The organism is Micromonospora sp. NPDC005237 (genome assembly GCF_040607775.1).
In the GTDB taxonomy this organism is placed as follows: Bacteria; Actinomycetota; Actinomycetes; order Mycobacteriales; family Micromonosporaceae; genus Micromonospora.
The window spans coordinates 57,672-115,342 of the sequence record NZ_JBEXHJ010000012.1 but is presented as its reverse complement, the minus strand read 5'-3'; the positions used below and the strand labels follow the sequence as shown (position 1 = coordinate 115,342).

Below are 57,671 nucleotides of genomic sequence, written 5' to 3'. Positions count from 1 at the left end.
CCCTGGACGCCCCGATCGACGGCTACATGATGGCCCGCAAGCCCAAGAACGAGGACAACGCCCGCAAGCTGATGGAGTACTTCGGCGGCAAGACCGCCGCGGACATCACGGTCAAGAGCGACCCGACCACCCTGGTCGCCAACACCGGCGCCGACGTCAGCGGCTACACCGCGCTGCAGAAGAAGGCCGCCGAGCTGGTCGGGTCGGCCACCGAGATCGCGCAGTTCCTCGACCGGGACACCCGGCCGGACTTCGCCTCCACGGTGATGATCCCGGCGATCCAGCAGTTCATCAAGAACCCCAAGGACATCGACGGTCTCACGTCGTCCATCGAGAACCAGAAGAAGTCGATCTTCACTGACTGACGGCGGAAGGGGGAGGACATCGTGTCCGACCTGCCCCTGATCCAAGCGGATCGCGCCGTGCCGCCGCCGGCCGCGACCACCTCAACGGGTGGTCGTCGCCGGCGGCTACGGCTCCTGTCCCGCACCGACCGCGTGGTCATCACGCTGATGGTGCTCATCCCGCTGCTGCTCGTCACCGCCTTCGTCTGGCTGCCGGCGCTGGCGACCGTGGTGCTCTCCAGCACCGACTGGGACGGCATCGGCCCACTGAACGAGATCGACTTCGTCGGCGCTCGCAACTACAGCGACGTCGTGAACATCTACCCGCCGTTCGTGCCGGCGATCCAGCACAACCTGCTCTGGCTGGCCGTGCTGTTCGTGGTCGCCACCCCGTTCGGCATGTTCCTGGCCGTGCTGCTCGACAAGGAGCTGCGCGGCAGCCGCTTCTACCAGACGGCGCTGTACCTGCCGGTGGTGCTCTCGCTGGCACTGATCGGCTTCGTCTGGCAGCTGCTCTACTCCCGCGACCAGGGTCTCATCAACGCCGTCTTCGGCAGCAACGTCGACTGGTACGGCGACTCGAACGTCAACATCTGGGCGGTCATGATCGCCTCCGGCTGGCGGCACGTCGGCTACATCATGCTGCTCTACCTCGCCGGCCTGAAGGGCGTCGACCCGTCGCTGCGGGAGGCCGCGGCGGTCGACGGCGCGTCGGAGAGCCGGACGTTCTTCCGGGTGGTGTTCCCGGTGCTGCGGCCGATCAACATCATCGTGCTGGTGGTGACGGTGATCGAGTCGCTGCGCGCGTTCGACCTGGTCTGGGTCGTCAACAAGGGACGCAACGGTCTGGAGCTGATCTCGGCACTGGTCACCCAGAACGTGGTGGGTGAGGCGAGCCGGATCGGCTTCGGCTCCGCGCTGGCGACGATCATGCTGGTCGTCTCGCTGGTCTTCATCACCATCTACCTGGCGACCGTGATGAGGGAGGACCGGGAATGAGCACCGCGACCGTGACCCGGCGTACCGAGGGTGGCACCGACACCCCGGTCCGCCGCCGCAAGCTGACCCCGGCGCGGCTGCTGCTGCACGGCTTCCTCATCGTCGTCTCGCTGGCCTGGCTCTTCCCGATCGCCTGGGCGGTGCTGACCTCGCTGCGCTCCTACGATTACACGGCCGCCAACGGCTACGTCTCGTTCGGCGGCTGGACCTTCGACAACTACGTCACCGCGTGGCGGACGGCGGAGTTCGGCAAACACTTTCTCAACTCGGTCTACATCACCGTGCCGGCGGTGCTGCTGACGCTCTTCCTCGCCTCCTGCGTGGCGTTCGTCATCGCCCGGTTCAACTGGAAGATCAACCTCGTCCTGCTCGGGGTGTTCACCGCCGCCAACCTGCTGCCCCAGCAGGCATTGCTCATCCCGCTGTTCCGGCTGTTCACCGAGGTGCCGCTGCCGGAGTTCATGAGCGACTCCGAACTGCTCTACGACAGCTACTGGGGCCTGATCCTGATCAACGTGGCCTTCCAGTGCGGGTTCTGCGTCTTCGTGCTCAGCAACTACATGAAGGCGCTGCCCCGCGACCTGTACGAGGCGGCGATGGTCGACGGGGCCAGCGTCTGGCGGCAGTACTGGCAGGTCACCATGCCGCTGTGCCGGCCGGCCCTGGCAGCGCTCGCCACCCTGGAGGTGACCTGGATCTACAACGAGTTCTTCTGGGCCACCGTCCTCATGCGCACCGGCGACAAGTTCCCGGTGACCAGCTCGCTCAACAACCTGCGCGGCGAGTTCTTCACCGACAACAACCTGGTCTCGGCGGGCAGCGTGCTCGTCGCGATCCCCACCCTGGTGATCTTCTTTATGCTCCAGCGGCACTTCGTCCGGGGCCTGACCTTGGGAGCCTCCAAAGGATGACGATCCTGCACCTGCGCCGCGCGCGGACCAGCCTGGTGCTCGACGCGCGCGGCCCGGGGCTGCCCCGCGTCGTGCACTGGGGCGGCGACGTCGGCGACCTCGACGACGACGCCCTGCGCCAGCTCACCGACGCGACAGTGCCACCCGTGGTGCCGAGCAGCTTCGACGAGCCGCCCGCGCTGTCCCTGCTGCCGGAGGCGAGCGCCGGCTGGAGCGGTCGGCCGGGACTGGTCGGGCATCGCGACGGGCGGGACTGGTCCACCGTGTTCGGGCTCGACGGTCTCGACGTCGACCAGCCCTCCGATGCTCCGGCGCGGGTCACCGTGCGGGCGTCGGACCGGGTCGCCGGGCTGGGCCTGACCATCGAGATCACGCTGGACCGGTACGGCCTGCTGACCATTCGCCATCGCCTGCGCAACGACGGCGACGGCGCGTACGAGGTGCACGGGCTGACGCCGGTGCTGCCGGTGCCGGCGGTCGCCACCGAACTGCTCGACCTGACCGGCCGCTGGTGTCGGGAACGCTCGCCACAGCGGCATCCCTGGCAGCACGGCGCGTGGGTCCGCGAGGGCCGGCACGGGCGCACCGGGCACGATGCCACGCTGTTGCTGGTCGCCGGCACCGCCGGGTTCGGCTTCGGCCACGGCGAGGTCTGGGCGGTGCACACCGCGTGGAGCGGCGATCATGTCACCGTCGCCGAGCGGCATCCCACCGGCGAGTCCACTCTCGGCGGCGGCGAACTGCTGGCGCCCGGCGAGATCCGGCTCGCCCCCGGCGAGGAGTACGACACTCCCCTGCTCTACGCCGTCTGGTCCGACGTCGGGCTGGACGGGCTCAGCGACGTACTCCATTCGCATCTGCGGGCCCGGCCCGGACACCCGCGCTCCCCCCGCCCGGTGACCCTCAACGTCTGGGAGGCGGTCTACTTCGACCACGACCTGGACCGGCTGCGGGCCCTCGCCGACCGGGCCGCGCACCTCGGCGTGGAACGGTTCGTGCTCGACGACGGCTGGTTCCGCGGCCGGCGCGACGACACCGCCGGGCTCGGCGACTGGTACGTCGACGAGGACGTCTGGCCCGACGGCCTGCAACCGCTCGTCGACCACGTGACCGGCCAGGGCCTTCAGTTCGGCCTGTGGGTGGAGCCGGAGATGGTCAATCCCGACTCCGACCTGTTCCGCGCGCACCCGGACTGGCTGCTGGCCGCGCCGGGGCGGCTACCGCCGGCCTGGCGCAACCAGCAGGTGCTCGACCTGGGCCGCCCGGAGGCGTACGACTACGTGCTGGAACGCCTCGACGCGCTGCTGCGCGACCACCCCGGCATCAGCTACCTCAAGTGGGACCACAACCGGGACCTCACCGAGGCCGGGCACCACGGCCGGCCCGGGGTGCACGGGCAGACCCTCGCGGTCTACGGCCTCCTCGACGAGCTGCGCCGCCGGCATCCCGGCGTCGAGATCGAGAGCTGCTCGTCCGGCGGCGCCCGGGTGGACCTGGCCATCCTGGCCCGCACCGACCGGGTCTGGGCCAGCGACTGCAACGACGCCCTGGAACGGCTCAGAATCCAGCGCTGGACGGGGCTGCTGCTGCCTCCGGAGCTGATCGGCACGCACATCGGCCCGGAACGCTCGCACACCACCAACCGCGTGCACGACCTGGGCTTCCGGGCGGCCACCGCGCTGTTCGGCCACCACGGGATCGAGTGGGACATCGCCTCGATCAGCCCTGCCGAACAGGCCGAGGTGGCCGCGTGGGTGGCACTGCACAAGCGGCTGCGCCCGCTGCTGCACGCCGGCCGGGTGGTCCGCGTCGACCACCCGGACCCGGCCGTCTGGGCGCACGGCGTGGTCGCGGGTGACAAGACCCGAGCGGTGTACGCGGTGGCACGGCTCGCCACCTCGGTGGCGCAGGTTCCGGGCGCGGTACGTCTGCCCGGCCTCGATCCGACGCGGCGTTACCGCGTACGAGCGGTGGCGGACGTGCCGCCCCCGGCGACCATCGAGCGGGCCGCGCCACCGTGGCTGGCCTCCGGTGTCACGCTCATCGGAGCGGCGCTGGCCCGGGTGGGTGTGCAGCTGCCCGCGTTGCACCCGGAGCAGAGCCTGGTGCTGGAGGTCGACGAGGCCAGCTAGAAAATTCTTCCGCCGGAGTGTCGAGAACGGTGACGCGTGCTTCTACCTCAGGGTGAGAGCACCGACCACGGTGCGCGGACGTGAGGGGCGAACCATGAAGTACATGCTGCTGATGCAGTTCAGCGCCACCGGGACCGACTTCCCGAGCATCGACACCTGGACCCCGGACGAGGTCCGGGCCCACATCGCGTTCATGGGCGAGGTCAATGAGAAGCTGACCGCCGCCGGGGAGTGGGTCGACGCGCAGGGCCTCGGTGGCCCGCAGCAGGCGCGGATCGTGCGTGCCGGCGAGGGCAGGACGCCGGTGGTCACGGAGGGGCCGTTCGCCGAGACGAAGGAGTTCCTCGCCGGCTTCTGGATCGTCGACTGCGACAGCCCGCAGCGGGCGGTGGAGGTGGCCGCGTACATCTCCACCGCGCCCGGCCCCGGTGGCCGGCCGCTGAACATGCCGATCGAGGTGCACCCGGTGATGTCCGCACCCACCGAGGAGTTGTGAGGGCTGACCACCGATCCCCACATCGAGGACCTGCTGCGCGAGTTGGCGCCGCAGGTCCTCGGCGTGCTCGCCCGCCGGTTCGGTGACTTCGCCACCGCCGAGGACGCCGTGCAGGAGGCGCTGCTCGCCGCCGCGACCCAGTGGCCGGCCGACGGGTTGCCCGCCAACCCGCGCGGTTGGCTGATCCAGGTCGGCTACCGCCGGATGATCGAGCTGATCCGCGGCGAGCAGGCCCGGCGCCGCCGGGAGGACCTGGTCGCCCGCCGGGATCCTGACGACCGGCAGTACGCGCCGGCAGCGGACGAGGAGTTGACCGCCGCGCGGGACGACACCCTGGTGCTGCTCTTCCTGTGCTGCCACCCGGCGCTCGCCCCCGCATCGGCGGTCGCGCTGACCCTGCGCGCGGTCGGCGGGCTCACCACCGCCGAGATAGCGCGCGCGTTCCTGGTGCCCGAGGCGACCATGGCCCAGCGGATCAGCCGCGCCAAGCAGCGTATCCGCGCGTCCGGGCTGCCGTTTCGGATGCCGGAGGAGGCGGAACGGGCCGACCGGCTGTCCGCCGTCCGGCAGGTGCTCTACCTGATCTTCACCGAGGGGCACACCAGCACCGCCGGCCCGGCCCTGCGCCGCGTCGACCTCGCGGCCGAGGCGATCCGGCTGACCCGCGCGCTGCACACGCGGCTGCCCGACGACAGCGAGACGGCCGGGCTGCTGGCGTTGCTGCTGCTCACCGAGGCGCGCAGCCCGGCGCGCACCGGCCCCTCCGGAGAGTTGATCTCCCTGGCCGACCAGGACCGCAGCCGCTGGGACGCCGCGGCGATCGCCGAGGGCGTCGCACTGATCACCCGGGCGCTGCCGCGCGGCCCGGTCGGCCCGTACCAGGTGCAGGCCGCCATCGCCGCCCTGCACGACGAGGCGCCGAGCACCGACGCGACCGACTGGCCGCAGATCCTGGCGCTGTACGAGGTGTTGGAACGGCTCGCCGGCACCCCGGTGGTGGCGCTCAACCGGGCCGTGGCGACCGCCATGGTGCACGGGCCGACAGCCGGCCTCACGGCCCTCGACGCCCTGGGCGACGATCCCCGGCTGGCGGGGCACCACCGGCTGGCCGCCGCCCGCGCGCACCTGCACGAGATGGCCGGCGACCGGGAGCGGGCGATCGCGGACTACCGCGCCGCCGCCGCGCGCACCAGCAGCCTTCCCGAACAGCGCTACCTCACCATGCGGGCCGCCCGGCTCGCCGCCGGTCCACCGACCACCGAGGACTGAGGAACCCTATGGCGTACGTGCTGCTGGGGATCGCCATCCTCGCGGAGGTTCTGGCGACCAGCCTGATCAAGAGCACCGCCGGATTCAGCCGCCTCTGGCCGACGCTGGGATGCCTGACCGGGTACGCGCTGGCGTTCCTCCTGCTGGCCCAGGCCGTGAAGGAGATACCGGTCGGTGTCGCGTACGCCCTCTGGTCGGGTCTGGGCACCGCGGCCATCGTGGCGATCGGCGCGGTGTTCCTGGGCGAGTCGGTCGGGCCGGTCAAGCTCGTCGGCATCGCTCTGATCATCGCGGGGGTGGTCATCGTGAACCTGACCGGGGAGCACTGACCGCGGCCGGCGCGGTGGCCGGGCCCGACGCGGGCCCGGCCACCTGGCGTCGGTCAGCTTGCCGTGCAGCTCACCTCCGGCTTGGGGTTGGTGCCGGTCCAGCCGCCGATGAAGCCGAAGCTGGCGCTGGCGCCGGCAGCCAGCCGGCCGTTGTAGTCCACGTTGCGCGCGGTCACCGTGGATCCGCTGCTGGTCACCGTCGCGTTCCAGGCCTGGGTGACGCTCTGACCGCTGGCGAGGGTCCACCGGGCGGTCCAGCCGGCGATCGCCGTCGACCCGGCGGTCACCCGCACCTCGCCCTGGAAGCCACCCTGCCACTGGTTGAGCACCGTGTACGTCGCCGTGCAGCCACCGGCGGGCGGTGGAGTGGTCGGAGGCGGCGTGGTGGGCGGCGGGGTCGTCGGCGGAGGCGTGGTCGGCGGAGGCGTCGTGGGCGGAGGCGTCGTGGGCGGGGGCGTGGTCGGCGGCGGGGTACCGCCGAAGACGCTTGCCTCGCGGGCGGTCTGCCGGATGCCGTTGGCGCCGTTGAAGACCCGCTGCCCCCAGGTGGTCAGGTTGGCCGGGTTGAACGCGGTGGCCATGTCGAGGTACTCCACGCCACCCCCGTTGCCGCTCCACGACCAGCCCAGCCAGCCGATCCCGTTGGCCTGGCTGTACGCGAGGATGGTGTCCTCGTCGGGGTCACCGTCGGAGTGGTTGAAGCCGAACTCACCGACCACGATGGGCAGCCCGGCCGCCCGGAAACGGCCCAGGTAGTCGGTGATCTCGGCGGCGGTGTCGAAGACGCCGTACATGTGGATGGAGAAGACCGTGTTGCGGGCCGGGTCCGCCGCGAAGACCGCGGCGGCGTTGTCGCGCATGGTGAACGACCAGTCCTGCCCCCAGTTCGGGGCGTCCACCATGATCGTGTGGGTCAGCCCACCGGCCCGCAGTCGCTTGATCGCGTTGGCGTTGTCGGTGGCCCACGAGGAGTAGTTCTGGTTGCCGTACGGCTCGTTGCCGATGTTGACGATGACGTACCGTTCCTGGCCGACCAGCACATCCTTCAGGCTGAGCCAGTAGTCGACGGCGCGGTCCAGCGTGATCGCGCCGCTCTGCTCGCCGTAGCCGGTGGTGTCGTGCACCTCCAGTACGCAGATCAGCCGGTTGGCCTTGCACAGCGAGATGACGTTGGCGACGTCGGCGTTGGTGTTGCGGGTCCACCGGTCGCCACTGGCGAGCACCACCCGCACGGTGTTCGCGCCGAGCGCCTTGACGTTCGCGAACGTGCTGGTCTGCTGCGGATACCAGGTGTGGGCGTGGTTCACCCCACGCATGATGAATTGGGTGCCGTTGGCGTCGTACAGCTTGCCGCCCGCGACGGAGAAGCCGGCCGCGGCGTGCGCCGGCTGGCTGAACGCCAGCACGGCGAGGAGCAACGCGAGCAGGGCCGAGCCGGCGGCGGAGAGTCGAGTCTTCATGGCCTTCCTCAGGGAGGACCCCCGGTGCCCGACAGGGGTGGGACGTGACAGGGGAAGGCGGCTGCAGCCCGACAGCCGCCGCCCGGCTCCCGGCGACGCTCGCATCAGCCTAGGGCGATGGATCAGCCCTAGCAACCGGTTCAGTAGCCTGGTCAGGGACGCGGACAGCCGTAACGGCCCGCGTGGAAGCGGGCCGTCACGGGGCGATCATCCCCACCACAGGATGTGCGCCAGACCGTAGGTCTTAACCGGTTAAGACGACCGTAGGCCGGTCGCTGGCATCCGTCAAGCATCGGCCGTCCGAACCGGACGAGAGGGTTGACGGCCGCTGACCTGGGTATCTCGGGACGAACCGTCGGCGAGAAGGAGATACCCGGATGGTGAGCGTCGGCTACACCCTGATGTGCGAGCAGGCCGGTCCGAAGCAGCTGGTGGACCACGCGGTGCGGGCCGAGGCGGCCGGCTTCGACCAACTGGTGATCTCTGATCACTACTATCCCTGGCTCGACGCCCAGGGCCACTCCCCGTACGCCTGGTCGGTGCTCGGCGCGGTCGCGCACGCCACCTCCCGCGCGGAGCTGATGTCCTTCGTGACCTGCCCGATCCGCCGCTACCACCCGGCCGTGGTCGCGCAGAAGGCCGGCACCATCGGGGCGCTCTCGGACGGGCGGTTCACCCTTGGCCTGGGCGCCGGGGAGAACCTCAACGAGCATGTCGTCGGCGGCTGGCCGCACGTGCAGCAGCGCCACGAGATGTTCGAGGAGGCGCTGCAGATCATCCGGCCGCTGCTCAACGGTGAGACGTTGACCTTCTCCGGCAACCACTTCGACGTGCCCGACGCCTACGTCTGGGACCGCCCCGAGCGGCCGGTGCCGATGGCCATCGCCGCCTCCGGCCGGCAGTCCGCCACCCTGGCGGCCGAGTACGGCAACGGCCTCGTCTCCACCGAGCCCGACCGGCACATCATCGAGATGTACGACGACGCCGGTGGCGTCGGCCAGCCCCGCTACGGGCAGGTGGCCATCTGCTACGGCCCGGACGAGGCCGAGTGCCGCAAGACCGTGCACGACCAGTTCCGCTGGTTCGGAATGGGTTGGAAGGTCAACGCCGACCTGCCCGACCCGGACGCCTTCGCCGCCGCCACCCAGTTCGTGCGCGAGGAGGACGTCGCCGAGGGCATCTCCTGCGGCCCGGACGTGGACGCGCACGTCGAGGCGTTCCGCAAGTTCGTCGACGCCGGCTTCACGCACGTGGCGATCATCCAGGTCGGCGGCGAGAGCCAGCCGATGTTCCTGGACTGGGCACAGGAGCAGCTGCTGCCCCGACTGCGCCAACTGTGAGGCTGACGCCTTCCGGTCGATTCGGGCCGGCCGAGCTGCGGCTCGCCCTGACCGCGCCTCGGCCGGCCGCCGGCTTGACCAGCGAGTGGCGGCTGGTCGACGGGTGGTCGTCCCCCGGGCCGCACACAACGTGGCCACCACGGCTCCGACTGCGGTCGCCGACGCGATCCGCCGGCTTCTTGCCCCGACACTCGTGAACAGGTGAAAACCCATGCGCTTCGGCAACACGGAGATCCGGCCCCTCGGTGGCGGCCTGGGCTGCCTCCTGATGATCCTCTTCTCGATCCTCGCCTCGGTGCTGCTCACCGTGCTGGTCAACGTGCTGCTCTGAGAGCACCGTGCCGGGTGGGGCCCGTCAGCGACGCAGACCCAGGGCGGTGAGCACCTCCCGGGAGGCCAGCCGGGCAGGGTCGAGCACCGAGCGGCGCATCCAGCGCGCGGCAGGGGTGACGGTGGCCCGCCAGGCCGCCCGCACGCCGTGCGCCACCGGCACGACCGTCACCGACCAGACCCAGCGCACCCCCTGCAGCAGGGGGCGCACGGTGTGGCGCCACAGCCAGCGCAGTCCACGCCCGAGCGGGCGCAGGAGGCCTCGGTAGACCAGCCGCAGCAGCCAGCCGGCCGTGCGCCAGGCGCCGACCACGGCGAGGACGATCAGCCGACCCAGGCCGCGAACCGCCCACCAGATCCCCCGGGCCAGCCCGACGAGCGCCACGCCCAGCCCACCGACGAGCATCACGAGGCCGCGCACGAGCAACCGCCCGACGGGCCTGAGCGCCGCGCCCAGCCAGCGCAGCGGGGACCACACCGCCGTGCGGGCTACCCACGCGATCCCCCGGCCCAACCAGACCAGCGGCAGCCAAACGAGCGTGCGCGCCACCCACGCGATCCCCCGCCCGAGCCACACCAGCGGAAGCCAGACGAGCGTGCGGGCGCACCAGCGCAGGGGCAGCCAGAGCAGCCGGTACAGCGCCCAGGCCAGGGGGGCCAGCACCCACTGCCGCAGGAACCGGCCGGCCGGGTTGATCAGGTGCCGGCGCAGCAGCCGGCCGGCAGCCGCGAACAGTTCCCAGAGCAGGCGTACCGGCAGCACCACGGCCAGCGCCACGGCGCGCGCGACGGCCGCGACCAGCGGGAGCGCGACGGCGGCCGGCTCCGGCGTGTGCGGTGCCGACAGGTCGCGGACCGGACGCGTCAAGGTCGGCGCGATCGGGTGCGCGGTTCGCGACGCGGGCGGTGGTGCGGGAACGGTGGGGCCGTCGGTCACGGTGGCACGGTAACCGGGCCGCGCCAGCCGGTGGGGATCGGCGTACGTCGCACCGCGTCGGCGGTACGGGCAGGGTCAGCCGGCGACCAGGTCCAGTGTGGTCAGCAGCGGATAGTGGTCCGAGGCCGTGTCCGCTGTTCCACCACGGATCACCTGGCAGCCACGCACCCGCTCGGCCACCGCGCGGCTGCCGAAGAGGTAGTCCAGCCGCATGCCGGCGAACTCGGCCCCGCCGAAGCGGGTGGGCACGGTGAGACCGTCGGCCTCCGGCGCTCCGACGTTGGACGACGGCCACAGGTCGACGAGGTTGGCGGCGAGCAGGCGGGCGATCGCGCGGGTGTCCACGGCGGCACCGCCCCGGCGCACATGCCGTCGCCGGTAGATGGCGCTCAGGCCGGTCAGGCGAGCGGTGTGGTCGACCGTCGGGTCGAGCGAGTTGAGGTCGCCGGCGAGCAGCGTCAGCGGCCCCGGGGCGCGGCGCAGCGCCGCCACCAGCCAGTCGACCTCCATCCGTCGGCGTCCGCCGGAGTACGGGTAGAGGTGGGTGCCGAGCACGGTGAGCGGGCCGGCCGATGTGGACACCACGACGCGGGCGGCGGCGTGGTGGAACGGCCGGCGCAGCGCCCCCGCGGCGAGAACCCGGTACGGCGGCCGGACCAGCACCGCCACCGGCTGCCCGAAGCAGGACCGGGCCAGGTGGGGCGTCATCCCCACCCGGCCCGCCACCGTGGCCATAAACCCGTCCCGGTCGAAGCCGCGCAGCTCCTGCAGGGCCAACACGTCCGGCCTCTGCTGGTCGATGACCTGAACCACCTGATCCAGCCGGTCGGAGCCACCGCGGTCCCGGCCGCCGGTGCGGATGTTCCAGGTCATCACCCGCACGGCAGCGCTCAGTCGGCTCGGCCGGCGCGCGCCAGCTCGTCGTCGAGGGTGTCCACGTCGTCGGACTCGATGGCCGGCTGGTTGCCCTCCGTCAGGTCGGCGTTCGGGCGGATCACGAGGTAGAGCAGCGCGATCCAGAGCGCGGAGAGCAGGATCGCGCCCATGAAGTCGGTCGGGTGGTGCATCCCCCGGTACATCCGCGAGGTCGCCACCCCGGCCGGCATGATCACGGCCAACGCCACGAAGACCCACCGCCACCAGCGGTCGGTACGCGGGAACACGATGAGGGTGATCGCCAGCCAGACGCAGACCGTCGCCGCGATGTGCCCGGACGGGAAGGAGGATGTGGGCATCTGCCCGTCCAGGTTCTCCACCGGGGGCCGTGGCCGGTCGACCGCACGCGCCGAGGCGAGGAAGAGGGTCAGCTCACCGACCATCGCCAGCGCCACGAACAGCACGGGCCGCCACCGCCGCCACACCGCGAGCACCAGCGGGCAGAACACCAGCGAGATGAGCAGGATCGCGTGGGTGTCACCGAACTTGCTCCACCACCAGCTCACCTCGGTCAGCATGTCGGTGTGCCGGGCGGCGAACCAGCGGGGAACCTCGGTGTCGAGGGTGTCGAAGAAGGTGCCCTTGGCGTGATAGCTGACGTACGTGCCGAAGCCGTACAGCGCGCCGAACACCAGTACCCAGCCGACCAGCAGCTCGGCCACCGCCGAGCGGGGGTGCGCCAGCACGTGCTCCTCGGCCGGGGCGGGGGCGATCTCGTGCCCGGCCTCCGGCTCCAGCCCCTCGCTCAGCGGCGGCACCGGCCGGCCGCGCTCGCGCCGCCACAGCCGGAAGGCGTACGCGGTCACGCCCAGCCACGTGGCGCCGAGCAGCCAACCGGCCAGTACGTCGGAGACGAAGTGCACGCCCAGCGCGATCCGGGTCAGCCCGATCAGCGCCACCAGCACACCGACGCCGACGATCGCGGGCTTGCGCCAGCGCGGTGCCATCGCCGGGAGAAACACCAGCAGCAGCGCCCCGTACGCGACGAACGAGCCCAGCGCGTGCCCGCTCGGGAAGCTGTTGCCGGGTGCGCTGGCGACCGGGATGTCCACCACCGGGCGGAGCCGGCCGACGAGGGTCTTGAGCGACGGGTCGAGGATCAGCCCACCGACCCCGGTGATGATCAGGTAGACGGCCAGCCGGGGCTGCCGTCGGATCAGCAGCCCGACCACCGCGATGGTGACCAGCCAGATGAGGATCGGCCGGCCGCCCAGGTCGGTCACCGCCTGAAGCACGGTGACCAGCGGGTGGTGCGGGGCGACGAGCGAGTTGAACCACTCGGCGACCGCGTGGTCGGCGTCCTGCAACGGGCTCCACCGCACCCGCACGAGCAACAACAACAGCCCGAAGGCCACGCCGGCACCGTTGACGGCCACCAGGCCGGCGATGCTCCGTTCGGCGAAGTGACCGATCGGACGTCGAGCCACCTCTTTGACCGCGGTCACCCCGCACCTCCCTTGTTGTACCTGGCGAGGCGCTGTACCCGATCCGGGTCAGGCGTACACCCGGGCGCCGCTCAGAGCGCCGTCATGTCCCCGGTGTCGAGCAGCTCGGCGCGGTCGGTCTCGGGCTCCCACAGGTCGGGCTGCGCCGGCTCCTCCACACCGATGCGCAGCGCCTCCAACTGGGCTGCGAAGGCCAGCCCACCGAAGAGCGCCATGCCGGTCAGGTTGGCCCAGAGCAGCAGCGCCACCATGCCGGTCAGCGCGCCGTAGGTCTGGCCGAAGCCGTCGCTGAACCGCACGTACGCGGCGAGCAGCAGGCTGGCCAGCCACCACAGGGCCGTGGCGATGCCCGCGCCGAAGAAGAGCCAGGACAGGCCGGGTTGGTTGCGGCGTGGCGCGTGCCGGAACAGCACTGCCACGGCGAGCACGGTCAGCCCGAGGCTCAGCGGGAAGCGGACCACGTCCCAGATGCCGGTGGCGACCTCGCCCCACTCGTAGTGCTTGCGGACCGAGTCGCCCATCGCCCCGCCGCCGACGAGGATCAGGAAGCCGGCCAGCGCGGGCAGGCCGGCGGTGACGGCCAGGACGGCCGCCCGCAGGTATTTCGGCAGGGCCGGGCGATCCCGTTCGACCCCGTAGATGCGGTTGGCGCCCCGCTCGATCTGGGCCATCGTGGTGGTCAGCGCGACCAGCCCGGTGAGCAGACCGAGGGTGAGCGCCAGCTCACCGGCGTCCTCGACGCGTTCGCCCTCGCCGAGCAGCTCGCCGACCACCTGCGCGCTCTGGCCCGGGGTGAGCGCCAGCACGGTGTCGGCGACCACCTGGCCGCCCTCCTCGACACCCAGCTTGCTGATCAGACCGGTGAGGGCGATCAGGAACGGCACCACGGCGAGGCAGAGCTGCAACGCGAAGGCGCGGGAGTGGCTGAACCCGTCGCCGTAGCGGAACCGGATGAACGCGTCGCGCAGCAGGTGCCAGCCGCCCTTGCGGCGCAGTGTGTGCCAGGCGTCGTCGGCCGACAGCTCCTCGTTGGCCATCAGCCGGGTCTCCGGCACGATCCGGGTGCTACTCACGGCGCGCTTCCTCGATCAGCTGCTCGCCCCGCTCCCCGGCGGCCTGCGCGTCGACGGACAGGTCGGGGGCGTCCTCGGGTTGCGGGACGCAGAGCCAGAGCGCCTGCGGTCGGATCTCGGCGTGCAGCCGCCGACCGGGGGCGATGAGGTCGCCGTCGAGCTCCCGCGGCTGCGCCCGGTCGCTGCTGACCACCACCGTCCGGCCGCGGAAGACCTCCATCTGCGGCACCTGGCCGCTGCGGCGGATCACCGCCCAGCCGAGGGCCAGCCAGTGCCGCAGGTTGCGCGGGGTGAGCACGGCGACGTCGAGCCAGCCGTCGTCCGGCTCGGCCTCGGTGAGCAGGCGGACCCCGCCCTGGAGCCGGCCGACGTTGGCGATCAGCACCGAGCGGGCCCGGCGGCGCACCGGCGGGCGGTCGTCGATGCGGATCTGCACCCGCATCGGCCGGTCCCGCAGGTGCCGGGCAGCGCCCATGACGTACGCCGGCCAGCCGATGCGGGCCTTGGTGGTCTCGTTGGTGGCGGCGAGCATCTGGGCGTCGAAGCCCATGCCGGCCATGACGGTGAAGTACTGGTCCTCCACCGCGCCGACGTCGAGCAGCCGCCGGCCGCGTTCGACGGCGACCTGGAGCCCCGCCGCGAGGTCGGTGGAGAGGCCGAGGTTGGCGGCGAGCAGGTTGCCGGTGCCCTGCGGCAGCACGGCGAGGGCCACGTCGGTGCCGACGAGCCCGCTGACGCAGGACATCACTGTGCCGTCGCCGCCGCAGGCGAAGACCAGGTCGACGCCGGCCTTGACGGCCTGCTCGGTCTGGCCGCGGCCGGGATCGTCGACGGTGGTCTCGAACCACTGCGGCTCGGGCCAGCCGGCGGCGCTCAGGGCGTCGTTCACGGTACGGCGCAGCTCGTCGAGATCGTCGACCTTGGCCGGGTTCACCACCACGGCGGAGCGCAGCCCGCCGTCGCCACCCGAGGGGCGCCTGTCCTGTCCAGCATCCACGGCGCAAGTGTGCAGCACCGGGCCGCCTTCAGCGACCCGATGACCGGCCGGCGTCGGAAGTGCCACAGACAGGTTTCAACGCGTACGCGTGCGTCACGCCGCCGTCCGCAGCGCGGTCTCCACCCGTCGGCGCAGATCGTCGAGGTCGACGCCCGCTTCGGTGAGCACCAGCGCGCCCAGCCCCTGGCCCTCGCGCAGCACCCCGAGCAGGATGTGCTCGGTGCCGATGTGCTTGTGACGCAGCCGCAACGCCTCGCGCAGCGACAGCTCCAGCGCCTTCTTCGACCGGGGCGAGAACGGCCCGCCGAGGTAGCGTCGACGCCGCCAGCGGCGGCGCGGCGCCGGGACGGCCTCGCGCAGCGCGTCGGGGCCGAAGGACTGCTCGATGCGGGCCACGATGGCGGCCAGGTCGATGCCGATCTCGCGCAGCGCCGCCGCGTCCGCGTCGCCGAGGCCAGCGCCTCCGCCGCTGGTGTGCCGCCGGACCCGCTCGCGCAGGTCGTCGGCGCGCACCCCGGCGTCGGTGAGCACCCGGCTGGCCAGGCCGGCCTCGTCGGCGAGCAGGGCGAGCAGCAGGTGCTCGGTGCCGACCGGCCGCTGACCCTCGGCCCGCGCCTCCTCCAGCGCCTGCCGCACCACGCCGCGCGCCCGCTCGGTGAACCGTTCGAACATCACGCCTCCCAGGATGAGTTGACCGCCGGTCGCCCAGCATGTTTCTTGTGCACCGCCTGCCGGCTGACCTCGAGCGCGTCGGCGATCTCCTGCCAGGACCAGCCCTGTCGACGGGCGTTGTCCACCTGGACCACCTCGAGTCGCTCGAGCAGCCGGCGCAGCGCGCGGACGGCGCGCAGCCCGACCCGGGGGTCGGTGCTGCCGGCTGCCGCCGCGAGTTCCGTCGCCTGACTCATGCCGTCAACATACGTTGACACCACCACCGCTGTCAACCTTTGTTGACGTCCGGTCGCGTCGCCCCCCCGATGCGCGGACCACCGCAGGCCCGTCGGCGCGGCCCGAACCGGCCCGCCGCCGCGTCCACCCGACTACCCTCAGTCAGGAGACAGCGCGGTCGTGCCGGGCGCGACGCCCGGGAGGTGATATCGGATGGCGGTATCCGCCGACGCGGAGGTGCTGGTCGGCCTCGGCTCGGACGGTGACCTTCCGGTCGTGGAGCAGGCCGCGCAGGAGGCCGCCGGGCACGGCCGACCGCTGCACGTCGTGCACACCTTCGACTGGCACGCGGCCTTCGAGGCGGCGACCGTCGCCGCGCCGCGGAACGAGGCCGAGAACCTGATCACCCGGGCCGCCCAGCTCGCCCACCAGGTCGAACCCGGTCTGACCGTACGCGCCGAGATCGTCGAGAGCGGCCTGCTTCCCACCCTCATCCGCCGGTCCGAGACGGCCTTCCTGCTGGCGGTCGGCGACAGCGGAATGGCCGGCAGCGGCCAGTGCGTCCCGGCCGAGACGTCCGCCGTGCAGTTGGCCGCGCGAGCCAACTGCCCGCTGCTGGTGGTCCGCCGCGAACCGCCGCCGCAGGGCCCGGTCCTGGTCGGGGTGGACGGCTCGCCCAGCTCACACCTCGCCCTGCGGTGGGCCGTGGACTGCGCACGCGGGCGCGACGCCCGCCTCGTGGCGCTGCGGGTGGCGGAGAGCAACGAGGACACCCACGCGGTCGCCGAGCAGCTCAGTGAGGCCCTGGCGCGCCACACCGACCGCCACAGCGGGGTGCCCACCGAGTGCCGGGTCGCTCGCGGCGACCCCGGGCAGGTGCTCGTCGACACGTCCCGGTCGGCCCAGCTGGCGGTGGTCGCCGCCCGGGGCGACGAACCGGGACGAGCCATGCTCGGCGCGGTCGCCCAGTCCCTGCTCTACCACTCCCCCGCCCCGGTGGTCGTCGTACGCGGCCTGGCCGAGATGCCGCTCACCGAGCCCGACGCCCGCCCGACCCGGGACCAACGGCCCTGACCGGCCGCATCGGCGGCGGCGAGGCTGGACGCCGGACACCCGCCCCCTACCCGCGAGAGGCAGCACCATGGACATCGCTCTCGACGTGCAGCGCGCACTCACCGACGAGGAGTTGCGCCGGCTGGACGCCTACTGGCGTGCCGCGAACTACCTCACCGTCGGGCAGATCTACCTGCTGGGCAACCCCCTGCTGCGCGAGCCGCTGACCCCCGACGACATCAAGCCACGGCTGCTCGGACACTGGGGCACCAGCCCCGGACTCAACCTGGTCTACGCGCACCTCAACCGGGTGATCGTCGCCCGCGACCTGAACGCGATGCTGGTCACCGGCCCCGGGCACGGCGGCCCGGCCATCGTGGCCAACACCTGGCTGGAGGGCACCTGGTCGGAGCGCTACCACGACGTGGCGCGCGACGAGGCCGGGATGGCCCGGCTGTTCCGGCAGTTCTCCTTCCCCGGCGGCATTCCCAGCCACGTCGCGGCGGACGTGCCGGGCTCGATCCACGAGGGCGGCGAGCTCGGGTACGCCCTGAGCCACGCCTACGGCGCCGCGTTCGACCACCCGGACCTCGTGGTGGCCTGTGTGGTCGGCGACGGTGAGGCGGAGACCGGGCCGCTGGCCGGCAGCTGGCTCTCCACCGTCTTTTTGAATCCGGCCCGCGACGGCGCGGTGCTGCCCATCCTGCACCTCAACGGCTACAAGATCGCCAACCCGGCCGTGCTGTCCCGGATCCCCGAGTCCGATCTGCTCGACATCATGCGGGGTTCGGGGTACCAGCCGTACGTGGTGTCCGGCGACGACCCGGCCGTGGTGCACCGCACGCTCGCCGCGACGATGGACCGGGCGCTGGACGAGATCGCCGAGATCCAGCGGCGGGCCCGTTCCGGCGGTGTCGTCGAGCGCCCCCGCTGGCCGATGATCGTGCTGCGGACGCCGAAGGGCTGGACGGGCCCCCGCGAGATCGACGGCACCCAGATGGAGGGCACGTACCGCGCCCACCAGGTGCCACTGTCGGGCGTCCGCGACAACCCCGCCCACCTGGCCGAACTGGAGCACTGGCTGCGCAGCTACCGGCCGGAGGAGCTGTTCGACGCCACCGGCGCTCCGGTCGACGAGCTGCGCACGCTGCCGCCACGCGGTGACCGACGGATGAGCGCCAACCCGGTCACCAACGGCGGAGTGGTCCTGCGCGACCTGACCCTGCCCGACTTCCGCGACTACGGCCTGGACGTCCGGGAGCCGGGCCAGCCGATGGCCGGCGCGACCGGGGTGCTCGGCCCGTGGATCCGCGACGTGATCACCGCCAACCCGCAGACGTTCCGACTGTTCGGCCCGGACGAGGTCGCGTCCAACCGGTTGGGCGCCGCCTTCGAGGTGACCGACCGGGCCTGGATCGCCGGCACGGTCCCCGGCGACGACCACCTCTCCCCCGACGGCCGGGTCATGGAGGTGCTCTCCGAGCACCTGTGCCAGGGCTGGCTGGAGGGTTACCTGCTGACCGGCCGGCACGGCGTTTTCACCAGCTACGAGGCGTTCATCCACATCGTCGACTCGATGGTCAACCAGCACGCCAAGTGGCTGAAGGTGACCCGGGCGATCCCCTGGCGGCAGCCCCTCGCCTCGCTGAACTACCTGCTGTCCAGTCACGTTTGGCGGCAAGACCACAACGGTTTCTCGCACCAGGACCCCGGCTTCATCGACCACGTGGTCAACAAGAAGGCCGAGGTGGTGCGGGTCTACCTGCCGCCGGACGCCAACACGCTGCTCGCCACGATGGACCACTGCCTGCGCAGCCGGCACTACATCAACGTGGTGGTGGCCGGCAAGCAGGCCGCGCCGAACTGGTTGACGATGACGGAGGCGATCCAGCACACCCGGCGTGGCCTGGGCATCTGGGAGTGGGCCAGCAACGACGGCGGCAGCGAGCCGGACGTCATCCTGGCCTGCTGCGGTGACGTGCCCACCCTGGAGACGCTGGCCGCCACCGAGCTGCTGCGCGAGCACCTGCCGGAGCTGAAGGTGCGGCTGGTCAACGTGGTCGACCTGATGCGCCTGCAGCCGGACACCGAACACCCGCACGGCCTGCCCGACAAGGAGTTCGACACCATCTTCACCGCGGACCGGCCCGTCATCTTCGCCTACCACGGCTACCCGTGGCTGATCCACCGGCTGACCTACCGCCGCTCCAACCATGGCAACCTGCACGTGCGCGGCTACAAGGAGGAGGGCACCACCACCACCCCGTTCGACATGGTGATGCTCAACGACCTGGACCGCTTCCACCTGGTCATCGACGTCATCGACCGGGTGCCCGGCCTCGGCGCCCGCGCCGCGCACCTGCGCCAGGACATGGTCGACGCCCGGCAGGCCGCCCGCGACTACACCCGCGAACACGGCGAGGACGACCCCCGGGTCGCCGAGTGGCGCTGGGTCCGCGAGACCGACCCGACCAACCCCTGAGGAGGACGACGTGCGGGACGCGGAGATCCTGGTCGGCTACGACGGCTCCACCGACGCGTCGGTGGCCCTGGACTGGGCGCTGGCCGAGGCCGAGCGCAGCGGCCAGCCGGTGCGGCTGGCGTACGTCTTCGAGTGGCTGACGGTGGCCAGTTGGGTCGGTCCGGGCGTGGCGCCCGGCGTCTGGCCGGACGACACCGCCCGGAGACAGGCGGACGACCTGGTTCGCAAGGCCGCGGCGGACGCCGCCGCCGCGCACCCCGGCCTGACGGTCACCGGCGAGGTGTACGACGGGCCGCCGGCCCTGGTGTTGCAGGAGCGCTCCGCCGACGCGGGGCTGCTGGTACTCGGCAGCCGCGGCCACGGAGGGTTCGGCGGGCTGCTGGCCGGGTCGACGGCGGTGGCGGTCGCCGCGCACGCGCACTGCCCGGTCGTGGTGGTCCGCGACGGGACCGCCAGCGGACCGGAAGCCCCGGTGGCGGTCGGTGTGGACGGTTCGGAGCCGTCGCTGGTGGCGCTCGGGTTCGCGGTCGAGCGGGCCGCCCAACGCCGGGTGCCGCTGCGCGTGCTGCACGCCTGGACCCCCGGCCCCGAGGCGGCGGCCGGGACGCCCGACGAGCAGGCCGCCGTCGAGGAGGCGCTGGAGCCGTGGCGGCGGACGTTCCCCGAGCTGGACATCACGCTCGACCTCGTCGCGGGCAGCCCGGCGGGGACGCTCATCGAGTCGAGCCGGTCCGCGCAGTTGGTGGTGGTCGGCAGTCGAGGCCGGGGTGGGCTGGCCGGGATGCTGCTCGGCTCGGTCAGCCAGCAGCTGATCCAGCACGCCGGCTGCCCGGTCGCGGTCGTCCGGGAACGCTGAGGCCGCGCCCGCTCGACTGCCCGCGTCGGCGGGTGGCGCGACAGCAGCGCGTCCCGGTGGCTCGACGCATTCGCCGGCACCCGAGCCGGCCGCCGGTCGAGGCACCAGGTGGGCGCAACGACCCGCCGATTCGGGACCTGCGGCCCCTGCCCGGCGTCCGGGATTGCCCCACGATGGAGCGGCAACACACCGCGCGACAGCGCCAGGTGAGGCACGATGGCTAAGACGGAAAGGTCGTGACGATGAGTCAGGACAGTCAGCTGACGACCGCGCTGACGGAGGCCGCCACCACCGCCGGCCAGGCCCCCTCGGTGCACAACACGCAGCCGTGGCGGTGGCGGGTGCTCCCCGACGCGCTGGAGCTGCGTACGGTCACCGACCGGCAGCTCGCGGCCAGCGACCCGGAGGGGCGGCTGCTCACGATCAGCTGCGGCGCGGCCCTGCACCACGCCCGGCTGGCGCTCGCCGCCGAAGGCTGGCGCGCGGTGGTGCAGCGCCTGCCCGACCCGGGCGACACCGACCTGCTGGCCCGGCTGACCGACCTGAGCCGGACCGCGGGCGACCCGGACGCCATGCGGATGGTGCAGTGCATGTCGGTGCGGCACACCGACCGGCGGCCGGTCAGCGACGAGCCGGTGCCGACCGCCGCGATCGGGGAGATCGCCCAGGCGGTCACCGCAGAGGGCGGCCGCCTACAGATCCTGGACCGCGACCAGGTGCTGGAGCTGGCCGCCACGGCCGGGCACGCCGACACGGTCGAGGCCGAGGACCCGGAGCTGCGCGCCGAGCTGGCGTACTGGACGAGCCGCGCCGACAGCGGCACCGGTCTGCCCCCCGAGGTGCTCCCCGAGCAGCCGCCACAGACCACCGTGCCCGGCCGTGACTTCGGCCGCCCCGGCAGCCTGCCGGTCGGCCCCGGCCACGACCGGGCGGCGGTGTACGCGCTGCTGCACGGCGACGAGGACGAGCGGGACAGCTGGCTGCGCGCGGGTGAAGCGCTCTCCGCCGCCTGGCTGACCGCCACCCGGCTCGGCGTGTCGGTGGTGCCGCTGAGCGCGGTGGTCGAGGTCCCGGGCACCCGACAGACCCTGCGTCAGGTGCTCGCCGGCATCGGCTTCCCGTACCTCGTGCTGCGTCTGGGCATCGCGGACCCGGCACACGCGGGCCCGCCGCACACCCCGCGGCTGGCCAGCGAGCAGGTGGTGGACACCTCCGCGGTGCGCGGCGAGCGGGCCTGACGGGCGATCGACGGTGTACGCCGACGCTACGATCGCGCGGTGACCAGCAGCGTTCCGCAGCCCCGCCCGGAATCCCCGGTGACGCCGTCGCTCGGGCTGAGCCCACTGTCCCGGGTCCGCCTCGACGAGCTGTTGCAGGAGATGCTGGACCGCGTCGGCGAGGTGATGACCAGCCGGGAGCGGCTGCGGGCGCTGCTCGACGCGGTCGTCGGCATCGGCACCAACCTGGATCTGCGCACCACCCTGCGACGCATCGTGCAGGCGGCCTGCGAGCTGGTCGGCGCCCGGTACGGCGCGCTGGGCGTGGTCGGCCCGGACCGGCTGCTGCACGACTTCATCGTGCACGGCATCACGCCCGAGCAGCACGCGCAGATCGGCGACCTGCCGCACGGGCGGGGCGTGCTCGGCCTGCTCATCGACGATTCCCGCCCGCTGCGCATGCCGGACATCACCCAGCACCCACGCTCCTACGGCTTCCCCACCAACCACCCGCCCATGCACAGCTTCCTGGGCGTGCCGGTGCTCATCCGGGAGCAGGTGTTCGGCAACCTCTACCTGGCCGAGAAGCAGGGCGGCGCGCAGTTCACCGAGGACGACGAGGAGATCGTCGTCGCGCTCGCGGCCGCCGCGGGCGTGGCCATCGAGAACGCCCGCCTGTACGCCCTGGCCCACCGGCGGGAACGCTGGCTCGCCGCGACCGCCGAGATCACCACGGTGCTGCTCGGTGAGGTGCGCCGCACCGACGCGTTGGCGCTGGTCGCCCGCCGGGCCCGGGAGGTCGCCGAGGCGGAGCTGGCGCTGGTGCTGCTCCACGACAGCGAGACCGCGCAGTTCACCGTCGAGGTCGTCGACGGCGTCGACGAGCGGGCCCGGGCGCTGGTCGGCGCGGTCCTGCCGGCCGTCGACACCAGCTTCGGGGCGGCCGTGGCTCAGGGCCGGCACGACCAGGTGGACGACCTGGCACACGCCGCGCCGTGGCCGGCGCTGCTGCACACCGGGCCCGCGATCGTCTCACCGCTGGCCACCGCCGACACTCTGCACGGCGTGCTGATCGTGGCGCACCGGCCGGAGCGCGGCGGCGGTGCCAGCGCCGAGGACGTGGCGCTGCTGGGCAGCTTCGCCGGTCAGGCGGCGCTGGCCATGGAACGGGCCCGCGGCCAGGAGGAACGGGAGCTGCTGGTGGTCCTGGAGGACCGCGAACGGATCGCCCGCGACCTGCACGACGTGGTGATCCAGCGGCTCTTCGCCACCGGCCTGCAGTTGCAGAGCGCCGCGCCGATGATGGCCCGCCCCGAGGTGGCCAAGCGGATCAACGCGGCCGTCGACGACCTCGACGCCACCATCCGCGACATCCGGCGCACCATCTTCGAGCTGCGGACGCCGATGACCGCCGCGCTGCGCACCGAGATCCGCGAGGCCATCGAGTTGGCCGCCGAGTCGCTGGGCTTCAAGCCGCACCTGGAGGTGACCGGCCCGGTGGACAGCGCCGTGCCGGACGCCCTCCGCCCGGATCTCACCGCCGTGCTGCGCGAGGCGCTGTCCAACACGGTCCGCCACGCGCAGGCCACCCGCGTCGACGTGGCCGTACGCGTCGACGGCGGGCAGGTCAGCGTGACGGTCACCGACAACGGGGTGGGCTGCGACCCGGCCGCCGCCCGAGGTGGCCTCATCAACCTGCGGGAACGCGCCGACCGCCTCGGCGGCACCTTCACGATCCGCCCGGTCGAGGCGCACGGCACCGAGCTGTGCTGGTCGGTGCCCCTGCGCGACTGACCGGCGCGGGTCGGCTCAGGGCGTTTTGCCCAACAGACGGGTGGCCAGGACGGCGGCCTGGGTGCGGCGCTCCAGGCCCAGCTTGGCCAGCACGCTGGAGACGTAGTTCTTCACCGTCTTCTCGGCGAGGAACATCTTTCCCGCGATCTCCCGGTTGGTCAGCCCCTCGGCCACGTACTCCAGGATCCGCCGCTCCTGCTCGGTGAGCGACTTCAACTCGCGCGGCTGCTCGACGCCGTTGCGGATGCGTTCCAGCACCCGGGTGGTGATCGCCGGGTCGAGCAGGGACTGCCCGGCTGCCACCCGACGCACCGCGTCGACCAGGTCGGTGCCACGGATCTGCTTGAGCACGTACCCGGCGGCCCCCGCCATGATCGCGGCGAACAGCGCCTCGTCGTCCTCGTACGAGGTGAGGATCAGGCCCTTGATGGACGAGTCGACGGCCCGGATGTCGCGGCACACGTCGATGCCGTTGCCGTCGGGCAGCCGGGCGTCGAGGATCGCGACGTCGGGCCGCAGCGCCGGGATGCGGCGGGACGCCTCCTGCGCGGAGCCGGACTCGCCGACCACCTCGATGTCACCGCTGCTCTGCAGCAGGTCGGCCAGGCCACGGCGGACGACCTCGTGGTCGTCGAGGAGGAAGACGCGGATCATCCCTCGTTTCTACCCGCGCCGCTCGGCAGGCGCACGGGCCGAAGGTCCCGACCGGAGGGACCGACTGTCGGTGGGGCGGTCGGGCCCGGGCGGTCGGGACGTCCGGCCCTGCTCGGCGCGGCTGGACCGGCGGACCGTGGGGGGTGCGCCGGCCGTTGCGGCTGAACGACCGGTCCACCGGAAGGAGCACCGCCATGGACCTCGGCTACACCACAGCCCAACTGCGGGCCGCCGCCTCGGACGCGGTCCGCGCGCCATCGCTGCACAACACACAGCCGTGGCGGTTACGGCTGCGCGACGGTGGGATCGAGGTGCTGGCCGACCCGGCCCGGCGGCTGCCGGCAACCGATCCGAGCGGTTGGGGCGTACGGGTCGCGTGCGGTGCAGCCCTGTTCAACCTGCGGGTCGCGCTGGCCGTGGCCGGCGTCCCGGCCCGGGTACGGCTGCGCCCCGACCCGGCCGAGCCGGATCTGCTGGCTCGGCTGGTGCCGGACATCCCGCGCCGGCCCACACCCGCCGAGCAGAGCCTGCACGCGGCCATCCCCCGCCGGTTCAGCAACCGGCTGCCGTTCTGGCCAGACCCGGTGCCGTCCGAGGCGCGGTGGCGCCTCGGTGAGGCCGCCCGCGCCGAGGAGTGCTGGCTGGAGTTTCTGATCGGGGTGAGCGCGGTGACGGCGTTCGGGGAGATCGCCCGCAGCGCGCACCGGGTGCTGGAGCGCGACCCCGCCTACCGGGCGGAACGCGAGCGGTGGCTGCGCCGGGAGCCCGCGCCGGACGGCGTGCCGGTCGCGGCCGGCGGCCCGCAGTACGAGCCGCAGGACGTGCTGCCGACGCGCGGCTTCGGCGGGCGCGACCGGGCGCCGGGACGGGACTTCGAACCCGAGCCGCTGGTGGGGGTGCTCGGCTCGGTCGGCAACACCGCCATCGACCAGGTGGTCGCCGGTCAGGCCCTGCAACGGGTGCTGCTCACCGCCACCGACTCGGGATTGAGCGTGTCGATGCTGTCCCAGCCGATCGAGGTGCCCACGGCCCGGGAGCAGCTGCGGGTGTCGCTGGGGCGGTTCGGCGCGCCGCAGATGGTGCTGCGCATCGGGTACGGCCAGCCGGGCCGGCCGACGCCACGGCGTGCGGTTGACGAGGTGCTGGACTACCCGATACGGAGCCGCTGATCAGGCAATCAAGACCCATGGCCGATCCTGACCGGTCGGGTGGGCTCTCTGATCTCGAGAGCCCACCCGACCTCACCGACCGCTGCTCCGGTCGCCGCACGCCCGGCAGGAGGGGCGAACAGCCTCCCGAACCCGTTAATCCGCGATGAGCTCGTCCAGCTTGCTGATCGACCTCGGCATTTCCAGTTCCTTCGCGGCTGACACAAGACGCTCGTAGTAGGCGGAGGTGATCGGGAGATCATCCTCGTATAGCCACGAGCACATCGTGTCGAAGGCCAACTCCTGTTCGCCCACGTTCATCAGATGACGAACATCGGCGATGACGTCCGTCGACGTCAACGGAGATTCGTCGAGGAGGTGCGAGATGAGGGAACGCAGGTGCTGGTATCTCTCCACCTTGCCTCCATCCCGCCGCTGACGCTGTCGTCCTCCACTGCCGTCGCCACGCGCCGAGGCCCCGCCGGGAACGCACCCGACGGGGCTTCGGGCCCGAACTCCACGGGGCGGAGATTCGGGTAACACACAGCTCAGCTCGACCAGAGCAGGCTATTCACCAATCAAGGCAACATGCCGCCGTGACTTTCGGTGTAACTGCGGGAAACCCCGCGGATGCCAGGATCGCCGCTCTCGGCGGCTCTGCCGATCACTGCACTCAGAGCCTCCCACGCTTCGACCTCGGCCAGCACGTCAGCCAGCCTGAGATAATCCTCGGCGTCCCCGTTGGACAGGCATTCCAGCGCTACCCGCGCGAACTGCGACGGGTCGATCTCCTTCCGGGCTGACCGGATCGCCTCACGGGCGGGCAGCGTCCATCCGCTCGATAGGGACAGGTCGACCAGCAAGTCGAGCAGCTTCGGAACGTCTTCAGGCAGGAGGCGAAGGAAGTCCAGGGCGGCAGACCGATCCCACGCCGAACTGCTTGACAGCGCCTTCGCCAGCACGTCCGCGCGGGAGGGTGATTGATTCACCTCAGCGCGACACCGAGCGACCTCTTGCTCGGCTGCCACCAAGGCACGCCATTTCTCCATCCCCAGGGCATCTGTTTCTGGACTCACAACTTCTTTCCTATGTTCTGCCAGTTCATCCCTTGGATGAGGCCTACATACTCATCGAACGACATGCGACGTGTGGGGTAAATCGTGTGGTGACCAAGTGCGCGTGGACCCCCGACCCCTCTGCCGTCAGCGATAACACCCAACCCGTCTGGAAGTGAATCCGTAGGGGTACGGACCTGCCCCTTCAACCCGACACGGCTGGCGTTTTCCACCGAATCGAACGTAGAGAGGCCCTGCACATCCAGAGACTTCAGTTGCTCAGCAGAAGGCCCATTGACGAAGCCGTCCGCATCTACATCGATATCTTTCCCTGGGCGAACCCTCGGCCCGCCCACCGTGTACACAGGGCAGTTGTTGTTGTGAACGAGCACAGGGGTAGCGCCAGCCACCACATAATACGTGTGGATGTCGGCGACCGTGAGGTCGTACATCGCTTCCAGGCCGGCGTACGACCGGACGGCCTGGACCGTGATCGCCGTGCCGTCGAGCGCCCGCAGCGCCTCACCGACCTGGACGTCGGCCGCGTCGATCCAGTCCTGACGATCCTCACTCCAGAACGGGTGGTGCTGGGTGGTCTTGATGACCGTCGCCTCGGCGCCGTCGGCCTTGACCGTGAGGTCCGTCAGGTCCGCATCCTCGTTGCGGTGCGTCCTGGTGACCTCGCGAGCCTCGGTCTTTCCGGTCTCCGGGTCGGTGGCGAGGACCAGGTCACCCTCGCGCAACTCCTCGATGGCCTTGTAACCGCCGCCGGCCAGCACCACCTTCGTCCCCGGCGCGAAACTGTGCCGTTTTACCAGACAACTCTCGGCTGCCTCGAGGACGTCGTCAGCCCACTTCGTCTCCTGGCTCCACTTCAACAGCGCCTTACCGGCCCTGGTGATCGTCTTGGCCATGGGCTTGGCCTTGCGGAGGAACTGGAGGGCCTTACCCACGGGCAGCATGCCGGCGAGCGTGAAGGCACAGGCCATCAGATCGCCGTGGATGCAGTCCAGGATGTCGTTGATGCCGAAGAAGTCGAGCAGGAGCTTCCCGCCGGCCTGGATGATGATCGAGACGGCGTTCTGCTTCTTGACCTCCTTGGCCCGCTTGATCTCCTCGTCGGTGGGGCCACCGTTCTTGCCGCCACCCTTGCCACCGCCGCCACCGTTGCCGCCACCGGCTTCGTGCGCCGCGCGGGCCTCGGCCCAGTCGTCGTCGCCACAACTACCACCGCAGCCGTCGTTGTCGCCCTTGACCTCGACGTAGTTGCCGTACATGTCCTCGTAGTCGGCGCCCGGACCGCAGGCGTCGTCGGAGCAGGCCCGCAGGCCGCTCGGGTCGGAGAACGTGATCGGGTTGTTGTTGCTGTAGGCGTACGCGTTCCACTGCTGCGGATCCGCGAGGTCCTGCACCGGGTCGACGGAGATGAACCGTCCCAGAGCGGTGTCGTACTGCCGGGCTCCGACATTGGTCAGGCCCGTCGGATCCTTGTCGCCGCCGACGAAGCCCTTGTTGTTCGTCCACTGCGGCTGGGTGCCGCGGGGGTCGCCGTACGGTGTCTGTCGGCGGACGGTGACCGCCTGGGACGCGGCGTTGATGCCGGTCTGCTGGGTGCCCTGGTGGTCCGAGTAGAGCCAGGTCAGCGCGCTGGGCGTACGGTTGGCGACCATCCTGCCGGCGAAGCTGTAGTAGCGGGTGCCGGTGACGATGGAGTTGTTGTCGCGCCGGATCTCCTGACCCGGCAGGTAGAGCGTGCTCCCGCTGGAGTCGCGACGGATCAGACGCGCGCCCTCGGCGTCGTAGATGTTGGTTTCGACGGTCTGCCCGCCGACGCTCACCGAGGCGAGCTTGCCCTCGGTGTTCCACTTCAGCGTCTGCGAGTTGGTCCCGTTGGCGCAGTTGTTCGCCGTGGTGGCCGCCGGCCGGCAGGTCATGTTGCCGACATTGTCGTAGGCGTACTGGGTAGTGACGGCGGCCTGGCCGGGCGCCTCGGTGAGGACCGAGGTGACCGCGTGCGGTCGTACGGCGTCCTTGCCGCTGGCCGGCGACGTGTACGTGCGGGTGGTGTCACCCGCCGCCGTGTGCACCTTCTCCGTGCTGCGGTTGCCGACCGCGTCGACGGTCCACTCGTGCCAGTACGGGGCCGGGCCGCCCAGGTTCGACACGCTCGGATCCGTCTTGCACTCGACACCCGCCTTGGGCGTCCACGCGTTGGTCATCCGGCGCAGGTCGTCGTAGCGGAAGCACTGGGTGTCCGCCGTGCCGACCTGCGGGGTGTCCTTGATCCAGAGGATGTTGCCGACGGCGTCGTGTTCGTAGTCGGTGTCCACCACCGTTCCGGCGGCGGTCTCCGGCTTGACCGTCATCCGGTCGACGCGTCGGGTGGTGAGGTCGTAGTAGGTGTTGTCCTCGACGTACACGCCGCCGTCGGTCTTGCGGGTGGTGAGCGTCGGCTCGCCGTACTGGGTGTACTGCTGGCCGATCACGTAGCGACCCACGTTGATCAGATTGGTGGACAGTTCGGTGGGTAGCCCGGTCGTCGAGTCGTACGTCGTCTGGACCTTCTCGGTGGTCAGACCACCGCCGGCCGGATAGGTGACCGCCGTCGGACTGCCGTCGTAGGGCGAGTACTCGTAGCCGTAGACCCAGGTGCCGGCGAGATTCGCAGCCTCGTTGGTCGGGATGACGTAGTTGGTGCCGGTGGGTTGGTAGCGGTCGCTGAAGCCGCGCACCTGCCACTTGTAGGCGTTCGACGATCCGGCCGACTCGTAGCGGATGCTCTCGGTGAGCTGACCTCGGACGGTCTGACCGGTGTAGAGCTTGTCGTACTTCCACTCGGCCAGCTTGTTCGCGGCGCCCACGCTGCCGGCGTAGAGACCCTTGCGCCGCCCCAACGAGTCGTACTCGTTGACGAGCACACCGTTGGCGTCGGTGACCGTCTCCACCTGGTCGTACTGGGTGAAGGTGGTCGTGGTGGTGCCCTTGTCCGGGTCCTTCGCGCTGGTCTGGCGGCCCTTGACGTCGTACGTGTTGACCCACTCGTTCTGGGCCGTGTCCCGGACGAGGGTGAGCTGGCCCTTGCGGTTGTAGGTGTAGGTCGTGACGTGGTCCGGCGTTACCTGCGTCCGGTCGGTCTGCTGGCGCAGCTCCACCGTCCGGCCCTGCACGTCGGTCTTGGTGGTGGTGACGGTGCCGCCCGGCGGCGGGGTCACCTTCGTGGTGTCGCCGAGGTACTCGGTCCTGGTGCGCCACTTCTCGATGAGGTTGGTGACCCCGTCGGTGCCGAAGAACACCTGGTCGGTGGGCCGGGAGGCGTTGTCGTAGAGCGCCTTGGTCAACGCCGGCACCGACCACTCGGGCTCCCACCAGAGCGCGCCGTCGGGCGTGCCCGGCTCGGCGTGGGCCTGGTAGGAGGTCACGGCCCGACCGGTCGCGTCGTAGAGGGTGTCGGTGACGACCCGGCCACCGCCCACCCCGGCTGCCTGCGTCTGGCGAGGCCGCAGGAAGGCGTCCATGATGTCGTACGACGTCAGGTACCCGCCGCCGGCGTGGAGGACCCGACTCTTCGTGTATGGGTAGGCATCCCGGTTGGGCGCGTAGTAGTAGGTGTACTCGACCGACGGGCTGTTCGGGTGATCCGCCTGCGGCCAGCCGACCTTCCAGCCCTTGGCGAGCCGCCCCATGGGGTCGTACACCAGGTCGGACTGCTTGCCGTTGTAGTCCTTGGTGCTGACCGGCTGGCCCCAGTAGGGCCGCACCTCGATGCTGTTCTCCCAGTCGACGGTGCCGCCGTTCGGATCCGGCGTCTGGGTGGTCACCTTCGTGACGGGTCCACCGGTCGCGGGGGTGTACACCGTCTTCACCGTGCGGCCACGGGCGTCGGTAGCGGTCGCCGGACGCCCGTAGGCGTCGAAGGTGGCCTGGCTGATGGTCTGCCAGACCGTGCCACCGGCGACGGACCAGTCCTTGAGCCGGTCGATCCGGGTGACCTCACCCCGGGTGGGTTGAGCGTCGATGCTGGTGGCGCCGTCGTAGAACTTGCGCTCGTCCGCCACGATGTCGTCCTGGCTGGCGGGCGCGGTGGCACAGGGCAGAGCCTTGACGGTGATCTGCTTGACCGTCCCGAGCAGGTTCGCGTCGGTGTTGCGGTTGTAGAGGTAGGTGGTGCAGGTCTCGTCACCGGTCTTGCCGACGTCGCCGTCGGACTGGATCGACTCGGTGCTGCCGTAGTCCTCGTTGAAGGCCGACACCGTACGCGAGGTGCGCCAGCCGGATGCCCCGTTGACCCCCAGCGCCACGGCGTTGTAGGTGACCCGGGTGTTCGTGAAGTGGGCCGAGACCACGTCCTTGTTGATGGTGCGGGTCGCGAGCGCCTTCGATCGCCACGGCACGTTGACCGTCTTGCTGACCGGCTTGCTCTCGACGCCGTTGTAGACGACCTGCTCGCGGACCATGCCAGCGAACTGGTCCTCGTCGTACACCGTCTCGCCACCGAGCGAGGCGCCGACGGTGACGTCACGGGTGCCGCCGGACGGAGCGAGCCGGTCACCGTGCATGCCGCGCAGGAAGGTCGTGCGGGTCAGTGTCTGGGCCGGGGCGTCGCCCTTGCGGACCTCCACCTGCCCGAAGCCGCGGAACTGGTTCCACGTCTTGCGCTTCGGCTGCACCAGCCCGTTGTCGTCGGCGTAGTGCCAGGCGGGGTCGCCCACGTAGTCGTAGTAGGTGTTCTGCACCGGCTGGCCGTGGTCCGTGCCGCCGGCCATGACCTTGATGTCCGATTCGGACACCTGCTTGACGACGTACTTGTGCCAGTACTCGGTGAGTTCCTTGCCCGGCTCGTACGGGTCGGGCCCCACCACCGGGTAGCAGAGGCGCGTATTGGTGTTCGGGGCGGACGGAAGGCTGTTGCTCTTGCAGTCAGGCAGGCTGTACGTGACCTGGATCTGCCCCCCGGTCTCGGTGAAGATGTTGCCGATCCGCATCCGGTTGTTGCTGGTGTTGTTCTTGCTCAACACCCGGTTCGCCATCGACACCGGCTCGAAGGTCACCGGCGGCATGACGACGGTGCCCCCGACCAGGCCCTTGTGCACCAGCGAGGTAAGCCACATTCCGGCGTGGTCACTGCCGTCACCGACGGGCGGATAGGTGTGACCCAGCGTCCAGGAGTCCACCGGCTGCCAGCCCGGGGTGGTCTTGGTGGTGTCCCAGACCTGTGTGGTGACCGTCGAGAGCCGCTTGGTCGTCCAGAACGTCGGACCGTAGTTCTCCTTGCAGTCCGCCGCGGCCGCCGTGCACTCCTGGTCCCAGGGGACGTCCTTCCAGTTGCCCCGGTTCGAGCAGTCGGTCACGCAGCGGTCCGCGATGTCGAGGACGACCTGGGCCAGGGGCTTGACCGAGCGGTCGGTGGAACTGCGGTCCCAGGTGCCGTAGTCGATCCGCCGCAGCGATCCGCCGCGGACGTAGGACGCCTTGTTGGTGGAGGTGGCGAGCTTGGCGTAGTAGTTGGATTCCTTCTCGTACCAGTACGACAGGGTGTTGCCGCGCGGATCGACGACGTAGTCGAGGTTCCACCGCCAGGCCTGGTTGCAGAACGACGAGGCGAACGAGGAGCCGTTGCACGGTTCGTTCGCGTGGTTGCCGGCGACCGGGACGGTCCAGGCGGACTCGGTGGTGGCGCTCTGACCGGGCAGCGTGTTGCGGCCGAAGAAGTACTGCGTGCCGTCGGGCGTGGTCGCCTTCCAGTACTCACCGTCGTCGTCACCGTTGGCGGTGCCGGTCAGCTTCTCGATCTTCGTGCCGTCCTCGTTGCGGCTGTGCCAGCCCTTGCCGGCCTCGAAGATCAGTTCGCCACCCCGACCGTTCAGCGACATCGTCGCGTTCTCGGAGCGCCAGCACTGGTCCCCGGTGCGGTTGGAGCTGTTGTTGCCGCCGCTCATGTCGTCGGCGCACGGGACGTAGCTGCGCTCGATGTAGCCGGACCAGAGGCTGAAGCCCTCACCGACCCACGACGGCTGGCTGTTCGAGGCGTCGGACTGGCCGTCGACCGCGTCGGACGTGTAGGAGAGGCCGAGGCTGGGTGCCGGGCCGCCGATCGCTGGCGGCATCCGCATCGGGTACGACCAGGAGAAGCCACCGGTCGACGTGCCCGCCGACCAGGTGGCGCTGGCCGACATCGGGGTCGCGGAGAAGTCACCCTCCGGACCCGAGCTGCCCGCGGCGAGCGCGACGAGCGTCCCGGCCTGCCCGGCGGTCCGCGCCGCCGCGCTGTCGGCGGCCACCGGCACCTCGGCGGTCACCGAGGTGCCGTCGTTCCTGGAGATCAGGGGCTTGGCCGCGCACTCGGCCCGCTGCGGGTCGCGCAGTCCGCACTCGGGGACCTGCCACAGCCGCAGCCGAGATGCCCAGTCGCCACCGAAGGCGTCCCGGAAACCGCGGTAGTCCACCGAGACGGTGGCCGCGCCGGGCTGACCGGGTGTCGTGGACCGCGCGGCGGCCTGACCGGCGTCGTCGATCCGCAGCATCAGTCCGTCGCGCCACCGGGCCGGCACGGCCGCGCGGTCCAGCAGTTGGACCGAGACCGCCGAGGTTCGGGCGCCTGCCGTGCCGGTCGCCCGCTGGACCGACACCGGCAGCGCACCAGCGCGCACCGCCGAGGACGAGGAGCGGCGCTGACCGGCCGCGCCTGCCGCGCCGTCCGACGGCAGGGTCACCGTCGCCTCGCCCGGGGCGGGCCACACGGGCGCGGCGGGCTTGGCGTTCGGTACGGCCTTCGTCGGCCGGGCACGACCGACCGCCGGGCCGCCGTCCTTGTCGAGCTTCTCTCGCTGACCGGTCCCGGGCTTGGGGCCGCCCGGCGCGGCCTGCGCCGGAACCGACAGCCCCATGGTCAACAAAGCGGCGCTGAGCAACCCCGCCAGGAGAGCCTTGCCGGTTTTATGGGGCTTTTGAAGGGTTTTACGGAGAGTTTTTGGGTAGGGGTTCACCATGCCTCCACGGACGAGGTCGACGTGCGGGGTTCGGTCAGGGGCTGCGGAGCGGTCAGTCCTCGGGTGCTTCCACCGACTCCGGCGACTCCGCATCGAAGAGCGTCTTGACCGTCGCGTCGGTCAGTGCACCCTGATAGAGGCCGAGCTTGTCGATGTCGCCCCGCCAGAGGTCGACCCACCGTGTCGTTCCGCCCACTGGGGTGAAGCGGGCAGCGCCGACGACGAGCGGACCGGTCGCGTCGAAGGCGCCGGTGAAGGTGCCGCTGCTGAAACCCTTGATCCCCTCCTGCTTTCCGTTGACATAGAGCCGGATCTCGCGCCGGGACGCGTCGTAGACGGCGACCAGATGCGTCCACCGGGCCCAGTCGTCCTCCGTCAGGACCCCCGACGTCATCGGAACCGCCACGGTCTGACCCGTGGTGTCATCGTCGTCGACGCCGAAGACGCTGACACACCACCGGTACTCGGTCGTGGTGCCCACCGTGAAGGCACGCTGGCCGAGGTAGAAGGCCGACTGTTGCGTGCCGGCCTGACTGACGGCGGTCATGGTGCCCAGTGCCTGTGCGTCAGGTCGCACCCAGACGGACACCGAGAAGGACTGATCCGTACGCAGCACGCGGCCGTCCTGCCAGACCGGGTTCTGCGGCTCGGCGAGATTGTCCTGTGAGCGCCCGTACTCTGTCGTCAGCTGGGCCGGATCCTCGATGCCCTGTCGGTCCAGCGTCAGGAACTTGTCGTCGGAGAGAGAGCCGAAATCGGCGCCCGCCGTCAGAGCCAGCCTGCGGCCGAACTGACCGTCCTCCGGCGCGCTGCACAGGGTGGGGTCCGTCGACTCCACGTAGCACGGCATGCCGTTGCCGAAGCCCCAGTCACCCACTTTGACCGCCGACAGCATTCCCGGCTCGTCGAAGCCTCCGGAGTCCGGATCCTCGGCGAGCTGACCGGTGAAGTCGTGGTCGACCAGCACCCGGTCGTACACCTGCACGTCGGCCAGGTTGCCCTTCAGCCAGTTGGCCGGCGCGCCCGAGGTCCAGCCCCGCCCGACGCTGAACGGGCCACCGGCGCTCCACGCGGCCGCGGTCCGATCCGTCTCGGCGGTGAGTTTGCCGTTGACGTAGAGCCGGATCTTCCCGGCGGTCTTGTCGTAGACACCGGCGATGTGCGTCCACCGCCCGACGTCCGCCGTTGTCAGGGCGGAGCTGACCGCTGCTCGGGTGGAACTGGATTGCAGGTCGGTGTCCTTCATCAGGAACGACCAGCGCGGCGTCAGCGGGGAACCCTCCAGCCGGGTACCCAACACGAAGCCGGCCGTGCTGGTGCCGGCCTGGGCGGCGACCGCCATGTCCGCCGTGGTGGGAAGCGCCGCCAGGCGTACCCAACCCGCGACACTGAACGACTCCGTGGTGTCCACCACCGGCCCGGTTGTGGCCAGGCTGGACGAGGTGCCGTTGAACGAGGCGGTCTCGCCGCGAATCAGCCGCAGATCTCCGGTCCACGAGACGCTGCCCGAGGACAGCGGGGTCCTGCCCGAGGGGGGCGACTGCTGCGTGTCGTCGAGTGCCTGCGACGCCGTGACCCCGGGGTAGGTCTCCAGACCCCAGCGGGCCGTGGCGGGCGCCGGCCGAGGGGCCGTGAACTCCAGCGAACCGTAGCCGATGTTGCCGGCACCATCGGTTGCGGAGATGTAGAGCGTGTTCAATCCGTACTTGGGCACCACCAGCGATACCTGCGCCTGCTTCACGGTGATGGGTTCGCTCGGTGGCCTCATCACTATGCGACCCACCGCCGTGACCTCGGTGACCGGCGGGTTGATCCAGCCGTACCGGAACTTGGTCACCGTGGAATCGGTGGACGAGATGAGGAAGGTCGCCGTGCTGCCCGGCAACCCAGTTCCGGAGGTCAGCGTCGCGGTCACCGGCGGCACCTTGGTGTCGGCCATGAACTTGCACCAGTCGGACCAGACACTCGTCCGGCTGTACGGAGCGGGGTCCGTCGCCTTGGCGCGGAACGCGTATGTCACCCCCTCGCCGGCCGTCACCGCGGCCGTCGTCGAGCGACCTCCGGCGGGAACCGACGCTCCGGCCGGCGCCGACCGGCGCGGGGTCGACGCGTCGATCACACCGTTGGCGGGTACCTGGACCCACTCGTACCCGGTCGTCAGCGCCTGCGTACCGTCCGCGTCCGGGAAGATCGCGGAGAACGTCGGCTTCAGGGTGCCGATGACCAGCGTCGTGCTGGCCGAGCAGGCAACGCCGGCCGCCTGCAGGTTGTTCGGCTTACCGGGGATGGAGTCGAAGTCGACCACCAGCTTCGCGTTGCCCGGGAAGAACTTCTTCCACCGGTCGGTCGTGGACTCGCCCGACCCGTCGGTGGCGCTGCACGCGCAGAAGCCGAAGGTGATGTTGGTGGCACTGCTGGTCGCGGAGGACTGGATCACGCTGGTGACCGCGGACCCGGTGAAGTTGACGGTCATGTCCGGCTGTGGCGAGTCGGAGCACCCGGAGCCCTCGTTGGCGTGCGAGCTGGCCGAGGACTTCAAGCCGATCAGCTTCGGCGCCCAGTTGGTACGCGGAGTCGAGGCGATGCCACCAGAGTGGTACATGTAGGTCGGCGTGTTGCCGCACGACCAGGAGTGATCCAGCTTCATCTGCACATACGCGGACTCGATGTGCTTGCCCCGCACGGTGGTCAACGGGAAGTCGAAGTAGGACCGGTACAGCTTCCCGGAGTCCGGGTCCCGGCCCACCCGGGCCACCGAGGTGTCCGTGTTGTTGCTGTTGTTGTTCGTCGAGTACGCCCATCGGGACTTGCCGGTGGACCAGGCCGGGTCGATGTAGACCGGGAAGGTCGCGCCGGCCGGCGAGAGCAACGCGGCGTCCGGGCGGAGGACCAGGTCACCGTCGGCGACCTGGACATCGACGGCGGCGACACGCGCTCTGTCACCCGGCGCCGCCGACGACGAGAGGTCGGACGACGACCCACCCGCGGACGCGGCGTCCCCGGCCGAGGCCGTCGCCGATCGCTGGCCTGACGTTGCGACACCGGCGTGGGAGTCCCACATGACGGCGCTGTCGGCGGCGGCGAGGACCTCGTCGCCGGCGAGCGCCGACAGGCGACCGTCTCGACCCCGCACCACCCGCGCGTCGCCGCCCAGGTCGAAGCGGAGTTCGCGCAGACGCGGGTTCGCCGCTGCCTCCGGCGTCTTGACCACGAGGACGTGGGTGAACCCGGTCCGGGTGGCCCGCAGCACCAGGTCCGTGCCGGGCAGCACGTCGGTGTAGGTGGCCGAGTCACCGGACACCGAGGGTCGGGGTAGACCACCCGGCCAGGACAGGGAGAACGACCGGCCGTTGCGGGACAGGACCACCGCGGCGGCATCGCCACCGTCGGAGAAGCGCACGTCCGCAACCGACGCCGTCGGCCGCCAGCCGTCCGCACCCCGACGTAGCGCGAGGTCGACGACCGCCCACGAGCCGTCGGGGCGCTTGACCTGCTGCGGCACCACGGCCAGTTCCGCCGTGAAGCCCCCGGACGGGTTGGCGAACACCTGGGTCAGTTCGGTACGCGCCGACGCGACCTCCACCCGCTTACCGGAGCGGCGCGCGGCGGCGGACGCCGAGGCGGGGTCGGCGGTCTCGGAGATGGCGGTTGACGGTTTCGACGCGGCAGCCGGCACGGCCTGTGCGGGCACCGCGACGGATGTGCCGAGAAGCGCGACCGCGCTTCCGACTACGAGAAGGGAACGTCTCTTTAGGAGCGCGGGCAGCAGCCAGCGGCCAGTGGTCATCAAAAACCCCCGTGCTGATGAGAACTAGTCGGCCGAACTGTAGGGCTGGCTTACAGGTTTGTCTATGTCCGCTACCGCCCGTGATAACAAATGGGGTACCAGCCCGCAATGATGACTACGGCCGCACCCGCCGTCACCGGTGAACGGCTGTCCGGCGCCTCCACGTGAGTGATCCGGCGGCCGCCGGTCAGCCCGCCGCCGGCTGGGTGGCGAGCAGTGCGGCCTCCCGGGCCGGGTCCAGGCCGACCGCACCGCGACGGGGCCTGCCGGCGCGCGGCGGAACCGTGCCCACCTCCCGCAACCACCGCCACGTGTCCGCCACGGTCTCGGCCACCGGCCGGCAGGTCAGCCCCGCCGCGTGGGCCCGGCTGGTGTCCCGCTCCAGCAGCCAGCGGTACGGATGCCCGAGCGGCAACCAGATCGGCAGGTCGTTCCACGGCTCCACCCCGGCGGCGAGGATCGACTCGGGGTCGGTCCAGCGCAGCCGGGCGTCGGAGCCGGTGACCGCCACGCACTCGCCGAGCAGCTCACCCATGGTGCTGTGCCCGGGGCGGCTGACCGCGTTGAACGTCCCGCCCCGCGCTCGGGCGCCCTGGTCCAGCATCCAGCTGGCCAGGTCGCGCACGTCGATGCACTGGATCGGCAGCTCGGCCGGGCCGGGGGCAAGCACGTCGCCGCCCCGCGCAATACGGCTCAGCCACCAGGGCAGCCGGCCGATGTCCTCCCCCGGCCCGAGGATCAGCCCGGCCCGGGCGATCAGCGCCAGGTCACCGAAGACCTCCCGCACCGCCCGCTCCGCCCCCGCCTTGAGCTGCTGGTAGTCGCCGTCGGCAGCGTCCGGGTCGGCGTCGGCCACCGGCGCGGTCTCGTCCGAGCCGGGCGCCACCGGGTCGGCGTAGACCGACCCGCTGGACACGTAGGTGTAGTGCCCCACGGTGTCGACCAGCGCACGGGCAGCGGCGCGCGCGGCGCGCGGCGCGCCGTCCCAGGTGTCGACCACCAGATCCCACTCGCCGTCCGCGAGCACCGCCAGGCCGTCCGGCGCGCTCCGGTCACCCCGCAACCGGTGTACGCCGGGCGGGACCGACCCGTGCAGCCCTCGGTTGAACACCGTCACCGACCAGCCCCGGCGAACCGCCTCGGCGACCGTCGCACCGCCCACGAAACCCGTACCGCCCAACACCAGCAATCTCATGTGCTCCACCCTGGCGGATGGGTGTGGCGGATTGCGCTCTTGTTCACGGCGAGCGGATCTGCCTTCGGCAGAACCCCCGCACCGACGCCCGCGCGCAGCCGGATCGGGCAGGTCGACTGGGGATCGGGCCGGTCAACCGGCGAGCAGCTGGTCCAGCGGGCGGGGCACGGCACCCGGCTCGAGAGCGCGCACGAGCGCCCCCGCGTAGCGGGCCTTGCGGCCACTCATCGTCCCCAGGAAGCGGCGTAGTTGCCGCTCGACCGGGCGCCCACGCTGGGCGGGCTGGTTCTGGAAGACCCGCAACCGGGCCAGGTCCCCCTGCTCGGCGATGACCCGCTCGACGCCGTCGCTGCCGAGCGCGCGGATCAGCTCGTCCTCCAGGTCGGTCACGCAGACACCGAAGCCGAGCTCCTCCATTGCCGACCGGGTCAGGCCGGCGCCGAGACCCACCTGCTCCAGGCCACGCCGGAAGAAGCCCTCCTCGGCCTCGTCACACAGCCCCCGCACGGTCACGGCGAGGCCCTGCGCGCCGAAGAGCCGCAGGTAACGACCGACGCTCATCGCGCCTCCGAGCGGCACCACGCACACGCCCTCGGCGGCCAGATCGCGGCGCCGTCGCTCAGCCAGCGCCTCCACCGCGAACTGGTCGCTGACCCCCTCGACGAGCACGACGGTACGCAGGCCGGCCGCCGACTCCCGGGCCGCGTCGGCGGCGGTCGCGGCGTCCGGACCGCCGGCCGCCCAGACGCGTACGGCGGCGCGGAAGCGGTCCGGCTCAGGCACGGGACCGAGTCTCGCAACGACCAACCCGTGTCACAACCGGATTGTCCGCGGTCTGCCGGGCGTCGGGATCCCGGTGGTGTCACCACGGCAAACGGCTCGTCACCGAGAATGCGGTGACGAGCCGTTGCGAACTGGTGGGCGATACTGGGTTTGAACCAGTGACCTCTTCCGTGTCAAGGAAGCGCGCTCCCACTGCGCCAATCGCCCGTGGTTTCCGCCCGACCCGGACGCTCAAGCCCGTCGAGGCGAATCGCGAGCGGACGACGGGATTCGAACCCGCGACCCTCACCTTGGCAAGGTGATGCGCTACCAGCTGCGCTACGTCCGCACGTCCCCGACGAACGCCGGCGACGCGGCAAACTCTACCCGATGCCAAGATCGGCGGGCGCGCGACCCTGGGCGGCGGCGATTGCGCTGGTCGCCACCGGGGTACTGAGTGACCTCGACAGCGCACCACACCCCCTAAGGAGGCTGTCGTGGGTATCGGCACCAGCATCTTCCTGATCGCGCTCGGCGCGATCCTCACCTTCGCGCTCGACGCGAGCGTCGGCGGCATCAACCTCGACGTGGTCGGCTGGATCCTGATGGGCGCCGGCGTGCTCGGCCTGATCATGACCACGCTGATCTGGGGTCGCCGCCGCCAGGCGGTCCCCGTCGCCACCGAGCAGCCGGTGGAGTACCGCCGGGTCGAGGAGCCGGTCGAGTACCGCCGGGTGGAGGAGCGGCGGGACATCGCCCCGCCGCTGTGACACGACCATCGGCCACCACTGACGGAACTGGCGGAGCACCCGGGCCCGGCCACCTCGACAGAGGCGGCCGGCCCGGCGTTTCGTGGCCTGCCGCGCCACGGGAGGCACCGGCTGCGAGCGTGACGCAGCCCGCCCCGCTCACCGCATGAGGGCGTTGAGCGTGCCGTAGTCGAGGGCGTCCGCCAGCGCGTCGTACGTGCCCGCGCCGAGGGCCTCGTCCGCCGCCCGGCGGGCGACCGCGTACGCGGCCTGCGCGATCGACGAGCCGAGGCTCACCCGGGCCACCCCCAGCCGGGCCAGGTCCCCCACCGCCGGGGCGCCCGGCCCGGCGAGCACGTTCAGCGGCGCCGGCACCGCCCGCACCAGCTCGCGGATGGTCACCGGGTCGACCACCCCGGGCACGAAGATGCCGTCCGCGCCGGCGGCGAGATAGGCGGTGGCCCGGGCCAGGGTCTCGGCGACGTCCCCAGCGCCAGCGAGGAACGTGTCGATCCGGGCGTTGACGAACAGCGGCAGACCCGCAGCGTCGGCCGCGCCTCGCACCGCGCCGATCCGGGCGCACTGGTCGGGCACGTCGCGCAGCGGTGGGCCGCCCTCGCGTCGGGCGTCCTCGATGTTCACGCCGACGGCACCGGCGTCGAGCACCGCGCGTACGGTCACGCCGACCTCCGCCGGCGTCGCGCCGTACCCGGACTCGATGTCGGCGGTGACCGGCAACGGCACCGAGGCGGTGATCCGGCGGACCAGGTCGACGGCCGCGTCGCGGCCGAGGATGTCACCGTCGGGCTCCCCGAGACTCCAGGCGACGCCGGCGCTGGTGGTGGCCACCGCGCGGGCACCGGCGGCGGCCACGACGCGGGCGCTCGCGGCGTCCCAGGCGTTGACCAGGACCAGCGGCGACCCGGGGGTGTGCAGGGATCGGAACAGTTCGGCTCGGGTGTGGTGTTCGCTCACGCGGCAAGTCTCGGCCGGCCCCGCAGCCGCCGGTAATGTTTTAGCGCCAGCTGAAACCATCGGGGGTGCCGTGGTCGCCATCAGCATGTCGGCGGGCGCCGTCGCCCGCATCCGGTTCGCCGTCTCCTGCCTGTGGGAGGTCGTCGCGAGCGTCCGGGTGCTGCGCGACCCCGGAGACCACGCGGTTCACCTGCCCTGGGTACGCCGGGTGCGTCAGCCGCTGGTCGAGGCGGGTGTGATCGAGTCGGACGGCGGTCTGCTCTGGCAGCTGGTGCCGGCACCGCCCGGCTACCTGGCCGACTTCCTCACCCCGCCGCCGGCCAACCTCAACCCCGATCTGGCCGCCGAACTGACGGCCCTGCGCGCCACCGGGGCCGACACCGTCCGCGCCCGCCTGGACCTGTACCCGGGCGACCGCACGCCAGCACTCGCCGCCCTGTACGCCGACCCGCCGGCCGGGCTGCGCCGCCTCAGCGAGGAAATCGAGGCGTACTGGCGGATCGCCCTGGCCCCGCACTGGCCGCGGCTGCGGCTGCTGCTCGACGCCGATGTCACCGCACGCGCCCGCCTGCTCGCCGAGGACGGCGCGGCGGTGCTCCTCAACGATCTGCACCGGCAGGTTCGGTGGGAGGGTGACACGCTGGTCGTCGCGCAGCGGCACTGCCTGGCCCCGGACGTCGCGGACGGTCCGGGCCTGGTGCTGGTCCCGTCGGTCTTCGTCTGGCCGTCGGTGCTGAGCGTCTCCGCCGGGGATGCGCCGCAGCTCGCCTACCCCGCCAGTGGGCTGGGCACCCTGTGGGAGCGGCCGAACGACGTCCCGGACGCGCTGGCCGCCGTGCTCGGCCGCGGGCGGGCCCGGCTGCTCACCGAACTGATCGGGCCGGCGAGCACCACCGAACTCGCCCGTCGCAGTGGGATGTCACCCGGCGGCGTCTCCCAGCACCTCACCGCGTTGCGCGCGGCCGGTCTGGTGGTGACCCACCGCCGGGGTCGGGCCCTGCTCAGCGCCCGCACCGACCTCGCCGAGGCGCTGCTCTCGGCAACGGCATAGCCGACATCGGTGCGCCCTCACCTCGTCACCCATCGCCGAGGCGGTCTACCGCCGCCGCGGCTTCCCGCCGTGGGCGAGTTCCGGCTGCTGACCTTCTGACCGGGCCGCCCGCCCGCTGACACGTTCCGGGGCAGATCCTCGTCCGGAACGCGGAAAAGCCGCCCGGGGCATGGTCAACGAAGCCGCGGATTGCGAAACTGCTGGCAATGTCCAGCACACCGCTGTCCCTGCCGCAGCCATCCGCGCGGGCGCCCGAGTTCGGCCGGGACGCGCTCATCGTCTGCGAGAACCTGGTGCGGATCTACCAGACCGGTTCGATCGAGGTGCAGGCGCTGCAGGGACTGGACCTGGCCGTGCAGAGCGGTGAGCTGGTCGCCGTCGTCGGCGCCTCCGGGTCCGGCAAGTCGACGCTGCTCTCCATCCTGGCCGGCATCGACGCCCCCACCGCCGGGCGGGTCCGGGTCGGCCAGTGGAATCTCCTGGCGATGTCCCGCGCGGACCGGGTGGACTACCGGCGGCACACCGTCGGGTTCGTACGGCAGCAGACGGCGAGCAACCTGATTCCCTACCTGACCGCACGGGAGATGGTGGACCTGCCGATGACTGCGGCCCGTACCGCGAAGAAGGAGCGCCGGGAGCGCGCGGCCGAGCTGCTGGACAGCCTCGGTGTCGCCGACTGCGCCGACCGGCGCCCCGGGCAACTCTCCGGAGGTCAGCAGATGCGGGTCGCGATCGCGGTGGCGCTGGCCAACCAGCCGCGGGTCCTGCTCGCCGACGAGCCGACCGGCGAGTTGGACGCCGCCACGTCCGCGGAGGTCTTCGGCGTGCTGCGGGACGTCAACCGGCGGTACGGCGTCACGGTTGTCGTGGTGACCCACGACCCGGAGGTCAGCGGCCAGGTCGAACGGACCATCGCGATCCGGGACGGGCGCACCAGCAGCGAGGTTCTGCGCCGCACCACCACGGACGCGGAGGGCGACACGCACGTGATCGCCGAGGAGTACGCAGTGATGGACCGGGCCGGCCGGGTCCAGGTGCCCCGCGAATTCCGCCAGGCGCTGGCGCTGACCCGACGGGTCCGGCTGGCCCTGGAACCCGACCACATCACGATCCGCCCCGATTCGGGAAGCGACGAATGAGCAGCGAGCCGCTGCTGCGCGTGCGCGGCGTCCACCGACGCTTCCGCACCGGGCCGACCGTCGTACACGCCCTGCGCGGCGTGTCGTTCGACGTGGCCGCCGGTTCCATGGTGGCGCTCGTCGGCCGGTCCGGATCGGGCAAGACCACCCTGCTCAACGTCATCGGCGGCCTGGACCGCCCCGACGCCGGCACCGTCCACGTCGACGGCGCCGACATCAGCGCGCTCGACGAGGACGGCCTGTCCCGGCTGCGGCGCGAGAAGGTGTCGTACGTCTTCCAGAGCTTCGGACTGATCCCGGTGCTGTCGGCAGCGGAGAACGTCGCCGCCCCGCTGCGGCTGGCCCGCGTCGCCCCGGCCGAGCGCGAGCGGCGGGTCGAGTTGCTGCTGGATCTGGTCGGCCTGGCCGATCACGCCCGGCAGCGGCCGGCCGAGCTGTCCGGCGGCCAGCAGCAGCGGGTGGCGATCGCCCGCGCGGTGGCCGCCTCGCCCCGGCTGCTGCTCGCCGACGAGCCCACCGGACAACTGGACGCCGAGACAGGTCTGTCGGTGATGGCCCTGCTGTGCGGGATAGCGGAATCCGAAGGCGTCACCGTGCTGGTGTCGACGCACGACGCGGTGATGATGGCCCTGGCCGACCGGGTGATCCGCATCCAAGACGGGCACCTCGACGAACAGGCGACCGGGCCGTACGGGCCCGAGTCGGACGCCGGGTGACACGACGATGCTGAGGCTGGTCAGCCGGCGCGCCCGCGCGCAGTGGCCGTTGCTGGCAGCCCTGCTCGGGGTCGTCACGATCGGCGCGACAGTGCTGGGCACCTGCACCCTGCTGGTCACCCGCACCGCCGAGCGGGCGCTGGAGGTCGCCATGGCCCGCGCCGCCCCCGCCGCCGTCGACGTGACTGTCTACACCGGCGCCGTCGAGGGCCGGGACGCGCCGTCCGTCGCGGCCGACACCCGCACCGTGGTGGCCTCCGCGCTCGCACCGTTCCCGGTCACAACGACCGCGCGGGCGTCGACAGTGCTGCGGGCGCTGCCGCCCGCGCTCGCCCCGGGCACCACGGTCCCGGCCCAGGCGTACCTGTCGGGGCTGGACGACCTGCCGGCCCGAGCCGAGCTGATCACCGGACGCTGGCCACAGCACCCTGGCGACGCGGTGCTGCTGGAGGCCACCGCCCAACTCCTCCGCCTCACCCCCGGTAGCCGGGTGCGCCTCGGCGCCGAGCTGGCCCACCCGCCCGTCCCGGCCATCGACGTGACAGTCGTCGGTGTGGTACGCCCGCTGCCCGGGCGCGGTTGGGACCGCGACCCGCTCGCCGCGGCCGGCTCCGCCACCGGCTACCGGGACGGCCGCTTCCTGCAGCCGGTCAACGCCTACGGCCCGTTCCTCGTCGACCTCGCCGACCTGGTCACCACCGGCGCCACCGTCGACCGGCTGGAGGTCACCGCCCATCCGGACCTGTCCCACCCCAACCGCCGCGACCTGGAGACCATGGCCGGGGCCGTCCGCAGTGCCGACCGCAGGCTGGCCGGCACCCTCGGCGACCGCGTCACGCTCGCACGTGTCTCCTCCGACCTGGCGCTGACCCTGCGGGCCGCCGACGACCAACGGCACGTCACCGCCGCCGTCGTGCTCGCCATCGCCGTCCTCGGCGGTGTTTTGGCCGCGACGGCACTCGTCCTCGCCGGCCGGCTGACCGCGGGAATCCGCGCGGACGAGACCGCCCTGCGGTCCGCCCTGGGCACCAGCCGCCGCCAACTCGCCGCCACCGCGACACTCGAGGCCGGGCTCGTCGCCGCCGTCGCCGCGGCGCTCGCGATACCGGCCTCGTCGGCCCTGCACGCCGGCCTGACCCACCTGCCGCCGCTGGACGACGCCGGCCTGACCGTCCGGCCAGCCATCACGAGTGCCCAGGTTCTCGCGGTGGTCGGCGGTGCGCTGGTGCTCACCGCTGTGCTCACCGTCCTGGCGATCCGGCCCGTCGGGGCACCCGGCGACCGGCGCACCCGCCGCGAACTGCTGGCCCGCTCCGGCGCCGACCTGATGCTCGCCGTGTTCGCCGCCGCCGGATGGTGGCAGCTGCACGCGCAGCCCACCGCCGCCAGCCCACGCGCCGACGCGGTCCGGGTGCTCGCGCCGGCGCTGCTGCTCACCGCGGGCGCCGCCCTGGCGCTCCGGGTGGTACTGCCCGCGCTGCACGGCGCCGACCGACTGGCGTACCGCGCCCGCGGGTTGGCGCTCCCGCTGGCGGTCTCCGAGAGCGCCCGCCGCCCCCAGGCGGTCGCCGCCGGGCTGCTCGTCGGGCTGGCCTGCGCGGCCGGAACCTTCGGCCTCGCCTTCGACGCCACGTGGCACCAGTCGCAGCGCGACCAGGCCGCGCTCTCCGTCGGCACCGACCTGGCACTCACCCTCAGCACGGCGCCAGCACCCGGCGACGGCGCGGTCGTCAGCGCGGCCACCGCGGGGGCGGTGAGTCCGGCCCTCGACCGTGGTACCGCAGTCGGTCAGTGGCTCGGCACCGCCGGCGATGCGCCGCGCCTGGTCGCCGTCGACACCACCCGAGCCGACGCGCTGCTGCGCGGGCCGGTGGACAGCGACCGCGGATGGGCGGACGTGGGCGCCACGCTGGCACCACGCACCCGGGTCACCGGCCTCGCCGTTGCGGCCGGCGCCCCGCTCGTCCTGAGCGGGACCGCGGCCGGCGGCACCTCCCTCGCCGTGACGCCCCGGCTGCTGCTGCAGGACGCCACCGGCCTGCGCACGTCCTGCACCGGTCCCGCCGTACCGCTCGACGGTCGGGAGTTTCGGCTGCCCGCCTGCGCGACGGCTGACGGGCTGCGCCTCGTCGCGGTCGCCCTGCCGGTCACCGCCGACCCGGTCGGCGGACCCGTCGCCGTAGCCGTCACGCTCACCGTGCCGCCCGCCGGGTCGGCGGAAGGGTCCACCGACGGGTCGGACTGGACCGCCACGTCCGCGCCGCCGGTCCCGAGCAGGGTGCGCGACCTGAGCGTCACGCTGTCTCCGGTACGGACGGGAACCGCGCTGCGGATGGCCGCGACAGTCGACCTCGGCGGCGCAGACGACGCCGCCCGGACTATCGTCGCCACCGCCTTTCCGGACCCCGGGCCGGTGCCCGTCGCCGTCTCCGCCCGCTTTGCCAGCGAGGTCGGTGTCGACAGTGGCAGCCAGCTCAGCGTCACGGTCGGCACCACGCCCGTCCCGATCGTCGTCACCGAGGTCGTGCCGACCGTACCGTCCGCCCCCGGCGCCGTCGCCGTCCTGGCCGACCTGGACACGCTGTCCCGCGCACGCGCCGTCACCGGCGACCTGACGTTCCCGGTCGACGCCTGGTGGGTCGGCCACCCCGCCGGTCCCGGCGCTGCCGAGCGGGCCACCGCCCTGCACCTGGGCACCGTCACGAACCGCGAGGCGGAGACCGCCCGCCTCACCGGCGGCCCGCTGCGCGCCGGGCTGCCGGCCGCGCTCCGGCTCATCGTCCCGGCCGCGGCCCTGCTGCTGCTCGCCGGCGTCGTCCTGCACGTCACCTGCGATCTGCAGGTCCGCGCCGTCGAGGTGGGGCGGCTGCGCGGCCTCGGGATGTCCCGGCGCGGCATCCGGGCCGTGCTGCTCGGCCAGCACGTCGGCGTCCTGCTGCCCCTGCTCGCGGCGGGCGCGGCCGTCGGCGCGCTCGCCACCCGCATCGTCGCTCCCCTGCTCGTGCGCTCCGACACCGGCGCCGCGCCCGTCCCGGCCGCCCAGCCACAGTGGCCGTGGCCAGCCGAGGCCGCACTGCTCGCCGTACTGCTGGCCGGATGCCTGCTGGCGGTCGCCGTTGTGGTCACCGTCCAGGTCCGCCGGGCCGACGCCGCGCACCTGCGGGTGGCGCCGTGAAACGGTGGCTGACCCGCCGGTGGCCGGCACCGCACTGGCCCAGCGTCCGGGGCCGGGGCCGGACCGACGCCGGACCGCTGCTGCTCACCGCCGCCGTCATCGCGGCCGTCGCGCTGCTCGCCGGGGCCGTGCCGGCGCTGCTCCGGGCCGCCGCCGACAGCGCCGTCCAGGACACGGTCCGCCGCGCCGGCCAGGACTCGAACGTCCTCGTGCGCGCCGACTGGGAACGCGACGACGGCCCGACCGGCGGGCGGGTCCGGACAGCCCGCCTCGCCGATGACGTCGACGACTTCCGCGCCCGGGCGGCCTACGCGCTCGGGCCCGACCTGGACGCCGCGCTGCTCCCGCCCATCGCCGTTGTCAACGGTCCGATCCTCAGCATCACCGACGGCAGCGCGCCGCGTACCTTCCAGTTCACCTACCTGGCCGGCGATCTCGGTGGCCCGGACGTGACCTGGATCGCCGGCAGCGCGCCCGGCCCCGCCGTCACCGACGAGTTCGTCGAGACCCCCTACAACGGACCGCCCTGGCCGGTGCAGGTCGGCATCTCCGAGGCGGAGGCCACCGCACTCCACCTCGGCCCCGGCGATCGGATCCCGGTCAAGGACGGCCAGGGTCGCGACCGGGACGTCCGGATCAGCGGCATCTACCGACCCGCGGACAGCGCCGACCCCGCCTGGCGACTCGCCCCGGCGCTTCTGCGCCCCGTGCCCGGCGCCGACGGCGTGAGAACCACCCGGTTCGCCGGCCTGCTGTCGGCCGAGTCGTTACCGGACGCCCGGCTCGCCGTCGACGAGGACCAACTGCGACGTACCATCCATTTCGCACCCGTTCCCGACGCGCTCACCTGGGACACCACCGCGGCACTCGCCAGCCAGGTGGTCAAGCTCAAGGCAGCCTCCGGCTCCTCCGGCGCCCGCGACGAGTCCCTCAAGTGGGAGTCGCAACTCGACACCACCCTGCGCGCCGCCCGTACCCGGATCGGCGCCGTTGCCGTGCAGGCCGCCGTCCTGCTCACCGGGGTGCTGACCGCCACGGTGCTGGTCCTGCTGCTCGCCGCCGACCTGCTGGTCCGCCGCCGTACCCCGGCGCTGAGCGCCGCCCGGCAGCGTGGGGCGGCGCTACCCGACCTCGGTGCGGAACTGGCCATCGAGTCCACAGTGGTGTCCCTGTCGGCCGCCGCCGTCGGGCTCGCGCTCGCCCGCGCGGCGGCTCCCGGCGTCTCCTGGGCCTGGGCCGTTCCCGCTGTCCTGGCCGGCGCCGTCGCCGGGCCGGCGTTCGGCATCCTCGCCGCCGCCCGCGCCAGCCGCGACCGGCGCCAACCCGCCAACCGGGCCGCTCGGCGCTGGATCCGGGCCACCGGCCAGCTACGCCGCGCCGCCGTGGAGGCCGCAGTCCTGATCGCCGCGGTCGCCGCCTTCGTCACCCTGCACCAGCGCGGGCTCCTGTCCGTCGCCTCCGACGGCGACACCGGCGCGCTGACCGGCGACACGATCCTGCCGATCAGCGCGCCCGCTCTGGGCGTGCTCGTCGGCGCGCTCGTCCTGCTCCGGCTGCTGCCCCTCGGGGCGCGGTTCGCGCTCCTGCAGGCGCTGCGCTCGCGCCGCCCGCTGGCCGTGTTCGGTGCCGCCCGGGCGGCCGCAACGGCCGGGCGCGCGCTGCCGCTGCTGGTTCTGGTGAGCGCCACGGCGCTGGCGTCGTTCGCGCTCATCCTCGGCACCACCGTCACCCGGGGCCTGGCCGACGGCGCGTGGAGCAGCGTCGGCGCCGACGCCCGCCTCGACGTCGGCGCCGAGGCCGGGGTCGCCACGCCCGCGGTCGCCGAGCGCATCGCCGCCGCACCCGGGGTCGGGCAGGTCGTCGTCGCGCAGGTGACCGACTCGGCGCGCGTCTTCAGCGATTCGACACTGTTCACCCCACGCCTGGTCATCGTGGACGCCGACGCGTTCCAGCGCCTGCTGGCGACCACCCCGCTGCCCGACGCGCCGGCGCTGGCCCGGCTCACGACACCCGGTCCCGGCCCCGGGGACGTCCCAGCGCTGGTCCGATCGAGCGACGGCGAGCTGCCGACCGGCACGCGGTTGCAGCTACCCCGGGACGACGCCCCGGCGATCCGGCTCACCGCCGTCGGTACCGCGCCCTCCGTCGGCGGCGCCGGTGACGTCGTCATCGTGGACGCCGCGGCCCTCGCGGGCGCCGGGCTGCCCGCCGTTCCGAACACCGTCTGGGTGACCGGCCCCGGCGCGGCGCGGGCCGTGTCGAACAGCGGCGTCGCCGCCGACGTCGTGCTGCGCGCCGACGTCCTACGGGCGCAGCGAGTGGCTCCGCTGACCGCAGGGCTGGTACGGCTGGCGTGGACGGCCGCCGCGGTGCTGCTGGCGCTGGGGCTGCTCGGCCTCACGCTCGCCGCCGCCGCAGGCGCGTCGGAGCGGTGGCAGACCCTGACCCGGCTGCGGACCCTCGGCCTGCGGCCACGCGACGCCCGCTGGGTCGCCGCCGGAGAGGTGCTGCCGCCGGTCGTGGTCGCCGCGGTGTGCGGCCCGCTGCTCGGGGCCCTGCTCGCACGCCTGACGCTCGGCCCGCTCGACCTGCGGCTGCTCACCGGCCAGGCCGCCGACCCGGGGGCGGTCCCGCCGTGGTGGCTGCTCGGCCTGGTGAGCGTGGCGCTGCTGGCGGCGGCCGCCACGGTCGTACCTGTGGAGTCGGCCCTGCGGCGACGCGACCGGCTGAGCGAGGTGCTCCGCGCCGGCGAGTAGCCGGCCGGCGACCGGTGCAAAAACGAGGCCCGTTACCGGATATCCGGTAACGGGCCTTCTGACCTGCTTGTACAGCTGGTGGGCGATACTGGGTTTGAACCAGTGACCTCTTCCGTGTCAAGGAAGCGCGCTCCCACTGCGCCAATCGCCCGTGCATAATGCCGAGGTGGGGACGGGATTTGAACCCGCGTGGACGGCTTTGCAGGCCGTTGCCTCGCCTCTCGGCCACCCCACCGAGGTTGCCCCCGTCACGCGTGGCGGCAGCTCCGAGCGGACGACGGGATTCGAACCCGCGACCCTCACCTTGGCAAGGTGATGCGCTACCAGCTGCGCTACGTCCGCACGCCCCCGGCGTTCCCGGGTGACGGATGAGAACTTTAGCCGAGCCGGTGAACGACTGCCAACTCGGGGGTCTGTGTCGGCGCGTCCCCTCCCGCCCGGGAGCCCGAGCGGGGGCCGCGTGCCGGATCCCGGGGAGGGTCGGACTCACTCGCCGCAGGCTTCCTAGGGAGCTGGCCTGGTTTCTCGACTGACTCCCGGCCGTCACACTCCGGCATCATGCGACGCTCGCTGTCGCCACCGGGACAACGGCCCCTCGCCCGGCGGCGACGCGCGCCCGCGGCGAGCGGCGGACCTCGACGAACACCGCCGGGAGACCGAACCGCGGCACGCCTGGAAAGTGTCCGACTTCCGACTCTTAGCCCACGAAACGGACGGTGGCGGTAACTGTTCGTGTTCGGGTGGATGGGCTACGGTAACGGTCGTGACGAGACGTGCGGCCGAGATCCGCCTGGATGCCCTGCTGCGCACGGCCTGCGACGTGATCGTGGAACGCGGTCTGGCCAACACCCGGACGGCGGACGTGGCACAGGCCGCCGGTGTGAGTCAGGCCCTGGTGTTCTACCACTTCGCCACCAAGGAGCGATTGCTCGCGCAGGCGTTCGCGTACGCCGTCGAGCAGGATCTGGCCCGCCTGGACGCGGTCACCCGCTCCTCCGCTCCGCCGTTGACGAAGCTCCGCCGGATCCTCAAGCTCTACACCCCGGCCGGTCGGGCTACCTCCTGGTCGATGTGGATCGACGGCTGGTCCGAGTCGCTGCGCACCCCCGAGTTGGAGAAGGTGTCCCGGCGGCTCGATCTGCGCTGGCGGCAGGATCTCGCCGCCGTCATCTCCGCCGGGGTCGCCGACGGCACCTTCCAGTGCGCCGACCCGCAGGGGGCCGCCTGGCGGATCAGCGCCGTGATGGACGGCCTCGCCGTGCAACTCGCCGTGCACGACCGGGTGATCTCCCGCCGGCAGTTCGGGGAGTGGGTGCGGCTGGTCACCTCACGGGAGCTGGGCCTGGCCCCGGCCGACCTGGACTGAGCGGCGACGGCGGAACGGCACCGCAGGTCGGGCCGGGCAAAACGGGCTCGGGCCACCGCGCCGAGGAGAACAATCGACGGCATGGACCTGCTGGAGGCGTACCGCCGGAGCCTGGCCGAGTTCGTCGACCGGGTGGACCAGGTCGGGCCCGGCCAGTGGGCCGAGGAGACACCGTGCCCGGACTGGGACGTCCGCACCCTGGTCAACCACGTGGTCGGCGAGGACCGGTGGAGCGTTCCGCTGCTCGCCGGCCGCACCGTCGACGAGGTCGGCGACCGCTTCGACGGTGACCAGCTCGGCGCGGACCCGGCCGCGACGGCGCGGGAGGCGGCCGCGCAGGCCGAGATCGCTGTCACCCATCCCGGCACGATTGACCGCACCGTGCACCTGTCGGCCGGCCCGACCCCGGCCGCGGAGTACGTCCAGCAGCTCCTCGCCGAACATCTGGTGCACGGCTGGGATCTGGCGGTGGCGATCGGCGCCGATCCGCGGCTCGACCCGGACGCGGTGCGCGTGTGCGCCCGCTGGTTCGCCGGGCGGATCGACGACTACCGGCGCGACAAGCTGGTACGCGACGACGCGCGGCTACCCGCCGACGCCGACGAGCAGGACCAGCTGCTGGCCGCCTTCGGCCGCGACCCCGACTGGGCCCCGGGCCACTGAGCGGTCAGCGTCGGGGCCGCGTGTTGGCCAGTCCCCGGTCGCCGCCGTAGTGCGCGAGCACCCGGTGGTCCATCACCCGTCGCCACAGCGGCGGGACCAGCGCCACGACCACCATCGTCGCGTACCCGGCGGGCAGCTGCGGTGAGGTGTCGAAGCTGCGCAGCGTCTGGTAGCGGCGCAGCGGGTTCGCGTGATGGTCGCTGTGCCGCTGGAGCTGGAAGAGGAAGACGTTGGTGACCGTGCGGTCGCTGTTCCAGCTGTGCCGGGCGTCGACCTTCTCGTAGCGTCCGGCGGCGGTGCGCTGCCGGGCCAGCCCGTAGTGCTCCAGATAGTTGACCACCTCCAGCAGGGAGAAGCCGACCACCGCCTGCAGGACCAGGAACGGCAGCACCACCGGGCCGAAGACCAGGGTCAGCGCCGCGTACAGCACCAGGGTCATGGCCCACGCGTTGAGCACGTCGTTGCGGTGGGTCCACGGGGACCGGCCGCGGATGCGGAACCGGCTGGTCTCCAACCGCCAGGCCGAGCGCAGGCTGCCGAGGACGGTACGCGGCCAGAACGCCCAGAAGCTCTCCCCCAGTCGCGAGCTCGCCGGATCCTCCGGCGTGGCGACGCGGACGTGGTGGCCGCGGTTGTGCTCGACGTAGAAGTGCCCGTACGCGGCCGGCGCCAGGGCCACCTTGGACAGCCACCGCTCCACCCGCTCGCGCTTGTGGCCCAGCTCGTGGGCCGTGTTGATGGCGATGCCGTTGACCACCCCGACGGTGGCCACCAGGCCGGCGGCAGCGGCGAGGGAGAGGCTGTCGCGGGCCCACACCGCACAGCACAGCACCAGTGCCGCGTACTGCGCCGGCAGGTAGAGGTAGGTGAGCCAGCGGTAGTAGCCGTCGGCCGCCAGCCGGGGCACGGCCTCCTCGGGAGGGTTCTGTCGGTCGTCGCCGAGCAGCAGGTCGACCACCGGGATCAGGCCGAAGACGACGGCCGGGGTGAGCCACCACGCCCAGGCGCCGCCGCCGGCCCGCCACAGCGCGAAGCCGACGAAGGGCAGCGCCGGCACCAGGAGCGCCAGCGGCCAGAGCGGCTTGCGACGGTCCCGCCAGGCGGCGGGCTCGACGGTCGGATCAGCATCGACGGTCATGGCCAACCTCCGGTCTCGCGTTCTGACATCGACAGTGACAGCCATCACGCACTTTTACAAGGGCGCACGTTTTGTAAAGTCGATTTATCTCGATCAGTCGGCGCGTCGGCGGTCGGGGGCCTTGCCGCGCCCCCGGTCGGCTGATATCCACAGATGCGCATGCGTCACCGCGCTGCGTCGGTCGGCAGCCGCCGGCCATCCCGCTCCCACGAGGAGGTCCCGTGCCACAACCGGAGTGGTCACCCCCGATGAGCCGGCGTCGACGCCGGCTCATCGCCGTCCTGGCGACGACCGCGACCATCGCCGCGCTGCTACCCACGGGCGCGAGCACCGCGGCCCCCGCCGGGGCGCCGTCCACGCAACGCTCGTCCGGGCCGTTCGCCGAGGGCAACCACGAGCCTGCCGACCTCGACAACCGCTCCGGTACGGCGGCACCCGACGCCCGCCAGCGCGGCCTGGCCCGCGCCGCTGATCCCGACGTGCGGTGGAACCGGTTCGGCACCCCGCAGGCACTCGGCCCCGGTCGTACCCCGCTCGCCACCGGGCTGTCAGGCGACCCGGAGGCCGCCGCCCGCGCGTACCTGAGGGCCAACCGTGACCTGTACGGCATGGACGCCGCGACGGTCGCCGACCTGGAACGGGTGCTGGTCCGACCGATCGGCAGCGGTGCCGTGGTGACCCTGCGGCAGCGCTTCGGCGACCTGCCGGCCGGGCCCGACGGCCTGGTCACCCTCGCGGTCCAGGGCGGCTCGGTGCTCGCCGTCAACTCCTCGCTGGCCCGCGACACCAGCGCGCCCGCGCCGGCCACCCGCACCGCCGAGCAGGCGTACGCCGACGCGCTCGCCGACGCCGGGCTGACCGCGACGGCGGTGGCCAGCCACACCGTGCGCGCCGTGGCCGTACCCACCCCGCTGGACGGGCCCCGGGCCGCCTACGAGGTGACCATGATCGGTGCGGACGCCGACCACCCGGCGGCGTTCACCAGCTACGTGGACGGCAGCACCGGAAAGGTGCTGGTCCGCGAGGACCTCGTCGACTTCGACTCGGACAACCCGAGCTGGGCGGTCTTCCCGGCCACCCCGCCCCGCGACCTCGCCGCCGGGCAGGACCCGCGGGTGCGCTGGTGCGGTGACCCGGCCCCCGGCTGCCAGGTCGCCCAGCGGGACCCGGCCACCGGCCAGCCGTGGGACGTCGACGCGGCCACCGGCGCACCGACCTTCACCTCGCGCGGCAACTCGGCCAACACCGTGCTCTCCTGGGGCGCCAACACCCCTGTCGTCCCGGCCACCCCCAGCGCGGAGCGCCGCTACGAGTACCCGTTCACCGACCAGTGGCACCAGGCGAAGTGCAACCCGGCGGTGTTCACGTCGGCGCAGCGCAACGACGCGGACGCGGCGATCGCCAACCTCTTCGTCATGCACAACCGCATGCACGACTGGGCGTACCAGTTGGGCTTCACCGAGTCGGCGTGGAACCTCCAGGCGGTCAACCTCACCCCGTCCGGGCTGGGCGGCGACGCCGAGCAGGGCCGCGCCCAGCAGGGCGCGCTGACCGGCAACCGCAACAACGCCAACCAGGGCACCGGGCGCGACGGCCTGCCGCCGACCACCAACATGTACCTGTGGCAGCCGCAGGCCGGCGGCCCGTACCCGCCGTGCGTGGACGGCGACTACGACATGACGGTGATCGGCCACGAGTACACCCACGCCATCACCAACCGGATGATCGCCGGCCCGGACAGCGGGATCAGCGGCCACCAGGGCGGGGCGATGGGTGAGTCGTGGGGCGACCTGCTCGCCGCCGAGTACCTGTACCAGAACGGGCTGCGCGCGCCCGGCGAGTCGCCCTTCGTCACCGGCGGCTACGTCACCGGCAACCTGGTCAGCGGCATCCGCAACTACGACCTGAGCCGCAGCCCGCTGAACTACTCCGACATCGGCTACAACACCGGTGGCCCCGCCGTGCACGCCGACGGGGAGATCTGGGGCGCCACCAACTACCGGGTCCGCTCGGCGCTGGTGAAGCGGTACGGCCTCGGCACCACCCAGCGGCAGCTGGAGTGCGCGCAGGGCAAGGTCACCGCCGACAAGTGCCCGGGCAACCGGCGCTGGTCGCAACTGGTCTTCGACTCGTTCCTGCTCCAGGCCGCAAGCCAGGTCAGCATGCTCGACATGCGGGACAACATGCTCACCGCCGACCTGCTGCGCTTCGGGGGCGCGAACCAGGACCTGATCTGGGCCGAGTTCGCCCGCTCCGGGATGGGCCGGGACGCCGCCACCAACGGCGCCGCGGACACCGACCCGACGCCGAGCTTCGCCTCGCCGCGCGGCGGCAACGCCACGCTCACCCTGCGCCCCCGCGGGGACAGCGCCGACGCGCCGATCCGGGTGTACGTCGGGGCGTACGAGGCACGGGCCACGCCGATCGCGGACACCGACCCGGCCACGCCGATCCCGGACACGGTGGAGATGGTCGCCGGAACGTACGACCTGCTGGCCGTCGCGCCCGGCTTCGGGCACCAACGGCTCAGCGTGGTCGCCGACGCCGGCCGGACCGGCTACGTGGACCTGCGGTTGAGTCGCAACCTCGCGTCCACGGCCTCCGGTGCCACGATCAGCGGCGACGGGGTCAACCTGGACCGGGTCGTCGACGACACCGAGGCGACGAACTGGGCCTCCCTGGACGGGGTGGCCGGCCGGCAGCTCACCGTCGACCTGCCGGGCGACGGCCCGCAGACGGTCAAGCGGGTGAACGTCAGCGCCATGCTGCGACCCGCGATCGTCGGGGACCCCGACACCGGCAGTCAGAACGCGCTCAGCGCGCTGCGCTCGTTCGCGGTGTCCGCGTGCGACGCGACGACGACCGACTGCGCGGACCCGGCGCACTGGCGGCGGATCTACACCAGCGCGGGCGACGCGTTCCCCGGCGGGGCGTACCGGGCGTACAGCCGCGACATCAACCTGCGGACGTTCGCGGTGCCCACCACCCTCGCCACCCACCTGCGCCTGGAGGTGCTGGCCAGCCAGTGCACCGGCGGCCCGCAGTACGCGGGTGAGCAGGACGACGACCCGGCCACGACGACGGACTGCGCGACCGCCAGCCCGGCCCGGGCCCAGGTCAGGATCGCCGAGTTCCAGGCGTTCACGAAGTGACACCGTCGGGGCCGGCGGTCCTCCGCCGGCCCCGACAACCCCCGATCAGCGGCGGGCCGGTCGCCAGCCACCCGCCGGCGCCGGCCGCTCCCAGAGCCGGTCCACCGGCGGGTCCTCGGCCTCGGTGGTGGCGGCCCGGGTCAGGTGACGCAGCCGCAGCAGCAACCCCACCCCGAGCGAGAGCAGCAGCCCACCGAGCAGGAACGCGGCCTGCACCATGCCGAACCCACCGGTCTGTGAGACCGGACGGCCGGCGGCCGGCGGCGCGGCGTCGATGGGCTGGTCGGCGACCGGTTCCTCGGCCGGGTCGCTCTCCTGCGCCGGTTCGCTCGGCGGATCGCTGGGCTCGGCCGGCGTCGCGCTCGGCGTCGGCGTACCGGTCGGCCTGACCCCTGCCCCCACCACCGACCGGGTGGCCGTCTGGCGGGCCAACAGGCGCAGGTTGGCGTCGTACGCCTCGGCGGCAAGGGTGACCCGCCCCTGGGTGACGTCCTCGGCGAAGGCCACCCGGTAGCGGGCGGTGACCGTGCGGCCCGGGCAGAGCGTGCCCGGGTCGAGTTGCCGATCGGTCAACCGGGCCACGTCACCCTCGGTCTGGACCTCCAGCGGAAGTCGCCGTTCTCCTCCACCCGGTCCATCTTCACCTGGTCGAGCCGGATGCCCTGCACGCGCAGCACCATCGACCAGCGCACCTTCGCGCATCCGCCGCGCCGGTCCGTCTGGGAGACCACCGCGGAGATCGTGCGCACCTGGCCCCCTGCGGTGAACCGGGCCGGCAGGCCGCTCATCTCGGTGGCGAAGGCCGCCTGTGCCGGCGCGGCCATGGTCAGCACCGCCCCGGCAACGCCGGCAACCAACGCTCCGAGCCGCAGCGCGTACCGCCACACGATCACCACCACCTCGCTCCTTCTCGTCCCTGGAGGGAAACGCTAGGAGGAAACGGGCGGGCCGGACAGAGGGGTGTCTTCGCATCGGACGCCAAGCAGGAGGGGTGATTTCACCGAGAGTGGTGAACCCTTCACGCGTACCCGCGATCCCTCGACCACCTCCGTGCGTCGCCGGGGCTGACCGGTGCGCGAGAATCGCCGGGTGTCCGAGCTCTCCAGCACCTTCGTCCGGCTGCACGCCCGGCTGGCCCCGGTCCCCTTCGTTCCCGAGGTGCGCCTGCACCAGGCGGACGAACCGATCGGGCTCTGGGAGCTGACCGAGGGCGAGTTCTCCAGCGACCGGCCGCCGCCGTTCTGGGCCTTCGCGTGGGCCGGCGGGCAGGCGCTCGCCCGCTACGTCACCGACCACCCGGAGCTGGTCGCCGGCCGCCGGGTGCTCGACCTCGCCTCCGGCTCCGGCCTGGTGGCCATCGCCGCCGCCCGGGCCGGCGCGGCGTCCGTGCGGGCCGTCGAGGTGGACGAGCTGGCGGTCGCGGCCGTCGCGCTCAACGCCGAGGCCAACGGGGTACGCGTCGACGCCGAGTTCGGCGACATCCTCGACGGCGACGCGGGCGACGCCGAGGTGGTGCTCGCCGGGGACGTGTTCTACAGCGAGGCGATGGCCCGACGGGTGCTGCGGTTCCTGCTGCGCGCCACCCGGGCCGGGGCGCCGGCGCTGGTCGGAGACCCCGGCCGGGCGTTCCTGCCCCGGGACCGCTTCGACGAGCTGGCGACCTACGACGTGCCGGTGCCGGAGGCCCTGGAGAGCGTCCGGGTGAAGCGCACCACCGTCTGGCAGTTGCGCGCCGGCCTGCCGAGGGCTGCCGGCTAGCGTGTCGACGTGCTGTTCTCCGGCTGGGCGTCCGAGGTCGAGGCACCCTGGCCGGACGTCGCCGAGGTGACCGACCACGTCGGCGTACGTCACCTCGTCGTCACCCGGCACGCGCTGGTCCGGCAGGTCCTCGCCGACCCGGTCCGCTACCGGCCGGA

At 72.3% G+C, this 57,671-nt stretch carries 44 protein-coding genes and 5 tRNA genes (2 of these 49 cut by a window edge); 25 read left to right on the top strand and 24 right to left on the bottom strand.

What is annotated here, in order from left to right:
- From ABZT87_RS28330 to ABZT87_RS28300, 7 genes are all read left to right on the top strand, one after another.
- Nucleotides 1-365 carry the 3' end of an ABC transporter substrate-binding protein gene (locus tag ABZT87_RS28330; protein WP_354855410.1) on the top strand. Its footprint begins 964 nt before the window's first position, so 365 of the gene's 1,329 nt are visible here — the last part of the coding sequence; its start codon lies off the left edge, out of view; the stop codon is at nucleotides 363-365.
- 21 nt (nucleotides 366-386) lie between these two features.
- Nucleotides 387-1,343, top strand: coding sequence for a sugar ABC transporter permease (locus tag ABZT87_RS28325; protein ID WP_355139290.1), 957 nt, complete (start codon nucleotides 387-389; stop codon nucleotides 1,341-1,343).
- Nucleotides 1,340-2,254: a carbohydrate ABC transporter permease gene (locus ABZT87_RS28320; RefSeq protein WP_354855412.1), complete on the top strand. Its 915-nt coding sequence runs from the start codon at nucleotides 1,340-1,342 to the stop codon at nucleotides 2,252-2,254. The genes ABZT87_RS28325 and ABZT87_RS28320 overlap by 4 nt, the downstream gene beginning before the upstream one ends.
- Entirely contained in the window at nucleotides 2,251-4,386 is a 2,136-nt protein-coding gene (locus ABZT87_RS28315; RefSeq protein WP_355139288.1) for an alpha-galactosidase, read from the top strand. The genes ABZT87_RS28320 and ABZT87_RS28315 overlap by 4 nt, the downstream gene beginning before the upstream one ends.
- A gap of 94 nt (nucleotides 4,387-4,480) precedes the next feature.
- Nucleotides 4,481-4,882: a YciI family protein gene (locus ABZT87_RS28310; protein ID WP_354855414.1), complete on the top strand. Its 402-nt coding sequence runs from the start codon at nucleotides 4,481-4,483 to the stop codon at nucleotides 4,880-4,882.
- A gap of 3 nt (nucleotides 4,883-4,885) precedes the next feature.
- Nucleotides 4,886-6,151, top strand: coding sequence for a sigma-70 family RNA polymerase sigma factor (locus ABZT87_RS28305; protein WP_355139347.1), 1,266 nt, complete (start codon nucleotides 4,886-4,888; stop codon nucleotides 6,149-6,151).
- 8 nt (nucleotides 6,152-6,159) lie between these two features.
- Nucleotides 6,160-6,480: a multidrug efflux SMR transporter gene (locus tag ABZT87_RS28300; protein WP_355063834.1), complete on the top strand. Its 321-nt coding sequence runs from the start codon at nucleotides 6,160-6,162 to the stop codon at nucleotides 6,478-6,480.
- Nucleotides 6,481-6,533: 53 nt separating this feature from the next.
- Here ABZT87_RS28300 and ABZT87_RS28295 read toward each other — a convergent pair whose 3' ends face one another.
- Nucleotides 6,534-7,940 (bottom strand): cellulase family glycosylhydrolase, encoded by a 1,407-nt coding sequence (locus ABZT87_RS28295; RefSeq protein WP_355139286.1) that lies wholly within the window; start codon nucleotides 7,938-7,940, stop codon nucleotides 6,534-6,536.
- Between the two features lie 377 nt (nucleotides 7,941-8,317).
- Here ABZT87_RS28295 and ABZT87_RS28290 point away from each other — a divergent pair, with 377 nt between their 5' ends.
- Nucleotides 8,318-9,280, top strand: coding sequence for a TIGR03557 family F420-dependent LLM class oxidoreductase (locus ABZT87_RS28290; RefSeq protein WP_355139284.1), 963 nt, complete (start codon nucleotides 8,318-8,320; stop codon nucleotides 9,278-9,280).
- Between the two features lie 355 nt (nucleotides 9,281-9,635).
- Here the strand turns inward: ABZT87_RS28290 and ABZT87_RS28285 are convergent, their stop codons facing one another.
- The 7 genes from ABZT87_RS28285 to ABZT87_RS28255 all read right to left on the bottom strand — a co-directional run bounded on the left by ABZT87_RS28285 (nucleotide 9,636) and on the right by ABZT87_RS28255 (nucleotide 15,906).
- Nucleotides 9,636-10,547 carry a hypothetical protein gene (locus tag ABZT87_RS28285; protein ID WP_355139282.1) on the bottom strand — a complete coding sequence of 304 codons (912 nt, stop codon included), beginning with the start codon at nucleotides 10,545-10,547 and terminating at the stop codon, nucleotides 9,636-9,638.
- A 75-nt stretch (nucleotides 10,548-10,622) separates the two neighbouring features.
- Complete coding sequence (locus ABZT87_RS28280; protein ID WP_355139280.1) at nucleotides 10,623-11,420, bottom strand: endonuclease/exonuclease/phosphatase family protein; 798 nt, start codon at nucleotides 11,418-11,420, stop codon at nucleotides 10,623-10,625.
- A gap of 17 nt (nucleotides 11,421-11,437) precedes the next feature.
- A complete protein-coding gene (locus tag ABZT87_RS28275) occupies nucleotides 11,438-12,928 on the bottom strand; it encodes a phosphatase PAP2 family protein (RefSeq protein ID WP_355139278.1) in 1,491 nt (496 codons plus the stop codon).
- Between the two features lie 71 nt (nucleotides 12,929-12,999).
- Nucleotides 13,000-14,001 carry a YihY/virulence factor BrkB family protein gene (locus ABZT87_RS28270; protein WP_355139276.1) on the bottom strand — a complete coding sequence of 334 codons (1,002 nt, stop codon included), beginning with the start codon at nucleotides 13,999-14,001 and terminating at the stop codon, nucleotides 13,000-13,002.
- A complete protein-coding gene (locus tag ABZT87_RS28265; protein ID WP_355139274.1) occupies nucleotides 13,994-14,998 on the bottom strand; it encodes a diacylglycerol kinase family protein in 1,005 nt (334 codons plus the stop codon). Before ABZT87_RS28265 ends, ABZT87_RS28270 begins: the two co-directional genes overlap by 8 nt.
- Nucleotides 14,999-15,091: 93 nt before the next feature.
- Complete coding sequence (locus ABZT87_RS28260) at nucleotides 15,092-15,670, bottom strand: Clp protease N-terminal domain-containing protein (protein ID WP_355139272.1); 579 nt, start codon at nucleotides 15,668-15,670, stop codon at nucleotides 15,092-15,094.
- Nucleotides 15,670-15,906: an HTH domain-containing protein gene (locus ABZT87_RS28255; RefSeq protein ID WP_007457155.1), complete on the bottom strand. Its 237-nt coding sequence runs from the start codon at nucleotides 15,904-15,906 to the stop codon at nucleotides 15,670-15,672. Before ABZT87_RS28255 ends, ABZT87_RS28260 begins: the two co-directional genes overlap by 1 nt.
- A gap of 193 nt (nucleotides 15,907-16,099) precedes the next feature.
- Here ABZT87_RS28255 and ABZT87_RS28250 point away from each other — a divergent pair, with 193 nt between their 5' ends.
- The 5 genes from ABZT87_RS28250 (at nucleotide 16,100) to ABZT87_RS28230 (ending at nucleotide 23,288) form a co-directional block, all read left to right on the top strand.
- On the top strand, nucleotides 16,100-16,960 hold the full coding sequence (locus ABZT87_RS28250; protein WP_355139270.1) for a universal stress protein: 861 nt from the start codon (nucleotides 16,100-16,102) through the stop codon (nucleotides 16,958-16,960).
- 67 nt (nucleotides 16,961-17,027) lie between these two features.
- Entirely contained in the window at nucleotides 17,028-19,421 is a 2,394-nt protein-coding gene (locus ABZT87_RS28245; protein WP_355139268.1) for a phosphoketolase family protein, read from the top strand.
- A 10-nt stretch (nucleotides 19,422-19,431) separates the two neighbouring features.
- Nucleotides 19,432-20,277 carry a universal stress protein gene (locus ABZT87_RS28240; protein ID WP_354855426.1) on the top strand — a complete coding sequence of 282 codons (846 nt, stop codon included), beginning with the start codon at nucleotides 19,432-19,434 and terminating at the stop codon, nucleotides 20,275-20,277.
- A 242-nt stretch (nucleotides 20,278-20,519) separates the two neighbouring features.
- Nucleotides 20,520-21,515 carry a nitroreductase gene (locus ABZT87_RS28235; protein WP_354855427.1) on the top strand — a complete coding sequence of 332 codons (996 nt, stop codon included), beginning with the start codon at nucleotides 20,520-20,522 and terminating at the stop codon, nucleotides 21,513-21,515.
- A 141-nt stretch (nucleotides 21,516-21,656) separates the two neighbouring features.
- Nucleotides 21,657-23,288 carry a GAF domain-containing sensor histidine kinase gene (locus ABZT87_RS28230; protein ID WP_355139346.1) on the top strand — a complete coding sequence of 544 codons (1,632 nt, stop codon included), beginning with the start codon at nucleotides 21,657-21,659 and terminating at the stop codon, nucleotides 23,286-23,288.
- Between the two features lie 15 nt (nucleotides 23,289-23,303).
- On the opposite strand, the gene ABZT87_RS28225 is transcribed toward ABZT87_RS28230, so the two are convergent.
- Nucleotides 23,304-23,942, bottom strand: a complete 639-nt coding sequence (locus ABZT87_RS28225; protein ID WP_234581614.1) for a response regulator transcription factor — start codon at nucleotides 23,940-23,942, stop codon at nucleotides 23,304-23,306.
- A 194-nt stretch (nucleotides 23,943-24,136) separates the two neighbouring features.
- Between ABZT87_RS28225 and ABZT87_RS28220 the strand changes: the two genes are divergently transcribed.
- Nucleotides 24,137-25,111, top strand: a complete 975-nt coding sequence (locus ABZT87_RS28220; protein WP_355139266.1) for a nitroreductase — start codon at nucleotides 24,137-24,139, stop codon at nucleotides 25,109-25,111.
- Nucleotides 25,112-25,246: 135 nt separating this feature from the next.
- Here ABZT87_RS28220 and ABZT87_RS28215 read toward each other — a convergent pair whose 3' ends face one another.
- The 8 genes from ABZT87_RS28215 to ABZT87_RS28180 form a co-directional block, all read right to left on the bottom strand.
- Entirely contained in the window at nucleotides 25,247-25,507 is a 261-nt protein-coding gene (locus ABZT87_RS28215) for a MafI family immunity protein (protein WP_355139264.1), read from the bottom strand.
- 161 nt (nucleotides 25,508-25,668) lie between these two features.
- On the bottom strand, nucleotides 25,669-26,139 hold the full coding sequence (locus ABZT87_RS28210) for a hypothetical protein (protein WP_355139262.1): 471 nt from the start codon (nucleotides 26,137-26,139) through the stop codon (nucleotides 25,669-25,671).
- 23 nt (nucleotides 26,140-26,162) lie between these two features.
- Nucleotides 26,163-33,053 carry a polymorphic toxin-type HINT domain-containing protein gene (locus ABZT87_RS28205; RefSeq protein ID WP_355139260.1) on the bottom strand — a complete coding sequence of 2,297 codons (6,891 nt, stop codon included), beginning with the start codon at nucleotides 33,051-33,053 and terminating at the stop codon, nucleotides 26,163-26,165.
- 130 nt (nucleotides 33,054-33,183) lie between these two features.
- Nucleotides 33,184-36,822, bottom strand: coding sequence for a LamG domain-containing protein (locus tag ABZT87_RS28200; protein ID WP_355139258.1), 3,639 nt, complete (start codon nucleotides 36,820-36,822; stop codon nucleotides 33,184-33,186).
- 283 nt (nucleotides 36,823-37,105) lie between these two features.
- Nucleotides 37,106-38,113, bottom strand: a complete 1,008-nt coding sequence (locus tag ABZT87_RS28195) for a reductase (protein WP_355139256.1) — start codon at nucleotides 38,111-38,113, stop codon at nucleotides 37,106-37,108.
- A gap of 132 nt (nucleotides 38,114-38,245) precedes the next feature.
- Nucleotides 38,246-38,896 (bottom strand): TOPRIM nucleotidyl transferase/hydrolase domain-containing protein, encoded by a 651-nt coding sequence (locus ABZT87_RS28190; RefSeq protein ID WP_355139254.1) that lies wholly within the window; start codon nucleotides 38,894-38,896, stop codon nucleotides 38,246-38,248.
- Nucleotides 38,897-39,028: 132 nt separating this feature from the next.
- A tRNA-Val gene (locus ABZT87_RS28185) sits at nucleotides 39,029-39,103 on the bottom strand.
- 48 nt (nucleotides 39,104-39,151) lie between these two features.
- Nucleotides 39,152-39,224 (bottom strand) — tRNA-Gly (locus ABZT87_RS28180).
- A 148-nt stretch (nucleotides 39,225-39,372) separates the two neighbouring features.
- Between ABZT87_RS28180 and ABZT87_RS28175 the strand changes: the two genes are divergently transcribed.
- The gene (locus ABZT87_RS28175; protein WP_007457129.1) at nucleotides 39,373-39,645 is read left to right on the top strand and encodes a DUF6458 family protein; all 273 of its coding nucleotides are present in this window, start codon (nucleotides 39,373-39,375) and stop codon (nucleotides 39,643-39,645) included.
- A 138-nt stretch (nucleotides 39,646-39,783) separates the two neighbouring features.
- On the opposite strand, the gene ABZT87_RS28170 is transcribed toward ABZT87_RS28175, so the two are convergent.
- Nucleotides 39,784-40,599: an isocitrate lyase/phosphoenolpyruvate mutase family protein gene (locus ABZT87_RS28170; RefSeq protein ID WP_355063857.1), complete on the bottom strand. Its 816-nt coding sequence runs from the start codon at nucleotides 40,597-40,599 to the stop codon at nucleotides 39,784-39,786.
- A 70-nt stretch (nucleotides 40,600-40,669) separates the two neighbouring features.
- On the opposite strand from ABZT87_RS28170, the gene ABZT87_RS28165 reads away from it, so the two are divergent.
- The 5 genes from ABZT87_RS28165 (at nucleotide 40,670) to ABZT87_RS28145 (ending at nucleotide 49,436) form a co-directional block, all read left to right on the top strand.
- Nucleotides 40,670-41,650, top strand: a complete 981-nt coding sequence (locus ABZT87_RS28165) for a DUF5937 family protein (protein WP_355139252.1) — start codon at nucleotides 40,670-40,672, stop codon at nucleotides 41,648-41,650.
- 206 nt (nucleotides 41,651-41,856) lie between these two features.
- Nucleotides 41,857-42,789, top strand: coding sequence for an ABC transporter ATP-binding protein (locus ABZT87_RS28160; RefSeq protein ID WP_354855436.1), 933 nt, complete (start codon nucleotides 41,857-41,859; stop codon nucleotides 42,787-42,789).
- Nucleotides 42,786-43,505: an ABC transporter ATP-binding protein gene (locus ABZT87_RS28155; protein WP_355139250.1), complete on the top strand. Its 720-nt coding sequence runs from the start codon at nucleotides 42,786-42,788 to the stop codon at nucleotides 43,503-43,505. Before ABZT87_RS28160 ends, ABZT87_RS28155 begins: the two co-directional genes overlap by 4 nt.
- Before the next feature lie 7 nt (nucleotides 43,506-43,512).
- Entirely contained in the window at nucleotides 43,513-46,680 is a 3,168-nt protein-coding gene (locus tag ABZT87_RS28150) for a permease (protein ID WP_355139248.1), read from the top strand.
- Nucleotides 46,677-49,436: an FtsX-like permease family protein gene (locus tag ABZT87_RS28145; protein ID WP_355139246.1), complete on the top strand. Its 2,760-nt coding sequence runs from the start codon at nucleotides 46,677-46,679 to the stop codon at nucleotides 49,434-49,436. Before ABZT87_RS28150 ends, ABZT87_RS28145 begins: the two co-directional genes overlap by 4 nt.
- A gap of 76 nt (nucleotides 49,437-49,512) precedes the next feature.
- Here the strand turns inward: ABZT87_RS28145 and ABZT87_RS28140 are convergent.
- The 3 genes from ABZT87_RS28140 to ABZT87_RS28130 form a co-directional block, all read right to left on the bottom strand.
- Nucleotides 49,513-49,587: transfer RNA gene (locus ABZT87_RS28140), tRNA-Val, on the bottom strand.
- A gap of 13 nt (nucleotides 49,588-49,600) precedes the next feature.
- Nucleotides 49,601-49,671 (bottom strand) — tRNA-Cys (locus ABZT87_RS28135).
- Nucleotides 49,672-49,705: 34 nt separating this feature from the next.
- A tRNA-Gly gene (locus ABZT87_RS28130) sits at nucleotides 49,706-49,778 on the bottom strand.
- Between the two features lie 421 nt (nucleotides 49,779-50,199).
- Here ABZT87_RS28130 and ABZT87_RS28125 point away from each other — a divergent pair.
- On the top strand, nucleotides 50,200-50,802 hold the full coding sequence (locus ABZT87_RS28125) for a TetR/AcrR family transcriptional regulator (protein ID WP_355139244.1): 603 nt from the start codon (nucleotides 50,200-50,202) through the stop codon (nucleotides 50,800-50,802).
- A gap of 81 nt (nucleotides 50,803-50,883) precedes the next feature.
- On the top strand, nucleotides 50,884-51,465 hold the full coding sequence (locus ABZT87_RS28120; RefSeq protein WP_355139242.1) for a TIGR03086 family metal-binding protein: 582 nt from the start codon (nucleotides 50,884-50,886) through the stop codon (nucleotides 51,463-51,465).
- Between the two features lie 4 nt (nucleotides 51,466-51,469).
- On the opposite strand, the gene ABZT87_RS28115 is transcribed toward ABZT87_RS28120, so the two are convergent.
- A complete protein-coding gene (locus tag ABZT87_RS28115) occupies nucleotides 51,470-52,603 on the bottom strand; it encodes an alkane 1-monooxygenase (RefSeq protein ID WP_355139240.1) in 1,134 nt (377 codons plus the stop codon).
- 221 nt (nucleotides 52,604-52,824) lie between these two features.
- On the opposite strand from ABZT87_RS28115, the gene ABZT87_RS28110 reads away from it, so the two are divergent.
- A complete protein-coding gene (locus ABZT87_RS28110) occupies nucleotides 52,825-55,755 on the top strand; it encodes a M36 family metallopeptidase (protein ID WP_355139238.1) in 2,931 nt (976 codons plus the stop codon).
- Nucleotides 55,756-55,800: 45 nt separating this feature from the next.
- On the opposite strand, the gene ABZT87_RS28105 is transcribed toward ABZT87_RS28110, so the two are convergent.
- Nucleotides 55,801-56,328: a hypothetical protein gene (locus ABZT87_RS28105; RefSeq protein ID WP_355139236.1), complete on the bottom strand. Its 528-nt coding sequence runs from the start codon at nucleotides 56,326-56,328 to the stop codon at nucleotides 55,801-55,803.
- Complete coding sequence (locus tag ABZT87_RS28100) at nucleotides 56,325-56,651, bottom strand: hypothetical protein (RefSeq protein ID WP_355139234.1); 327 nt, start codon at nucleotides 56,649-56,651, stop codon at nucleotides 56,325-56,327. Before ABZT87_RS28100 ends, ABZT87_RS28105 begins: the two co-directional genes overlap by 4 nt.
- Nucleotides 56,652-56,844: 193 nt before the next feature.
- On the opposite strand from ABZT87_RS28100, the gene ABZT87_RS28095 reads away from it, so the two are divergent.
- Both ABZT87_RS28095 and ABZT87_RS28090 read left to right on the top strand, forming a co-directional pair.
- Nucleotides 56,845-57,513 (top strand): 50S ribosomal protein L11 methyltransferase, encoded by a 669-nt coding sequence (locus tag ABZT87_RS28095; RefSeq protein WP_354855445.1) that lies wholly within the window; start codon nucleotides 56,845-56,847, stop codon nucleotides 57,511-57,513.
- Nucleotides 57,514-57,579: 66 nt separating this feature from the next.
- On the top strand, nucleotides 57,580-57,671 hold the beginning of the coding sequence (locus ABZT87_RS28090) for a cytochrome P450 (RefSeq protein WP_355139344.1). It continues 1,030 nt past the right edge of the window; the window shows 92 of its 1,122 coding nt (coding positions 1-92); the start codon lies at nucleotides 57,580-57,582; the stop codon falls past the right edge of the window.

Excerpts from the sequence above, each read along its gene's own strand:
- ABZT87_RS28320 (WP_354855412.1), top strand. The coding sequence starts at position 1,340 with ATGAGCACCGCGACCGTGACCCGGCGTACCGAGGGTGGCACCGACACC.
- ABZT87_RS28315 (WP_355139288.1), top strand. The coding sequence starts at position 2,251 with ATGACGATCCTGCACCTGCGCCGCGCGCGGACCAGCCTGGTGCTCGAC.
- ABZT87_RS28310 (WP_354855414.1), top strand. The coding sequence starts at position 4,481 with ATGAAGTACATGCTGCTGATGCAGTTCAGCGCCACCGGGACCGACTTC.
- ABZT87_RS28300 (WP_355063834.1), top strand. The coding sequence starts at position 6,160 with ATGGCGTACGTGCTGCTGGGGATCGCCATCCTCGCGGAGGTTCTGGCG.
- ABZT87_RS28295 (WP_355139286.1), bottom strand. The coding sequence starts at position 7,940 with ATGAAGACTCGACTCTCCGCCGCCGGCTCGGCCCTGCTCGCGTTGCTC.
- ABZT87_RS28290 (WP_355139284.1), top strand. The coding sequence starts at position 8,318 with ATGGTGAGCGTCGGCTACACCCTGATGTGCGAGCAGGCCGGTCCGAAG.
- ABZT87_RS28280 (WP_355139280.1), bottom strand. The coding sequence starts at position 11,420 with ATGACCTGGAACATCCGCACCGGCGGCCGGGACCGCGGTGGCTCCGAC.
- ABZT87_RS28260 (WP_355139272.1), bottom strand. The coding sequence starts at position 15,670 with ATGTTCGAACGGTTCACCGAGCGGGCGCGCGGCGTGGTGCGGCAGGCG.
- ABZT87_RS28255 (WP_007457155.1), bottom strand. The coding sequence starts at position 15,906 with ATGAGTCAGGCGACGGAACTCGCGGCGGCAGCCGGCAGCACCGACCCC.
- ABZT87_RS28250 (WP_355139270.1), top strand. The coding sequence starts at position 16,100 with ATGGCGGTATCCGCCGACGCGGAGGTGCTGGTCGGCCTCGGCTCGGAC.
- ABZT87_RS28245 (WP_355139268.1), top strand. The coding sequence starts at position 17,028 with ATGGACATCGCTCTCGACGTGCAGCGCGCACTCACCGACGAGGAGTTG.
- ABZT87_RS28235 (WP_354855427.1), top strand. The coding sequence starts at position 20,520 with ATGAGTCAGGACAGTCAGCTGACGACCGCGCTGACGGAGGCCGCCACC.
- ABZT87_RS28230 (WP_355139346.1), top strand. The coding sequence starts at position 21,657 with ATGCTGGACCGCGTCGGCGAGGTGATGACCAGCCGGGAGCGGCTGCGG.
- ABZT87_RS28225 (WP_234581614.1), bottom strand. The coding sequence starts at position 23,942 with ATGATCCGCGTCTTCCTCCTCGACGACCACGAGGTCGTCCGCCGTGGC.
- ABZT87_RS28220 (WP_355139266.1), top strand. The coding sequence starts at position 24,137 with ATGGACCTCGGCTACACCACAGCCCAACTGCGGGCCGCCGCCTCGGAC.
- ABZT87_RS28210 (WP_355139262.1), bottom strand. The coding sequence starts at position 26,139 with ATGGAGAAATGGCGTGCCTTGGTGGCAGCCGAGCAAGAGGTCGCTCGG.
- ABZT87_RS28195 (WP_355139256.1), bottom strand. The coding sequence starts at position 38,113 with ATGAGATTGCTGGTGTTGGGCGGTACGGGTTTCGTGGGCGGTGCGACG.
- ABZT87_RS28160 (WP_354855436.1), top strand. The coding sequence starts at position 41,857 with ATGTCCAGCACACCGCTGTCCCTGCCGCAGCCATCCGCGCGGGCGCCC.
- ABZT87_RS28155 (WP_355139250.1), top strand. The coding sequence starts at position 42,786 with ATGAGCAGCGAGCCGCTGCTGCGCGTGCGCGGCGTCCACCGACGCTTC.
- ABZT87_RS28150 (WP_355139248.1), top strand. The coding sequence starts at position 43,513 with ATGCTGAGGCTGGTCAGCCGGCGCGCCCGCGCGCAGTGGCCGTTGCTG.
- ABZT87_RS28120 (WP_355139242.1), top strand. The coding sequence starts at position 50,884 with ATGGACCTGCTGGAGGCGTACCGCCGGAGCCTGGCCGAGTTCGTCGAC.
- ABZT87_RS28115 (WP_355139240.1), bottom strand. The coding sequence starts at position 52,603 with ATGACCGTCGATGCTGATCCGACCGTCGAGCCCGCCGCCTGGCGGGAC.